Here is a 57,006-nt window from a genome sequence, read left to right as displayed (position 1 = left end):
TAGGAGCGGCAGGGAACGGGTACGCCGAGGTTCTCGATGGCGTCGTCGAGCGCGGTGAGCGCGGTGAGGGGGATCAAGGTGGAGTCCTCCGTGAGGCCGGGCGGGGGGATCGTTTGCGAAGGCGGTACGGACGGGGCGTGCGCTTCGAGTTGCACGGGGTGTCTTCCTCGTCTGGTCGTTCCGGCCGGTTGACCGGGTGTCGGCTGGTACCGGGTTCTTTCCTGTCCCGAGGCCCCTTCGCTCTGTCGCCCCGTTCGGGGCAAACAGAAGGGCCGCGGATCCCGGGTGGGGTTCCGCGGCCCTGAAGGCGCCGGCCTGATCGAATCAGGCTGGATCACTCCAGGGTTCTGGCCCACGGAAGGCCCACATCAGGTGGTGCTGCTTCGTCTGCTTCCGGAATCCGGCACCGGCCGGCGCAAAGGCATAGGCATGTGCCTGCGCCTCTACCGCTTCCAGTGCCTTGGTCGGTCGCTCATTGCCCTCGCGGACGGGAAGACCCGCGAGAGACAGGGCGGACGCCGGACGGACGGCACGAATGCCGGACAGACCGGTGCCCTGGTTCGAGGCGCCGAGCATGCACGTGGAGACGGCCGAGCGATCGGTCAGTTTGGCCGTGCTGATGGTGCTGAAGTTGATGCTGATCACTGGACTCGCCTCCTCTCGGCGTCTCAAGGGCTGGGACGAACCAGCCCGTTCGGATATGCAAGTACATCACGGAACCGCGGTCTTGGAGAAGGCCGCCGCTTCCGTGCCTAGAACCTATGGGGATTGCCGGGGCATGCGCAAACTATTTTTTCGACGAGTTCGCATCAGTCGTCCAGGCCGTCTTCGCCAGGCTCCTGGCCTGCGCAGATGGCCAGAACATCGGCTCCGTAGCTGCGCAGCTTGCGGCTGAGGACGCCGGGGATGCGGGAGAGCTCGGCGGGGTTCTCCGGCCGGGCCTCGGCGATGGCCATCAGGGTCCGGTCGGTGAAGACGCAGAAGTCCGGCTGCCCGCTGCGCCCGGCCTGGACCGCCCGCCACTCGCGAAGCCGCTCGTAGAGCCCCTCGTCCATGTCCGAGGGGCAGTCCTCACAGCGCATCAGCTTCATCTCGCCCGCGTCGGTGAGGGTGCGGCCGCAGACCCGGCAGCGGGCCGGGACCCGCTGGGCGCGCCGGGGGGCGGCGGCCGCGGCACCGGCGATCCCTCGCTCGACTCCCCCTCCGGTGCCGGCGCCGCTGCGGCCCACGGTGGCGGTGGTGCCGGGGCGCAGGCCGTCGAGGAAACGGCTGGGCCTGCGGTTGGGGCGGCCGCCGGGCGAGCGGGAGAGGGCCCAGGAGACGTAGAGCCGCTCCCGGGCACGGGTCACGCCGACGTACAGGAGCCGGCGCTCCTCCTCGATCTGCTCGTCGGTCTTGGCATAGCTGATGGGGAGCATGCCCTCGGCCACGCCGGCGAGGAAGACGACGTCCCACTCCAGGCCCTTGGCGGCGTGCAGGGAGGCGAGGGTGACGCCCTGCACGGTCGGGGCGTGCTGGGCGCCCGCCCGCTCGTCCAGTTCCGCCACGAAGTCGCCGAGGGAGGCGCCGGGTCTGGCGGCGGCCAGGTCGTGGGCGAGGTTGACCAGGGCGGCCAGGGACTCCCAGCGCTCCCTGACCGCGCCGGAACCGGCCGGGGGCTCGGTGGTCCAGCCCTCCCCGGACAGCACGGCACGCACCTGGGAGGGCAGGTCCACGGCGTCGTCCAGGAGCGAGTCGTTGCCGCCGAAGCGGGCCGCGCCGCGCAGGGCGACGCCGGCCTTGCGCACCTCGGGCCGGTCGAAGAAGCGTTCGGCGCCGCGTAGCTGGTAGGGGACGCCGGCGTCGGCGAGGGCCTGCTCGTAGGTCTCGGACTGCCCGTTCGTACGGAACAGGACGGCGATCTCGGCGGCCGGGACGCCCGCGTCGATCAGCTCGCGGATACGGCGGGCGGCGCCCTCGGCCTCGGCGGGCTCGTCCGTGTACTCCGTGTGGACGGGTTCGGGGCCGGAGGGGCGCTGGGAGACCAGTTCCAGCCGATGGTCGGCGGCGCGGCCGCGGGCCTGGGAGAGCAGACCGTTGGCAAGGCGGACGACCTGGGGGGTGGAGCGGTAGTCCCGGACCAGCTTCACGACGGTGGCGCGGGGGTGCTTGGCACGGAAGTCGAGGAGGTGGTCGGGCGTTGCTCCCGTGAACGAGTAGATCGTCTGGCTGGCGTCACCGACGACGCAGAGGCTGTCGCGCTCGCCCAGCCACAGCTCCAGCAACCGCTGCTGCAGGGGGCTGACGTCCTGGTACTCGTCGACGACGAAGTGCTGGTACTGCGAGCGGACCTGTTCGGCGATGTCGTGCCGGTCCTGGAGGACGGCGACGGTCAGCAGCAGGACGTCCTCGAAGTCGATCACCGCGCGGTCGCGCTTGAGGTCCTCGTAGGCCGCGTAGAGATGGGCGATCTCGGACGGGTCGCGCGGGGTCTCCCGGCCCGCCTTCACTGCCGCGTACGGGTAGTCGGCGGGGATGGTCTGGGTGACCTTGGACCATTCGATCTCGGAGGTGACGTCCCGCAGCTCGCCCCGGTCGAGCCGGGTGCCGCAGGCGGCGGCCGCGTCGGCGACGAGCTGGATCTTGCGGTCGATGAGCCGGGGCATGCCGCCACCGATGGCTTTCGGCCAGAAGTACTGGAGCTGGCGCAGGGCGGCGGAGTGGAAGGTGCGGGCCTGGACGCCCTGGGCGCCGAGCTGACGGAGCCGGCCGCGCATCTCCCCGGCGGCGCGATTGGTGAAGGTGACGGCGAGCACGCTGGAGGGCTGCAGAATCCCGGCCCGCACCCCGTAGGCGATGCGGTGGGTGATCGCCCGGGTCTTGCCGGTGCCCGCTCCGGCCAGCACGCACACTGGCCCGTGCAGGGCGGTGGCCACCTCGCGCTGCTCGGGGTCGAGCCCCGCGAGCACCGCGTCGGCCGAATCCGGTACCTGCGGGAAGAGGGTGGAGTGCGTTGCTGCTGTCACACAGCCATGCTGCCAGGTCGCCGGAGACGGCTGTGCCGGTTGTCCACAGGCGGGTACCCGCGGTCGTACTAATGCGGCAGGTGTCACATCCGGGGCCCATACCCCCATGGGGAATGGCCTGCCGATCGCTGACGTTCTACTCCCCGGACGAAGTTTCCGAGCAGCCTGAGGAGCGCGAGAGACATGCAGGGCACTGTGACGATGTACAGCACGACTTGGTGCGGTTACTGCCGGCGGCTGAAGAGCCAGCTGGACCGGGAGGGCATCGCCTACACCGAGATCAACATCGAGCAGGACCCCGAGTCCGCCGCCTTCGTGGAGAAGGCGAACGGTGGAAACCAGACGGTCCCGACGGTCCGGGTGGTCTCCGGCTCCGGCGGCGACGAGGTCGTCATGACGAACCCGAGCCTCGCCCAGGTCAAGCAGGCCCTCACCGCCTGACCTCTCACGCTGCACGACCCCCGACGGCCCGGCTGTCGGGGGTTTCGTGTGCCCGCCCGCCGGCTCCGGAACGGCGACGGCCCCAGCGTTGCCGCCCGGCTGTCGGACCCTCCGTCTACCGTGCGCGTCATGGACATGGACGACCCGCAAGACGTAGGCGCAGCGTTCTGGGCGCAGATTCTCGGCTTCACGATCAGCGAGGAACCGCCCCCGCCGGACAGCCCCCTCGGCCGGGTGGTCGCCTTCGTCGCCGAACACGGTGAGGAAGCGCTCCGGGACGAACACTTCGAGGCCGCGCGGGAGGGGCGTCCCCTGCTCCCCTGAGAGATGCGGGGGCCGCCCTCCGCGGCCGGCCGTGTGCCCGGGGCGCGCGGGCCCCGGGCACATGGTCAGACGAAGCTGCGCGTCGGCAGGGGCTTGCCGTACCACATCTCGATCAGGCGGGCCGCGATCGAGATGCCGTAGGGCGGCAGGACCTCGCCGGACTCGAAGGCCTCGTGGAGCTCCGCGCGGGAGAACCAGCGGGCCTCGTGGATCTCGTCGCCGTCGACGTCGATGTCGGTCGACGTGGCGCGCGCCATGAAGCCGAGCATCAGGCTGGACGGGAACGGCCAGGGCTGGCTGGCCACGTACTCGACCGGACCGACGGTGACACCGACCTCCTCGCAGACCTCGCGGCGCACGGCCTGCTCGATGGACTCGCCCGGCTCGACGAAGCCGGCGAGCGTGGAGAAGCGGCCCTCGGGCCAGTGGACCTGGCGGCCGAGGAGGATCCGGTCCTCCGCGTCGGTCACCGCCATGATCACGGCCGGGTCGGTGCGCGGGTAGTGCTCGGCGCCGCAGGCCGGGCAGCGGCGGATGTGGCCGGCGGCGGCGATCACCGTGCGCTCGCCGCAGCGGGAGCAGAAGCGGTGGGTGCGCTGCCAGTTCTCCAGGCCGACCGCGTGCACCATCAGCCCGACGTCGCGCGGCGACAGCAGCAGGCCCGCCTCCCGCAGGCCCGCGGGGCGGGCGGACTGGTCGATGCGGCCGGGCAGGGAGTCCTTCTGCAGCGCGAAGTAGCTGACGCCCTCCTCGTCGATGCCCAGGAAGTACCGGTGTGCCTCGGTGAGGGGCGCCTCGAAGGACGGCGTCATGACGAGTTCGGTCCGGCCCTCCGGGGTCTCGTCGATCAGCACCTGGCCGCCGGAGACGACGAAGCAGCGGGTGGTGGGGTGGCTCCACGCCGCCGCGAGCCAGGCCTCGTCCAGCCGGTGGTGCGCGGCACGGTCGAGGCCGCTCGGGGCGGTCAGCGAGATGGGTCGGTCTGCTGTGTCGTCGGTCCAGGTGGTCACGGGTGCTTCCAACTCCCCCAGGTGCGGTTCTCGTATCGGCGGACGGTTCGGCGGGGCGCCGGGCGGGAGGGCACGGGGCCGGGCGTCGGCGGGCGTACGGGGCGGTCCTTCCAGTGTGCCCCGCGCGCGGCGCCCTCCCTTGCGGCGCCGGCCGGTCAGGGCGTGCGGCTCCAGTGAGCGGCCAGGTCGCCCCACAGGTAGGCGCTGGTCTCGACGCCTTTGAGGAGGAGGTCCAGTTCGACCTTCTCGTTGGGGGCGTGCCAGCCGTCGGAGGGGACGGAGATGCCCAGGAAGAGCACGGGGGCGCCGAGGACTTCCTGGAGGTCGGCGGCGGGTCCGGAGCCGCCCTCGCGGGTGAAGCGGACCGGCTTCTCGAAGGCGCGGCCCATGGCACGGACCACGGACTGCAGGGCGGGGTGGTCGAGCGGCGTCAGGCACGGGCGCGTGGCCGCGCCGAAGACGATCTCGTGGCGGATGCCGGCGGGGACCTGCTCGGCCGCCCAGTCGCGGACGGCCTTCTCGATGTGGTCGGGGTCCTGGCCGGCGACCAGCCGGAAGGACAGTTTCACCATGGCCGAGGACGGGATGATCGTCTTGCCGCCGGGGCCCTGGTAGCCGCCGCCGATGCCGTTGACCTCGGCGGTCGGGCGGGCCCAGATCCGCTCCAGCGTGGTGTGCCCGGCCTCGCCGTGTGCGGCGCGGGACTTGGCGGTGCGCAGCCAGCGCTCCTCGTCGAAGGGCAGCTCGGCGAAGAGTTCGCGCTCGTGGTCGGTCAGCTCGACGATGCCGTCGTAGAAGCCGGGGACCGCCACGCGCGCGTGCTCGTCGTGGAGGGCGGCCACCAGGCGGGCGGCGGCGGTGGCCGGGTTGGGCACGGCGCCGCCGAAGGAGCCCGAGTGGATGTCCTGGTCGGGGCCGTACAGGCGGATCTCGCAGTCGGCGAGGCCGCGCATGCCGGTGCAGACGGTGGGGGTGTCCTCGGACCACATGCCGGTGTCGGAGACGATCACGGCGTCGGCGGCGAGCTGCGCCGCCCGCTCCTCGACGAGTGCCCTGAAGTGCGCGGAGCCGGACTCCTCCTCGCCCTCGACCAGCAGCTTCAGGTTGACCGCGGGGGCGGTGCGGCCGGTGGCGGCGAGGTGGGCGCGGACGCCGAGTGTGTGGAAGAACACCTGCCCCTTGTCGTCGGCCGCCCCGCGCGCGTAGAGGCGGTTCTCGCGGACGACCGGTTCGAAGGGGTCGCTGTCCCAGCCGTCCTCGACGGCGGCGGGCTGGACGTCGTGGTGGCCGTAGACGAGGACGGTGGGCGCCTCGGGGTCGTCCGAGGGCCATTCGGCGAAGACGGCCGGGGCGCCCGCGGTCTCCCAGACCTCGGCGGTCGGGAAGCCCGTCTCCCTGAGTTTGCCGGCGAGCCAGTCGGCGCTGCGCCGCACGTCGGGCGCGTGGTCGGGCTGGGCCGACACGGACGGGATGCGCAGCCATGCGGCGAGATCGTCGAGGAAGGCGGCGCGGTGCCGCTCGATGTACGTGCGGACGGCGCTGTCCGGGGTCTGGCTCATGCTCACGACCCTATCGGCCTTCACGGGCGTCCTCGGCGGGCGGTACGTCACACTCGGGCCGCCCGCGGGCCGCGCCCCGGTGGCCTTCGGCGGCCGCCGGGCCGTCGTCAGGTCCCGCCCGTGAGCAGCCGCTCCAGGGCGGCCCGGTCCGGCAGGCCCGTGGGCCGTACGACCTCGCCGGTGCGCACGTACAGGAAGGCGACCGTGACGGACTCGGGCGGTACGCCCTGCTGCTCGGCCCAGGCCAGCCGGTAGATGGCGAGCTGGAGCGGGTCCGCCGAGCGGGTGCGGCTGGTCTTCCAGTCCACGATCTCGTACGTCGCCCCGTCGCCGTCCCCGTTGCGGTAGACGGCGTCGATGCGGCCCCGTACGACGCGGCCGGCGAGGCCGAGCTGGAAGGGCGCCTCGACCCGGTAGGGGGTGCGCCGGGCGTACTCGGTGCGCTCGAAGGCTTCCTTCAGGGCCTCCAGGTCGCGTTCGTCGGCGATCTCGGCGTCGCTGCCGGGCAGCTCCTCCGGTTCGAGCAGGGGCAGCGTCAACTCCTCGAAGCGGGCTTCGACCCAGGCATGGAACCTGGTGCCCCGGCGCGCGGCCGGTTGTGGGGGGCGCGGCATGGGGCGCGCGAGTTCCTGCGCGAGCCCGTCCGGGTCCTCGGCGAGCCGCATCAGCTGGGACGCGGTCAGCGTGACCGGCAGGGGGACGTCCGTGACGGTCCGCCGGGCGCGCAGCAGCTCGCCGGTGAGTGCGCCGAGGTCGCGGTCCCAGGAGGCGATGGATCGGGCCTCCTCCGGAGTGAGGGAAGTGCGGGGCCGCGCTCCGGTGCGCCGGGGGCCGTCCGTGCCGTCCTGCGGTGCGGTGGCCTGGTGGGGGACGGTCGGCCGCTCGGCGCTCCGGTCCTCCGGGGCGGGGTCGTCCGCGGCGGGCTGTTCCGCGGCGGGGGCGTCCGCCGCGTACGGCTCCGCACCGAAGGGGTCCTCGTCGTGGGGGAGGTCACCGTCGTACGGGACGTCCTCGTCGTACGGCTGGTCGTCGTACGGCTCCTCGTACGGCTCCTCGTACGGGTCCTCGCCGTAGGGGTCGTCGTCCGGTGGGGCGGGCCAGTCCGGGTCGTCGACCGCGGCGGGGTCATGGGCGGCGGTCGGCCGGTCGTCGCCCTGGGCGGCGAGGGCGTCGAGGTGGGCGAGGACGGTGTCGGCGGCCGCGCGGCGGCGGGCCAGCGCGGCGTCGTCCAGCGGGAGCGGCCACACCTGGTCGGCGGCGGCCGTGTGCAGGGCCGGGTTCTCCTCGTCCTCGGCGGGTTCCTCGGCCCACGCCTCGATCTCGCCGTACCCGGCGGCGCAGTGGTCGTACAGCGCCTGGAGGAAGTCGGAGGGGCCGCGCGGCTTCTTCTGGCTGGGGCCCCACCAGTGGCCGGAGCCGAGCAGCAGCGAGCGGGGGCGGGTGAAGGTGACGTAGCCGAGGCGCAGCTCCTCGGTGTGCTGGTGCTCCTTCATGGCCTCGTGGAAGGCCTTCATGCCGCGCGAGTCCCAGGAGTCGATGTCGGGAAGGGTGTCGGTGTCGCCGCGCAGGGCGTGCGGCAGCACCTTGGCCTGCGCGGTCCACTTCTCGCGGCCCTGTGCGCTGGGAAAGGTGCCCTTCACCAGTCCGGGGACGGCGACGACGTCCCACTCCAGGCCCTTGGACTTGTGCGCGGTGAGCACCTTGACGGTGTTCTCGCCGCCGGGCAGGGCGTTGTCCAGGCCCTTCTCGTACTGGGCGGCGGTGCGCAGGAAGCCGAGGAAGGCGAGCAGGGTGGCCTCGCCGTCGCCCGCCGCGAAGGAGGCGGCGACGTCCAGGAAGTTGGACAGGGTCTCGCGCCGCCGGGCGGCCAGCGCGTGCGGGGACGCCGACAGCTCCACCTCCAGGCCGGTGACCGCGAGGACGCGGTGCAGTACGTCCATCAGCGGGTCGGACAGGGAGCGGCGCAGGTCGCGCAGCTCGGCGGCGAGACGGGCGAAGCGCACGCGCGCGTCCGGCGAGAACGGCAGTCCGTCGTCGGTGCCCTCGGCGAAGTCCCCTTCCAGGGGCGTCTCCAGGAAGGTGTCCAGGGCGTCCGCGAGCGATATCACCTCGGAGGGGTCGGTCCCCTCGACGGCCGCGGCGAGCCGGCGGTCCGGGTCGTCGGTGCCGTCCACGCGCGCGTGGGCGACCAGCAGCCTGGCGCGGCGGCCGAGGAGGGCGAGGTCGCGGGGGCCGATGCGCCAGCGCGGCCCGGTCAGCAGGCGCACCAGGGAGGCGTTCGCCCCGGGGTCCTGGAGGACTTCGCAGACGGCGACGAGGTCGGCGACCTCCGGCAGGTGCAGCAGCCCGGACAGGCCGACCACCTCGACGGGGACGTCCCGGGCCACGAGGGCGCCCTGGATCTCGGCGAAGTCGGTCGCGGTGCGGCACAGCACGGCGATCTCACCGGGGGCCGTGCCGGTGCGCACGAGATGGGCGAGGGAGTCGGCGATCCAGTCGATCTCCTCGGCGTGGGTGGGCAGCAGGGCGCAGCGGACCGTGCCGTCGCGTTCGGCGCCGGGGGCCGGGCGGAGCGCCTCCACGCCCGCGTGCATGGCGCGCAGGGGTTCGGCGAGGCCGTTGGCCAGGTCGAGCAGGCGTCCGCCGCTGCGGCGGTTCTCGCTGAGCGACTGGCGGGTGGCGCGGCGCCCGTCCGGGAGCGGGAAGTGTGCAGGGAAGTCGTCCAGGTTGGCGACGGACGCGCCGCGCCAGCCGTAGATGGCCTGGCAGGGGTCGCCGACCGCGGTCACCGGGTGGCCGGTGCCGCCGCCGAAGAGGCCCGCCAGCAGCACGCGCTGGGCCACGGAGGTGTCCTGGTACTCGTCCAGGAGCACCACCCGGAACTCCTCGCGCAGCAGGCGGCCGACCTCGGGGACGCGGGAGAGGCGGGCCGAGAGGGCGATCTGGTCGCCGAAGTCGAGCAGGTCACGCTCGCGTTTGACGGCCCGGTAGCGGTGGACGAGGTCGGCGAGTTCCCGCCGGGCCGCCGCCGTCTCGGGGACCTTGCGCAGATCGGCGTTGGTGAGCTTCGCGCCCTCCAGGGTGTGCAGCAGGTCGGCATCCCAGGCGCGCAGTTCCTCGGGGTCGACGAGGTGTTCGGCGAGCTCGGAGTCCAGGGTCAGCAGGTCGCTGACGAGGTCCGCGAAGGAGCGGGTCAGCGCCGGGTAGGGGCCGGGTGCCTCGCGCAGCACGCGCGCGGCGAGCTGGTAGCGGGTGGCGTCGGCCAGCAGACGCGAGGTGGGCTCCAGCCCGAGGCGCAGTCCGTGGTCGGTCAGCAGCCGCCCGGCGAAGGCGTGGTACGTCGAGATGACCGCCTCGCCCGGCGGGTTGTCGGGGTCGATGACGTCCGGGTCCGTGACACCGGCCTTGATCAGCGCCTTGCGGACGCGCTCGCCCAGCTCGCCGGCGGCCTTGTTGGTGAACGTGAGGCCGAGGACCTGCTCGGGGGCGACCTGCCCGGTGCCGACGAGCCAGACCACGCGGGCCGCCATCACGGTGGTCTTGCCCGAACCGGCGCCGGCCACGATCACCTGCGGGGCGGGCGGCGCGACGATGCAGGCCGTCTGCTCCGGGGTGAACGGGATGCCGAGGAGCTCCTTGAGCTGCTCGGGATCGGTGATACGGGCGGGCATGTCGACAGAGGCTAGCGGCGGCCACTGACAGTCGGGGACGAATCGACCCGCCCGGCTGGAAGAGACGCAGGTCAGCGCGGGTGGTGCCGTACGTCACTCCACCACGTGGCGGCCCTCGGGGCGGGCGCTGCACGAGGCGCGGAACGCGCAGTGGGTGCAGTGTTGGCCGGCGCTCGGGGTGAACCGCTCGTCGAGGACCTTGCCGGCGGCGGTGGCCAGCAGCTCGCCGACCCACTCCCCGGACGGCGGCTCCTGCGGCTGCACCTTGGGCAGGGTCTCCCCGCCGTCGCGCTTGGCCGCACCCTGCCTGAGGTGCACCAGCTCGGCACCGCCCGCCTCGGGGCGCACCCCGTCGAAGGCCGCGTCCAAGGCACCCTCCCGGACGGCCAGCTGGTAGACGGCGAGCTGAGGGTGGCGGGCCACCTCCGCGGCGCTCGGCGCCTGTTTGCCGGTCTTGAAGTCGACCACGTAGGCCCGGCCGTCGCCGTCCGTCTCCACGCGGTCCATCTGGCCGCGGATGCGGATCTCGTAGTCGCCCGCCCCGAGGGTGACGTCGAAGTCCTGCTCGCTCGCCACGGGGGTACGGCCGGCGCGGTTCAGCACGTGCCAGTTCAGGAAGCGTTCGAGCGCCACGCGCGCGTTGGCCTTCTCCTGCTGCGACTTCCAGGGCGCGTCGAAGGCGAGCGCGTTCCACACCGAGTCCAGGCGTTCCATGAGGACGTCGAGGTCGGCCGGGGTGCGGCCGGAGGCGACCTCGTCGGCGAGGACGTGGACGACATTGCCGAAGCCCTGGGCGGCGGTGGCGGGTGCGTCGGCCTTCACCTCACGGCCCAGGAACCACTGGAGCGCGCAGGTGTTGGCGAGCTGGTCGAGGGCGCTGCCGGAGAGCACCACGGGCTGGTCCCGGTGGCGCAGCGGCACCTTGCTCTCGGTCGGCTCGAACATGCCCCACCAGCGGTAGGGATGCGCGGACGGCACCAGCGGGCGGCCGTCCTCGTCGGCCAGTGCGGCGAGCCGGGCCAGGCGGTCGGCGGCGGCCTCCCGGAGGGCGGCGGACGCGCGCGGGTCCACGGTGGTGGCGCGCAGTTCGGCGACGAGCGCGGCGACCGACAGCGGGCGGCGGGGGCGCCCGGTGACGTCCTTGGGTTCGACGCCCAGTTCGGTCAGGAACCGGGAGGGCTGGTCGCCGTCGTCGGCGGGTGCCTTCACCGCGGTGACGACGAGACGCTCCCGCGCGCGCGTGGCGGCCACGTAGAACAGCCGGCGCTCCTCGGCGAGCAGCGCGCCCGGGGTGAGCGGTTCGGCGAGGCCGTCGCGGCCGATGCGGTCCGCCTCCAGGAGGGAGCCGCGGCGGCGCAGGTCGGGCCACAGCCCCTCCTGGACGCCGGCGACGACGACCAGCCGCCACTCCAGGCCCTTGGCGCGGTGCGCGGTCATCAGGCGGACGGCGTCGGGGCGTACCGATCGGCGCGTGAGCGTGTCCGCGGCGATGTCCTCGGCCTCGATCTCGGCCAGGAAGTTCAGGGCGCCACGGCCGCCGGTGCGTTCCTCCGCGCGCGCGGCGGTGGCGAACAGCGCGCACACGGCGTCGAGGTCGCGGTCGGCGTTGCGGCCGGCCGCGCCGCCGCGCCGGGCGGCACGCTCCAGCCGGGTGGGCCACGGGGTGCCTTGCCACAGGTCCCACAGGGCCTCCTCGGCCGTGCCGCCGCCGGCGAGACGCTCGCGGGCCTTGCGCAGCAGCGCGCCGAGGCGCTGCGCGCCGCGCGCGTACACCGGGTCGTGCACGGCCAGGCGCTCGGGCTCCGCGAGCGCCCGCGCGAGGAGTTCGTCGGACGGGGGCGGCAGCGGGTTCCCGGCGGCGCGCTCCTCCTCGCGCAGGGCACGACCGAGACGGCGCAGATCGGCGGTGTCCATCCCGGCGAGAGGGGAGGCGAGCAGGGTGAGCGCGGTCTCGGTGCCGAGCCAGGAGGTGTCCGGGACCGGCTCGGCGGCCGGCGCGGGGGCTTCGGCCGCGGCGGTGGGTTCCTGTGCGGGGGGTTCCTCGGTGGTGGGTTCCTCGGTGGTGGTTTCCTCGACGGACGGATCGTGGTCCGCGCTGGTGGCGGCGGGGTCGGCGGGGTGACCGTGGGCCGCGGTGGCCGCTTCGGGGGTCTCGGGCGACGGCTCCTCGTGCGCGAGAGCCTCGTCGGACTCCTCGGCGGCGCGCTCCGCGGTGGGCTCGCCCGCCGGGGAGGAGCCCCCGGACTCCTCCTCGTGGCGCCGGGCCTCGGCCGTGGCCACCGCCCGCAGGGCCGCGAGCAGCGGGGCGACCGCGGGCTCGTGCCGCAGCGGCAGGTCGTCGCCGTCGATGTCCAGCGGGACGCCGGCCGCGGTGAGGGCCCGGCGGAGGGTCGGGAGGGTGCGGGCGCCGGCACGGACAAGGACGGCCATGTCGCTCCAGGGGACGCCGTCCTCCAGGTGCGCGCGGCGCAGGATGTCCGCCACGTTGTCCAGTTCCGTGCCGGCCGTCGGGTACGTGTAGACCTCGACCCGGCCGCCGTCGCGTACGGCGGCCGGCTCACGGTGGGCGCGCACCTTGTCGGCGGGCAGCCTGGGCAGCGGCATGCGCTGGGTGATCAGGCGGGTCGCGGCCAGCAGGGCGGCCCCGGAGCGGCGGGAGGTGCGCAGCACCTCGACGGGGGCGGGGCGGCCGTCCGCGCGCGTGAAGGCCGCGGGGAAGTCGAGGATGCCGTTCACGTCGGCGCCCCGGAAGGTGTAGATCGACTGGTCGGGATCGCCGAGGGCGACCAGCGTGCGCCCGCCGCCCGCCAGCGCGTGCAGGAGGCGCACCTGGGCGGGGTCGGTGTCCTGGTACTCGTCGACGTACACGGCGTCGTACCGGTCGGCGAGCCGCGCGGCGGTCCCGGGCCGGTGGGCGAGCAGGACCGCGCGGTGGACGAGTTCCGCGTAGTCGATGACGCCCTGCATGTCGAGGACGTCCAGGTACTCGGCGAGGAACGCGGCGGCGGCACGCCAGTCGGGGCGGCCGATGCGCCGGGCGAAGTCGTCCAGGGCGCCGGGTCCGAGGCCCAGCTCGCGGCTGCGGGCGAGGACCGCGCGGACCTCGTCGGCGAAGCCGCGTGTGGTCAGGCAGGCGCGCAGCTCGTCCGGCCAGCGCACATGGGTCAGTCCGCGCCGCTCCAGCTCGGGCTGGCCGGCCAGCAGCTCGCGGACGGTGACGTCCTGTTCCGGCCCGGAGAGCAGGCGCAGGGGCTCGGTGAACAGGTCGCTGTCCTGGTGGGCGCGGACCAGCGCGTAGCAGTACGAGTGGAAGGTGGTGGCCCGGGGGGCGCGCGCCGCGCCCATGCGCAGGGCCATGCGGTCGCGCAGGTCGACGGCGGCCTTGCGGCTGAACGTCAGCACGAGGATCCGCTCCGGGTCACCGCCGCGGGCGATCCGCGCGGCCACGGACTCGACCAGGGTGGTGGTCTTGCCGGTACCCGGACCCGCGAGGACGAGCAGTGGACCGGAGCGGTGGTCAACCACGGCACGCTGTGCCGCGTCCAGAGGAGGGGGATCCGTCCGGGACGGCCGGGTACGGACCAGCCGGTAAGCGCCACGGCTCCCCTGCCGCACCTGGGGGTGCGGCAGGCGCCTGGTGGTGGAGGAGGAGCTCACGTGGTTGGCCGGTCCTGGTGGTCGTACTGGTGGTCGGGCGGTCACGCGTGCGAGACGGTGGCCGCGGGGTGAGGGGGACGCGCGCAGCCGACGCTACGCTCCCGCTCCCGACGGAAGCAGGGCTTCCGCTTCTTCCCTCGCGGCGCTCGCGCCACGCGAGTCCCGCACCTCACGAACGTACGTCATGCCACGGACGTCCCCGATGTCACCCGTACGGGCCGCGGGCCCTCCCCGGCGGCATCCGATGGCGGAAGCTGTCAGGTGTGACCCTCCGCGCCCGCGCCGCCGTCCCACCGGGCCCGCCGCATGTCGAGCCGCGGCACATGGCCCTCGGCGCTCCTGCCGGCCTGCCTCAGCGGCGTGCCCTCGTCGCGGTAGTGGGCGAGCGCGCGCAGCTCGTGCCCGGGCAGCAGCGCACCGTCCGCGCGGACCACCCGCCACCACGGCACGGCACCGCCGTAGAGGGCCATCACGCGGCCGACCTGGCGCGGCCCTCCCTCCTCGAGCCACTCGGCGACATCGCCGTACGTCATGACCCGCCCCGGCGGAATCCGCTCGGCGACCTCCAGGACCCGCTCGGCGTACTCCGGCAGGGTCTGCGCGTACTCCTCGCGGGTCTCTCGGGCAGGTCTCTGCTCGCTCATTCGCCCCATCCTGCCGCACCCCACCGACATCGCACCGGGGACCGCGCTCCATGGTCCTCTCGCACCGGCGCGTCGCTTCGGGCAGACTGTGCGCCCGCGCATCCAGACCCTGATGCCCGCGTCGGTCGGTGGAGCATGCCACCATCGTGCGGGCGGTGACCGGTGATACGAGACCAAGAAGAGACCATGAAACAGCAGGGCGTGCACCCCGAGGACGCGGCGGGCACCCCTGACGCCTCCGCGCGCCCCGACACCGCCCGCGCGGGCACGGGCGACCCGGACGCGCGGCGGGAGGACTCCGGTCCGCGCAAGGACGATCTCACGCGGCCACGCCGGAACGACGGCGGCACGCGCGCGCGTGAGGACGACGGCGCGACGCCCGACGACGCCCGCGGGGCGCCACGCGCGGGCGGCTCGTCGCCCACGCGCGACGACGGCGACGGCGACAAGGCAGGCGAGGGGGCGCACATGCCGGAGAAACCGCCCCCCGGCCACGCTCCGGGCGCGGGCGAGGACCCTCACGCGGAGGCGGTCGAGGGCGACGAGCCCCTGCTGCCCGCGCGGGTGCACCGTCCCTCCGACCTCATGCGGCTCCTGGTGGGCGTGCTCGCCGTCGTCGTGCTGTTCGCGATCGCCGCGTTCGCCCACGGCACCACCTCGGGCCTCGAACAGGACATCAACAAGGGCACCGGGCAGGCGCCCGATCTGCTCATCAAGATCGCGGGACTGGCGTCCAGCATCGCGATCCTCCTCGTGCCGGTCGCCTTCGCGATCGAACGCCTGATCAAACGGGACGGGCTGCGGATCGCCGACGGCGTCCTCGCGGCCGTCCTCGCGCACGGAGTGACCCTCGCCACCGACCTGTGGGTCGCGCGGGGCGCCCCCGACTCGATCCAGGAGGCGCTCACCCAGCCCTCGCCGGGTGACATCCACGCGCTGACCGACCCCGTGCACGGCTATCTGGCGCCGGTCATCGCCTACATGACAGCCGTCGGCATGTCCCGCCGGCCCAGATGGCGCGCGGTGCTGTGGATCGTGCTGATGCTCGACGCCTTCTCGATGCTCGTCACCGGCTACACGACCCCGTTCTCGATCATCCTGACGGTGCTGATCGGCTGGACGATCGCCTACGGCACCCTGTACGCGGTGGGCTCCCCCAACGTCCGCCCGACCGGGCAGACACTGATGGCGGGCCTCCGACACGTCGGCTTCCACCCCCTCAGCGCGGCCCGCGAGGAGACCGTCGAGACGGAGAGCGGCGACCGGGGGCGGCGCTACTTCGTCACCCTGGAGGACGGACCCCCGCTGGACGTCACGGTCGTCGACCGGGAACAGCAGGCCCAGGGCTTCTTCTACCGCGCGTGGCGCAATCTGACCCTGCGCGGCTTCGCCACCCGCTCCAGCCTCCAGTCGCTGCGCCAGGCGCTGGAACAGGAGGCCCTGCTGGCCTACGCGGCGATCGCGGCCGGCGCCAACGCGCCGAAGCTGATCGCCACCTCCGAACTCGGCCCCGACGCGGTCATGCTCGTCTACGAGCACACCGGCGGGCGCACCCTGGACACGCTGGCCGACGAGGAGATCACCGACGAGCTGCTGCGCACCACCTGGCACCAGGTGCAGGCGCTGCAGTCGCGGCGCATCGCGCACCGCAGGCTGGCCGGCGACGCGATCCTGGTGGATCGTTCCGGCAAGGTGATCCTCGCCGAGCTGCGCGGCGGCGAGATCGCCGCCGGCGATCTGCTGCTCCGCATGGACGTCGCCCAGCTGCTCACCACGCTCGGTCTGCGGGTCGGCGCCGAACGCGCCGTGGCCTCGGCGGTCGGCGTGCTCGGTCCGGACGCGGTCGCCGACTGCCTGCCGATGCTCCAGCCGATCGCGCTGACGCGCTCCACGCGCGCGACGCTGCGCCGGCTGGCCCGCGAGCGGGCCCAGCGCGAGCGCGAGGCGGTGCTGGAGGCGTCCCGGCAGACCAAGGCGGCCCGCGCGGAGGAGGGGTCCGGGGCGGCCCCGTCCGCCGTCGACAAGCCGGACAAGAAGACGGTCCGCGCCGAGCAGCGTGCGGAGAAGCGGGCCCTCGACGAAGCCCTCGACGAGGCCCGCGAGGAGGACCTGCTCACCCAGATCCGGCACCAGGTGCTGCGGATCAGGCCCCAGGCGCCCGTGGAGCCGGCCCGCCTGGAGCGGGTGCGGCCGAAGACGCTGATCAGTTTCATCGCCGGTGCCATCGGCGCGTACTACCTGCTGACGCAGCTCACCCACATCGAGTTCGGCACGCTGTTCGCGCAGGCCCAGTGGGGCTGGGTGGCCGCCGCGGTGGTCTTCTCCGCGCTCAGCTACGTCGCCGCGGCGATGGCGCTGCTGGGGTTCGTGCCCGAGCGGGTGCCGTTCCCGAGGACGGTCGCGGCACAGGTCGCCGGCTCCTTCGTGAAGATCGTGGCGCCGGCCGCGGTCGGCGGCGTGGCCCTCAACACGCGCTTCCTCCAGCGCGCGGGCGTGCGCCCCGGGCTCGCGGTGGCGAGCGTCGGCGCGTCACAGCTGTTCGGGCTCGGCTGCCACATCCTGATGCTGCTGTCGTTCGGCTATCTGACCGGCACCGAGAAGACACCGTCCCTGTCGCCGTCCCGCACGGTCATCGCGGGTCTGCTCACCGTGGCAGTTCTGGTGCTCGTGGTGACCTCGGTGCCGTTCCTGCGGAAATTCGTCGTCACGCGCGTGAGGTCGCTGTTCGCCGGTGTCGTGCCGCGCATGCTCGACGTGCTCCAGCGGCCGCAGAAGCTGGTCACCGGCATCGGCGGCATGCTCCTGCTGACCGCCTGCTTCGTGATGTGCCTGGACGCCTCCATCCGCGCCTTCGGCGACGGCACGGTCTCGCTGAGCATCGCCAGCGTCGCGGTCGTCTTCCTGGCCGGCAACGCGCTGGGTTCGGCCGCGCCGACACCGGGCGGGGTGGGCGCGGTCGAGGCGACGCTGACCGTCGGCCTGATCGCCGTCGGCCTGCCCAAGGAGGTCGCCGCGCCGGCCGTCCTGCTGTTCCGTCTGCTGACGCTGTGGCTGCCGGTGCTGCCCGGCTGGCTCGCCTTCAACCACCTGACCCGCAAGGGCGCTCTCTGAGGCGGGCAGGGCGAGCGCACGGGCGTACCTCGTACGGCTCGCGTCCCGCGCGCGTGGGCGGACGCGGGCCCACGATGGAGACATGGCGAACCCCTCCTGGCTGCGTGCCGCCGTCCTGATGACCACCGCCGCGGTGCTGTCCGGTCTGCTGGCCGGATGCGGTGACGGCGCCGCGCACGACGGGAACGGGGACCTCACCAAGCAGGAGCTCGACTGGCAGGACTGCCCCGCCCCGTCCGAGGCGGAAGGCGGCGGCAGCGCCCCGTCCCCCCTGCCGAACGGCACCAAGTGGCAGTGCGCCACCATGAAGGCGCCCCTGGACTGGGCGAAGCCCAAGGGCGACACCATCGATCTCGCCCTGATCCGGGCCAAGGCCAGCGGCCCCGCGGACAAGCGGATCGGCTCACTGGTGTTCAACTTCGGCGGCCCCGGCGGCAGCGGCGTCAGCACGCTGCCCGCCTTCGGCGAGGACTACGCCGCCCTGCGCACCCGCTACGACCTGGTCAGCTTCGACCCGCGCGGGGTGGGCCGCAGCGCACCCGTGAAGTGCGAGAGCGACGCCCAGCTGGACGCGTTCTTCCAGCAGGACGCGACCCCCGACGACAGCGCCGAGCGCACCGACCTCGTGAACCGCACCAAGCAGTTCAACGCGGCCTGCGAGAACAACTCCAAGAAGATGCTGCCGCAGGTGCGCACCACGGACGCGGCCCGCGACATGGACCTGATGCGGCAGGTCCTCGGCGACGACAAACTGCACTACTTCGGCATCTCCTACGGCACCGAGCTCGGCGGCGTCTACGCCCACCTGTTCCCCAAGCACGTCGGCCGGGCCGTGTTCGACGGGGTGGTCGATCCCACGCAGAACCCCGAGCAGAGCGCGCTCGGGCAGACCAAGGGCTTCCAGCTCGCGCTCGACAACTTCGCCGAGGACTGCACGTCGAAGACGACGGAGTGCCCGGTCGGGGACACCCCGCAGGAGGTGAAGGACCGCATCGCCAAGCTCCTGGCCGACCTGGAGAAGAAGCCGATCCCCGGCATCCTCCCGCGCCAGCTCACCCAGACCGCCGCGACCAACGGCATCGCGCAGGCGCTGTACTCCAAGGACTTCTGGGAGTACCTCACCGAGGGGCTGGAGGAGGCGTACGACGGCGACGGCAAGATCCTCATGCTGCTCTCCGACTCGATGAACGGCCGTTCCGAGAACGGTGAGTACAGCAACATCACCGCCGCGAACATCGCCATCAACTGCGCCGACGACAAGCCCCGGTACACCCCGGACTTCGTCCAGCAGCGACTGCCCGAGTTCCGCGCCGCCTCCCCGCTGTTCGGGGACTACCTGGCCTGGGGCATGCTCAGCTGCACCGACTGGGCCGTGCCGGGCGCGGCCGACCATCCCGACGTCAGCGCCCCGGGCTCGGCGCCCATCCTCGTCGTCGGCAACACGGGCGACCCGGCCACCCCGTACGAGGGCGCGCGGAAGATGGTGGACGCGCTCGGCAAGGGCGTGGGCGTCCAGCTCACGTACAAGGGCCAGGGGCACGGCGCGTACGACAGCAAGAACAAGTGCGTGCAGAGCGCGGTGAACGGCTACCTGCTGGACGGGAAGCTGCCGAAGGCGGGCGCGGTCTGCTCCTGAACCCCTGGCCACCGGCTGAAGATGCAGGTCAGAGGGTTATCCACAGCCCGTAACGGGTTCGGCCCGCTATGCCTACCATGGCGTGAACGCCCGGCGCGGCACGACGCGAGGGGCCTGTGAGGGGGGTGCACATGGGGCGATGGCAGCGATGGACGGCGGCCGCGGTCGCGGCGCTGCTGGTGGCCGGCTGCGGCGGATCGTCGGACGGGGGCGGCGGAAAGAGCGACGGCAAGGCGACGGGCACGGCTCCTGGGCCGGCCTCGCGGTCCTCGGCGGCGTCCTCCGCGGACCTGCCGGCCTCCCTGACCTCCCAGCACCTGGACTGGCACCGCTGCGAGGCCACCGGGGACGCGAAGGCGCCGGGCGACGACTGGCGGTGCGCGACCCTGAAGGTGCCGCTGGACTGGGCCGAGCCGGGCGGTGCGACGATCGGCCTCGCCCTCATCCGTGCGCGGGCGAGCGGCGGGGACCGCCTCGGCTCGCTGCTCTTCAACTTCGGCGGCCCGGGCGGCTCGGGCGTGGACACCATGCCGTACTACGCGGCCCTGGCCGCCCCCCTGCGTGCGCGCTACGACCTGGTCAGCTGGGATCCGCGCGGGGTGGGCCGGAGCGAGGGCATCCGCTGCCGCGGCGACCGGGAGATCGCGGCCGCCGAGGACGTCGACGCCACCCCGGACACCCCCGCCGAGGAGAAGGCGTACTTCGAGGACTCCACCGCCTTCGGCAGAAGCTGCCAGAAGGCCGCCGGCCGGTTGCTGGCCCATGTGTCGACCACCGACACCGCGCGCGACATGGACCTGATGCGCCAGGTGCTCGGCGACACGCGGATGCACTACTTCGGCATCTCCTACGGCACCGAACTCGGCGGTGTGTACGCCCACCTGTTCCCGAAGCGGGTGGGACGCCTGATCCTCGACGCGGTGGTCGACCCGACCGCGGACACGGTGGGCCACGCCGAGAACCAGGCCCGCGGCTTCCAGCGCGCCCTGGGCGACTATCTGAAGTCCACCGGCCAGGATCCCGAGCAGGGCTCGCGGAAGATCGCGGACCTGCTGAAGCGGATCGACGCCGAGCCGCTGCGGACGTCGTCCGGTCGGACACTGACCCAGACGCTCGCCGTCACCGGGATCGTCCTGCCGCTGTACAGCGAGTCCAGGTGGCCGCGGCTGACCGGAGCGCTCGAGTCGGCGGAGAAGGGCGACGGTTCGCAGTTGCTGGCACTCGCCGACGACTACAACGAGCGGGACTCCTCGGGGCACTACGGCACGACGTCCCACTCCCAGCGGGCCATCTCGTGCCTGGACGACAGACAGCGGCCGACCGCCGCCGAGACGAAGCGGCGACTGGCGGAGTTCGAGCGGATCTCCCCCGTGTTCGGGGACTTCCTGGGCTGGGACTCGGCGGGCTGGTGCCACGGCTGGCCGGTGCCGGGCCAGTTCGACACCCCGGAGGTCGGTGCGCCGGGCGCGGCGCCCGTCCTCGTCGTCGGCAACACCGGCGACCCGGCCACCCCGTACGAGGGCGCCCGCAGAATGGCCGACGAACTGGGCCGGGGCGTCGGCGTCGAACTCACCTGGAAGGGCGAGGGGCACGGGGCGTACGGCCGCGGCAGCGACTGCGTCGACTCGGCGGTGAACGCCTATCTGCTGAAGGGGACGGTACCCAAGGACGGCACGGTCTGCTCCTGACGGACGCCCCGCGCGGACGGGGCTCCGGACGCCTGTGGCACCGGAGCCCCCGCTCCACGGCTCATGCGGGAGCGTCGGGTCGACTCAGCTCCAGCGCTGGGCCTTGAGGCCGCCGTCGAAGCCCGTGTAGAGGACGCTGTCGTGCTGGCCGAGCGTGAGCCCGGTCGCCTTGTTCTTCAGACGCCAGCCCGCGGTGTCCTTGATCTCTTCCCACTTCTGGTTGGCGCCGCCGTTGCAGTTCCGGATGTAGACCTTGCCGTCCCGGTTGCTGTCGAGGCAGTCGCCGTAGCTGGTCTTGAGCGTCCAGCTGCCGTCGGACTGCTTGGTCTCCGTCCACTTGGACGGCGGCGTACCGCAGTCGGCGGCAGCGAGCGGGATGTTGTTGATGTAGCCCAGGCACTTGCCGTTGAGCTTGTTCTTCCAGGTGACGGTCCCGTTGGCGAACGCCTGGCCGGCGCCCGCCAGGATCACCACGGGGGCCAGGATCGCGACCGCGAGCCTGCCCATCAAGCGCTTCTTCATGAAACTCCCCGTATCTTCCGTCGAACAGCGACGGCAGCCGCCACCACGGGGCCGCGAGGATGGTCATGCCTCGCATACGGCCCGGTGGCCCTCATGGCCGCGGTCGCGCGGTGTGGTCGACCTCAACATGACTCAGCACGTATGAAGTTGACGCCACGTTAACCGACGTGATCATCACACTGCAACGCGGATCCCCTCACCCCAGACAGAGACGGCGAACACATCGATACCGCCCTGAATTGCCGACGGCCATCCAGGAGAGCTCCTGGATGGCCGTCGTAGCCCGGATCCGGCGTGGGGAAGGCGCGCCGGCACCAGGGCCGCTCAGACGTCGATGTCGAAGAAGAAGAGCTGCACCAGGCGGTGGGTGCCGTGTTCGCCGGCGAAGTGCTCGTAGGACGTGGCCGAGTGGATCAGCTTCGCGTCCCAGATCACCAGCCGGTTGTACTGGCCGGAGATCGACTCGACCAGCTCCCAGTTGTCCTCGTGCACGAAGTTGTAGGGGTCGTAGACCGAAGAGCGCGCGGCCTCCACGGCCTCCGGACTGCCCAGGCGGGCCCGCTCCTTCGGATGAGCGGGGGCGCGCCGGCAGCCGTGCAGCCGGTCGCGCCAGAAGCTGGTGCCGGCACCGGCGGGCGGGTTCGGGTTCAGGTAGATCGCGGCGGCGTAGCTCTGCGAGTCGTGATGCCAGACCAGCGGATCGTCGTGCGCGGTCTGCTGGAAGACACCGTTGGCGTTGTGGCCGAGCCACTCGGTGACCGGGGTGCCGAGCAGTCGCGAGAACTCCTCGCGCAGGCCGGGCCAGAGGTACCGGTGGTCGCTGCGCAGCCCTTTGAAGTGCTCCGGATCGGTGTGGTAGCCCGCACTCAGCGCGATCTCGCGCACCTCGTCCGGGTCGTCGAGGAAATCGTCCACGGAGAGCAGATGCGGCACGCTCGGGGTGAACAGCCGCTTGGCGGCCGGCCGGCGCCGGGCGTTCTCCAGGGAGTCACGGGGGACCACGATCGACAGTCGCGCGGGACCGCTGGAGATCAGGTAGCCACCGTCACCGCGGTCCTCCAGCACCACGGCGGTCTCACCGCCGAAATTGACCTGCTCCCCCGGATGGAATGGCATGGGCAGACTTCTTTCACCGCGCGCTGACTGACGCTCGGAGCGTATCGATCCACCCTCGACAATTGGGGAATTTCGGCACGTAGTTACTCATATCGGCGCAGTCGCCGGGTGTCCCGACCGTCGGCGGTACGGTCCGGGACGGCGAGAAGCCCACGGCACCTGAGCTGATCAGGGCCGTGGGCTTCCGTGGGACCGGGGGTGGTTCAGTAGACCGGCTTGTCCGGTTCGATCTGGTTGACCCAGCCGATGACGCCACCGCCGACATGGACCGCGTCGGAGAAGCCCGCGGACTTCAGGACCGCGAGGACTTCCGCACTGCGGACACCCGTCTTGCAGTGCAGGACGATCTTCTTGTCCTGCGGCAGCCCCTCGAGGGCGGTGCCCATGAGGAACTCGTTCTTGGGGATCAGCTTGGCGCCGGGGATCGAGACGATCTCGTACTCGTTGATCTCGCGGACGTCGATGATCTCGATGTTCTCGCCGTCGTCGATCCACTCCTTGAGCTGCTTGGGAGTGATCGTCGAACCGGCGGCCGCCTCCTGGGCCTCCTCGGACACGACGCCGCAGAAGGCCTCGTAGTCGATGAGCTCGGTGACGGTCGGGTTCTCGCCGCAGACCGCGCAGTCCGGGTCCTTGCGGACCTTGACCTGGCGGTACTGCATCTCCAGGGCGTCGTAGATCATCAGACGGCCGACCAGCGGCTCGCCGATGCCCGCGAGGAGCTTGATGGCCTCGTTGACCTGGATGGAGCCGATGGACGCGCAGAGCACGCCCAGGACGCCGCCCTCGGCGCAGGAGGGCACCATGCCGGGCGGCGGGGGCTCCGGGTACAGGCAGCGGTAGCAGGGACCGTGCTCGGACCAGAACACCGACGCCTGACCGTCGAAGCGGTAGATCGAGCCCCACACGTACGGCTTGTTCAGCAGCACACAGGCGTCGTTGACCAGGTAGCGGGTCGCGAAGTTGTCCGTGCCGTCGACGATCAGGTCGTACTGTCCGAAGATCTCCATCACGTTGTCGGCCTCGAGCCGCTCCTCGTGAAGGATCACGTTCACGTACGGGTTGATGCCCTTGACGCTGTCCCGCGCCGACTCGGCCTTGGAGCGGCCGATGTCGGACTGGCTGTGGATGATCTGGCGCTGCAGGTTCGACTCGTCGACCTCGTCGAACTCCACGATGCCGAGCGTGCCCACGCCCGCGGCGGCCAGGTACATCAGCGCCGGCGAGCCCAGGCCGCCGGCGCCCACACAGAGCACCTTGGCGTTCTTCAGCCGCTTCTGCCCGTCCATCCCGACATCCGGGATGATCAGGTGGCGGGAGTACCGGCGGACCTCGTCTACGGTGAGCTCAGAAGCTGGCTCGACCAGGGGTGGCAGCGACACGGGGACTCCGTTGGTCGGTCAAACAGTACGGTTGTTCTCCCCGTAACACTGCCACGGCCTTTTTCATTCCGAGACACCCGTTCCGATACGCGAGACGATGTCGTCCCAGTAGCCGGGCATCGTCTCCCAGGGGTCCGCGCGGCCGCCCCCGTCGGTGCGGTCCGTGAAGTAGATCGTCGCCGCTCCCTGCCAGCGTGCGATGCGCAGCGCCTCGTCCAGGTGGCCGTGGGGCACGCCGTGCACGAAGTGGCAGAAGCGGTCGGGCGGGTAGTCGGCCGTCCACTCGGCGACCTGCGACCAGCGGTAGTCGGACCAGGAGCCGGAGAAGGTCACCAGTTGGTCGGCGTTCTCGGCGTAGCCGGGGTGCGGGTGGGTGCCGTGGCCGAGGACGAGGTGCGCGGTGTCGCTGATCGCGCGCAGCGTGGTGACGGCGCGCCGGACCTCGGGGAGCGCGGTGCGCTCGGTGGGGCAGCGGTCCAGCAGGAAACCGTCCACCCGGTACCAGTCGAGGTGGCGGTGGGCGTCGGAGAGCAGGTCGGCGAAGGCACGGGCGCCGTAGGTGAGGTCCAGGTGGCCGAGGACGCGGACGCCGGCGCCGCGCAGCCGGGCCGTGGCCTCCAGGCAGTGCGGGTCGGGGCGGCTGCCGGGGCCGCCGGCCACGTTCAGCACCACCCAGTCCAGCGGGGTGCCGGGGCGGGCGAGTTCGGCCCACTGGGCGGGTGCGACGAGCGGGTGGGCGTAGCCGGGGATGCCGAGGGCGGTGCGGACGCCGGTGTGCGTGGCGCCCGCCGTGGTGCTGGTCAGATGCGGCATGCCGCCTCCATCCAGATGTCTGCCAGGGATTCTTCGAGGTTGATGCGGGGCCGCCAGCCGAGCCGGTCGCGTGCGGTGCGCACGTCGGCCTGCTGCCAGCTGCCGCAGCCGTCCGGGTACGGGTAGGCCAGCGGGGCGGTGTGGTCGGAGTCGGCGCGCGGGTGGCCGATGGCGCCGCGCAGGGCTCCGGGCGGGGCGTCGAGTTCGTGCAGGGCGCCGCCGTACCCGGCGACGCGCGCGAGGACGGCGGCGGCGTCCCGGAGGCGTACGGCCCGGCCGGAACCGATGTTGATCACGCCCTGCGCGGCGGAGAGCGAGGCGGCGTGCACGGCGCGGGCGACGTCGCGCACGTCCACGAAGTCGCGCTGGACGCCGAGGCCGGCCAGCTTCAGTTCGCCGTCGCCGGACTGCATCGCGCGGCGCATGGCCTCGGCGAGCCGGCCGAGCGGGGACCCTGCCGGGGTGCCGGGGCCCGCGGGTGAGAAGACGCGCAGGACGACGGCGTCCAGTCCGGAGCCGAGGACGAGTTCGGTCGCGGCGAGCTTGCTGACGCCGTACGGGCCGCCCGGGCGCGGCACGGCGTCCTCGGCCGTGGAGGAGCCCGGCTGGCTGGGCCCGTACTCGGAGCCGCAGCCGATCTGCACCAGGCGGGCGCCGCAGCCGCTGCGGCGCAGGGCCTCGCAGACGGTGGCGACGGCGACGGTGTTGTGCCGGGTGAGTTCGCGGGCGCCGCCCCGGGTGGCTCCGGCGCAGTTCACGACGACGCCGGGGTGTACGGCGTCGAGGAAGCGCGTGAGCGCGCCCGGGCTGCCGGTGGCCAGGTCGAAGCGGACGTCGGCGTCGTCGCCGCGGCCGAGCGCGGTGAGCTGGACGGCGGGGTCGGCGAGCAGGCGGTCGGCGACGAAGCGGCCGATGTATCCGTTGGCTCCGATCAGCAGGACCCTCATCGAGCGGCTCCCGGGGTGTGCGCGCCGGTGGATCCGGCCGTTGCGAAGGCTCCCGTGGCCGGTCCGGCGGTACCGGGGGCTCGGGACGCTCCGGGTCGGGAGGTGGTCATCTGGTGTTCTCCTTCAACGGGGTGGTGCGGGCGCCGCCGGTGGCCGGCCGGGCCCCGGTGGCCCCGGTCCGGTGCGGTCATGCGCTCCGGACGGGTGGCGGCCCCGGGTCGGACCGGTGGCGGAAGATTCACTCGGGTGCTCCCGCGGGAGCGTGCGCCGAGGCCTGGGTGAGGGCGCGGACGGCGTGCAGCAGCAGGACCAGGGCCGCGGTACCGCAGGCGAGGGCGGGGACGGCGGCCGGGCCGCCGGCGTTCACCAGGGTCTCCACGGGGGTCGCGAGGAAGGCGCAGCCCGGCAGCCGCGCCGCCGTCGGCAGGGCGAGGGCCGCCGCCTCCACGGCCGCCGCCGCGCCCAGGGCGAGGACCGGGGCGTGCCGGTGACGGTGGACGGTGAGCAGGCGCGCGAGGAGGAGCAGGGCACCGAGGGCGACGGACCGCGGGTAGGGCACGGGTTCGCGCAGCGTGGTGCCGCAGAGCAGGAGCAGTGCCGTGAGCGCACCCAGGAACAGCGCGAAGGTGCCGAGCAGCAGCGGTTTCGCGGCGGAGGAGAAGTCCTCCAGTCCGCGGCTGCCGGCGAGCCGGCGGCGGGCGCCCGCGGTGAGCAGGTGGGCGCACCAGGCCGCCGGGGCGCAGGCGAGCAGGAGGGCGAGGACGGGCGCGGTGGCGGTCGGCCAGGGTCCGTCCGGGGTCCCGGTGGGCGCGGTGTCGGGGCCGCCGGTCAGGACGGCGTGCAGCAGACCGTCGCCGAGGAGGGCGTATCCGAGCAGCCAGAGCGTCCACGCGCGCGCGGCGCTCGCCGTGCGCCACGAGGGCGTGCCGGACCGGTCGGCCAGGGGGCCGTGGCGCAGTGCCGCGCGGGTGGCGAGGGCCGCGGCGAGGACGCCGCCGAGCGTCACGAGCAGCCGGGTGTGCCCGTCGGTGAGCCGCAGCGCGGTCACGGTGGCCGCGCCGAGGGCGCCGGGCAGCACGGTGAGCAGGACCCAGCCGGTGCGGATACGGGGTGCGGGCAGGGGCTCGGGCTCCTGGCGCGGGTCGCCGTCGCGCGGGACGCGCGCGTACAGCTCTTCGGCGAGCGAGAAGACGTCCCGGTGCCGGAAGCGGGCGGCGGTCCGGTCGGTGACGCCGTGCGCCTCCAGCCCGGCCGCGATCTCCAGGGGGTCCACGGCCCGCTCGCACAGTTCCCGGTGCCGGTGCAGCAGTGCTTTCACCGGATCCACCGCCCCGCGCCGGCTGTGCGGTCCGGGGACCCGCCGCTTGCCGGGCTCGGGGTCCGCCGGTGCCGGAAGGGCGTCGGCCGCGGGGCCGGCTCCGGCTTCGGTTCCGGCACCGGCTTCGGCTGCGGATTCGGCTGCGGCTTCTGCCTCGGCCTCGGCTTCAGTTCCGGCGCCGGCTTCGGCCGACGTCGCCAGGAGCGGGGTCGGCCCCGGAGCGGCCGCGAGCCACTCCCCCGACGGCGCGTCCCACGCGTCGGCGCCGCTCGGCATGCCGGGCCGGTCGAGGTCGCCCGGCTCGCTCACGGCGCACCGGTCGGTCCCGCCGCGCCCGCTCAGCTCCTCACGGTCCTGTCCCACGCTCATCGCACCCCCTCCGCGGCCGCGACGCGCTTCGCGCGCACCGGGGCGCCGGTGGCCCAGCCGGGAATGCCGCGGGGCAGGACGCGGGCCGTCGGGCCGGTCCAGCGGCCGGGCACGTGGGACTCGGCGGGGGTGGCGAACGGCAGGGGCTCCCCGGCCTCGTCGAGGACGACCCGGCGGACCGGGCAGTGCGAGACGATCTCCAGGTAAATGCCGTGAAATGCCGCGATGTTCTGCTCGACGGTGAACAGTTCGAGCGCCCGGGCGCGCGCGGCGGCGCCGAGACGCGCACGGCGCTCGGGGTCGCGCAGCAGCGCCACGCACGCCTCGGCGAGCGCCCGCGGATTGCGCGGGGGGACGACTAGGCCCGTGCCCCCGATGACCTCCACCACGGCGCCGACGTCCGTGGACACCGTGGCCCGGCCGCAGAACATGGCCTCGACGAGACCGACCGGGAAGCCCTCCACCACGCTGGACAGCACGACGACGGCGCCGGCCGCGTACGCGTCGGCCGGGGTCGGGGCCTCCGGACCGCCGATCTCCTCGAAGGAGACCGGGTTGTCGCCGACGGCGTGCACGCCCTCCGCCTCGTCCGGGAAGAGCTGCGCGGCGAGCGCCCGGCAGTGGCCGAGGTAGGCCTCGCCCTCCGGTCCGGCGGGCGCACCCACGATGCGCAGCCGCGCCTTGGGTTCCTCCTTGCGGACCTCGGCGAAGGCGTGCAGGAGGGAGACCAGGTCCTTGGCGGGTTCGACGCGGCCGACCCAGACCAGCGCGTCCGGATCGGAGCGGTCCGGGGACTCGCCGGCCTCCGTGAAGCGGGCGGCGTCCATCCCCGGGTAGACCGTGCGGATCCGGCTCCGGTCGGCGCCGCACCGTTCCTGCCAGCGGCGGGCGTGCCCGTTGCCGGGGGTGAGGATCTCGGCGCGCCGGTAGACCTCGGCGGCCAGCCGGCCGTGGAAGGAGGCGAGGAGCGCGCGGACGGCGGGGGCGGCGGCGTCGGGCCCGAGGGCCAGGTAGTGCGAGCGGAGCTGGACGCCGTACTCGGTGACCAGCAGGGGGACGCCCGCGAAGTGCCGGGCGAGCAGTCCGGGGAGGGCGGCGGAACCGCCCGCGGTGGCGTGGCAGAGGTCGGCCGCGCCGAGTCCGGCGTCGTCGTACCAGTCGAGGGAGAGGGGACGCAGGGCGCGTTCGAGGTGTGCGGCGACCGCGAGCAGATCCGGTACGCGCGCCTCGCGCGCCGTACGCAGCGCGCCGGGCGCGCGGCAGGCGCGTTCCAGGGTGCGCACGGCGGCGTCGGAGCGCAGGGCGCCGACCAGTCCGCCCTCGTCGCGGGCCAGTTCGGCGAGTCCGTACAGAGCACTGCCGAAACGGTCCGCCAGGTCGGCGGAGGCGGGCCCGGATGCGGCGTCGGAGGCGGCGCACACCGCCCCGACCAGCTCCCCGTAGCACTCGGTGAAGCGCCGGCGCGCGCGCCGCCCGTGGGTGACTCCGTCGTCCTCCGAAGTCCACAGCGGCGCCGTCCGCACCCGGCCGACCTGCGGCGGGAGCGGGACCCGGCCCTCGTCCTCCTGCTGCCGGCTGCGGCTGAGCGCGTAGATGTCGAACTCGTGCTGCTCGAGCCCGCGCACGAGCCGGTCGCACCAGAGTCTGGCGTCACCGCTCACAAACGGGTAGCCACCCTCCGTAAGCAGTCCGATGCGCACGTGTGCACCCCCGATCTCCCGTCTGGGGAGCCGCCGTTGTCCCGACGGCTCGCAGCGGGACGAACGTAAGGGGACAAGGCGGTGGCGCGACGGACGGTTGTCCATCGCGCCACCAAAAGGGGTGAACGGTCGTAACTTTCGCGTGCGGGTGGCGTTCTGCCGCGCTAGGACATCAGCGGGCCGCCCGCGGGGGCCGGCGGCCGCGCCGATCGGCGCGGGGCGTCACGCCACGGCCGGTTCGCCCCGGGCCGCCCGCCGCCGGGCCGCCAGCTCCGGATCGAGCGAGGGTACGGCGGCCAGGAGCTGCCGGGTGTAGGGCTCGCGCGGGCTGTCGTACACCTCGTCGGCGGGGCCGTACTCGACCAGCCGGCCCCCGCGCATCACCGCGACCCGGTCGCTGACCTGGCGGACGACGGCGAGGTCGTGGGCGATGAAGACCAGCGCGAGACCGAGTTCCCGCTGGAGCTCGCCGAGCAGGCCGACCACCTGGGCCTGGGTCGTGACGTCGAGCGCCGAGACCGGCTCGTCGCAGACGATGACGCGCGGGTCGGCGGCGAGCGCCCGGGCGATGCCGATGCGCTGGCGCTGTCCGCCGCTGAACTCGTGCGGGTAGCGGTCGTAGTGCTCCCTGTCGAGCCCCACGCGCTCCAGCAGTTCCGTCACGCGCCCCCGGACGCCCTCGTCGTCGGTCCCGCCCCGTGCGCGCAGTGGGTCGGCGATGGACTCGCCCACACTGCGGCGGGGGTTGAGGGAGGAGACCGGGTCCTGGAAGACCATCTGCACGGCCGGGTTCACGCCGGTGTGCGGGCGGCCCTCGTAACGGATGCCGCCCGCGGTCGGCCGGAGCAGCCCGACCAGCATGCGGCCGAGCGTGGTCTTGCCGCTGCCGCTCTCCCCGACCACGCCGAGCGTCTCACCGCGGCGGACGGTCAGCGAGACGTCGTCCACGGCGGCGAACGCCCGCTTGCAGCGCCCGAACTCGCGCCGCACTCCGTCGGCCTCCAGCACGACCTCCTCGCCGGCCGGCGAGGAGGTCCGGCGGGTGTCCACGCGCGGTACGGCGTCGAGGAGCCGGCGGGTGTAAGCCTGGGCGGGCGCGGCGAGGACCGTGCCGACCGGACCGTCCTCGACGGCCCTGCCGTGCCGCATGACGAGGACGTCGTCCACGCTCTCGGCGGCGACGCCCACGTCGTGGGTGACGAGCAGCAGCCCCATGCCGGTCTCCTGGCGCAGGGTGTGCAGCAGGTCGAGGATCTGGGCCTGCACGGTGACGTCGAGGGCGGTGGTCGGCTCGTCGGCGATCAGCAGGTCCGGTTCGCAGGCGAGGGCCATGGCGATGAGGGCGCGCTGGCGCATGCCGCCGCTGAACTCGTGCGGGCGGGAACGGGACCGCCGTGCCGCGTCCGGGATGCCCACCCGCTCCAGCACTTCCACGGCACGCGCGCGTGCGGCGCGGCGCGACACGCGCGCATGGACGCGGTGGACCTCGGCGATCTGGTCGCCGATCGCGTAGTACGGGTCGAGCGAGGACAGCGGGTCCTGGAAGACCATGGCGGCCTTGGCGCCGCGCAGCCGGCGCAGTTCCTCGTCCGGGGCGTCCCGCACGTCGGTGCCGGCGACGCGGACCGAGCCGCCGACCCGGGCACCGGTGCCGCGGTGCAGGCCCAGCAGGGCGCCCGCGACGGTGGACTTGCCGGAGCCGGACTCGCCGACGAGGGCCAGGGCGGCGCCCTTCGCCAGATCGAAGGAGAGTCCGTCCACGGCCCGCACGGCGCCGAACTCGACGGTCAGGTCCTTGACTTCCACCAGGCTCATGCGAGCACCACCCGTCGGTCGGCCACCGCGTACAGCACGTCCGCGACGGCGTTGGCGAGGACCACGAAGAATGCGATGACCAGGACCATGCCGACGACCACCGGCAGGTCGACCACCTTCACCGCGTGCACCAGCTCCTGGCCGATGCCCGGCAGGCCGAACAGGGTCTCGGTGAGGACGGCACCGCCGACGGCCGAGCCGACGTTGTTGGCGTTCAGCGCGATGACCGGCGCGAGCGCGCCACGCAGCGCGTGCCGGCCGACGACGGCCCGTTCGCCGACGCCGTAGGCGCGGAAGGTGCGGATGTGGTCCTCGGCGAGCGTCTCCAGCATGGCGGCGCGGGTCAGCCGGGCGAAGGCGGCCGCCTCGATCAGGGCCAGCGAGAGCCACGGCAGCAGCAGGTTCCACGCCCACTGTTCGGGGTCGTCGGTGAGGTTCACGTACTGCGGGAAGGGCAGCAGCTGGAGCTCGCCGCAGACGACGATCATCAGGACCAGCCCGATGACGAACACGGGCGTGGCGGTGCCGGCCAGGGTGATCGCCGTCAGGACGCGCTCGCTGAGCCGGCCGCGCCGCCAGGCGGAGAGCACGCCGGTGCCGACGCCGAGGAGGAGCCACAGCACCATGGCGCCGAGGACGAGCGAGAGGCTGACGGGCAGCTTGGTCAGGATGATGTCCAGGACCTGCCGGCCGGTCTGGTACGACTGCCCCAGGCAGGGTGCCGTGCAGTGCTCGACCGAGGTGCCCGTGGAGAAGTCCCGGCCCACCAGGAGGCCTTCGAGGAAGTGCCAGTAGCGCAGGTGGAGGGGGTCGCCCAGGTGCAGTTGCCGGGCGACCTGGTGCACCTGTTCCGGTGAGCAGCGCGGGCCGCAGGTGATCTGGGCGACGTTGCCGGGCGTGGCGTAGAAGACCACGTAGACGATCACCGAGACGGCGAGCAGGGTGATCACCGCGCCGACGGCCCGGCGCAGCAGGAATCCGCCGAAGCCGCTCATGCGGTCGCCTCCTCGGAGCTCTTGCCGGTCCTGTCCCGGCGGCCGGTTCCGACGCGCAGGCGGGAGGCGGCGCGCGGATCCAGGGCGGTGCGCACGCCGTCCCCGAGGACGGTGAGGGCGAGGACGGTGACGAACAGGGCGCCGGCCGGCAGCAGCAGGTACTGGGGCGCGGCCTGGTACCAGACGTCGGCGGCGGTGAGCATCTGCCCCCACGAGGGCGTGGGCGGCTTCACGCCGACGCCGAGGAAGGAGAGGGCCGCCTCGACCGAGATGTTCATGGGGACGAGCAGGGCCGCGTAGGTGATGACGGGGGCGGCGAGGCCGGGCAGCAGCTCGCGGCGGGCGACCCGCCAGGTGTTCCAGCCGCTCAGCCGGGCGGCGGCCACGTGGTCGAGCCCCTTCAGGGTGAGGGTCTGGGCGCGGACGATCTTCGCGATGGTGCCCCAGCCGATCAGACCGATCACCAGGGTGACGAGGACGGTGCGCGGGAAGCCGGCCGGCACGATCGCCAGCAGGGCCAGTGCCATGATCATGAGCGGCATGGCGACGATGACGTCCGTGGCGCGGCTCAGCAGCTGATCGATCCAGCCGCTGCCGAGCGCGGCGGCGGCGCCGACGGCGACCCCGATGGCGATCTGCAGCACCGTGGCGGCCAGCGCCACCCCGAGGGACACCCGCGCCCCGTACACGAGCCGGGCGAACAGGTCGCGGCCCGTCTGCGGTTCGACGCCCAGCCAGTGGTCGCCGCAGATGCCGCCGAAGGAGCCGACGGGCACGCCGCCGCGCGCGGAGTCGATCAGCGAGGGGTGGTAGGTCGTGGGGTCCTGGCCCTCCAGGGCGGTGAGCAGCGGCGCGCCGAGCGCGACGAGGACGAGCAGCGCGACGACGGCCGCGGCGACCAGGGCGGCGCGCTGCGCACGCAGCCGCCGCCAGAACTGACGTGCCCCCGAGACCGCCGGGACGGAGGTGTCCGTCCCGGCGGTCTCGACGGCGATGAGTGCCTCGCTCACGGCGTCACTTCACCGCGACCTGGGAGATGTCCAGGACGCCGGTCCAGTCGCTGATGACGACGTTCTTGACGTCCGAGCCGTACAGGCGCTTGTAGACGGGGTGGAACAGCGGGACGACGAGGGCCTTCTCGCCGATCTTCTGGTCCAGCGCACCCCACCGCTTCGCCGCCGCGTCGAGGTCGGTCAGCTTGTTGATCGCGTCGATCTCGGCGTTGACCGACTTGTCGTTCAGCAGGCCCGTGTTGAAGTTCGCTCCGTCCTTGACGATCTGCCGGCCGTCGAAGATCGGGGCGAGGAAGGGACCGCCGGAGGGCCAGTCGGCACCCCAGTGGGCGAGGAAGAAGCCCGGCTCGGTCTTCAGGCCGTGGGTCTTGTCCCGGTAGTCGTTGTCCTCCAGGCCCTGGAGCTCGACCTTGATGCCGGCCTTCTTGAGCGCGTCCTGGACGGCGGTCGCGATCTCGGGGCTGGTCTCGAAGTCCTTGGCGTTGGAGTGGGTCAGCGTGACGGTGAGCCCGTTCTTGTGGCCGGCCTGGGCCAGCAGTTCCCTGGCCTTGGCCGCGTTGCCGGACCTGCCCGCCGGGAACGGGTCGTCAGGGGTGTACCCGAAGGACTTCTGGTCGGGCAGGAAGGTGGTGGCGGGCTCGGCGAGCGCGCTGCCGCCGGCGGCGTTGACCACCGAGGAGCGGTCGATGGCGTAGGAGATCGCCTGCCGGACCTTGGGGTTGTCGAACGGCTTCACGGTCGGGTTGAACGCGATGTAGTTCGTGTAGCCGAAGTGGCCGGTGCCCACGCGCGCGGCCAGCGCCTTGTCGCCGGTGACCTTGGCCAGCTCGGCCGGGCCGAGGTTGGTGTCCGTGGTGACCGCGGCGGCGTCCGTCCCCTGGGACGCGGACAGCCGCTGGTTGATCACGGAGGAGTCGAGCCCGGAGCGCACATCGATGGTGTCCGGGTAGGCCTTGCGCTCGGCGTCCACCGAGCCCGACCAGTGGGTGTTGCGCTTCAGGACGAGGTGCTCGCCGTCGTTCTCGTTCTCGACGACCTTGTACGGGCCGGACGAGACCGGGTGCGACTCGTACTTCGTGCCCGTGTCCTTGGCCTTGGGGACCGGGGTGAACTGCGTCTGGGTGGCGAGGTACGGGAACTCGCCCTCGGGCTTGTTCAGGTGGAAGACGATGGTCCGGGCGTCCGGCGTCTCGATCGCGGACAGCCCCTTCTTGTCCTTGTACGGGCCCTGGTAGCCGGCGGCGCCGACCAGCCAGTCCCGCAGGTAGGGGGCGCCGCCGGAGAGTTCGGGGGCGAAGGAGCGCTCGATGCCGTACTTGATGTCGGCGGAGGTGATCGGGGAGCCGTCCTCGTACGTGAGCCCGGCCTTCAGGGTGTACGTCCACACGGTGGCGTCCTTGTTGGGGCGCCCGGTGTCGGTGGCGAGGTCCGGGACGACCTCGGCGCCGGCCGCACCGTTCTCGCGGTTGCGCGTGGTGAGGGTGCGGAAGACGAGCGAGGGGACGTTTCCGCCGCCGGAGGTGTAGAGGCGCGCGGGGTCGAAGTCGGTCTGCGGCTCGGAGTTGAGCACCGTGAGCGTGCCGCCCTTGTGGGGCGCGGAGTCGCCACCGGAACCCTTGGCATCGTTGTCCTTCGGGCCGCAGGCGGCGGCGCCCGCTGCCACGACCAGGCTGACGGATGCCGCTGCCACGCGGCGCGCTATGACGGACGGTTGACGCATCGGAATGACGACCTCTCGGGGAACTGATCGAGGAATTCTCGAAGAGTGAGACAAAGGGACGAGGAGTGAGACGGCTGCGGGCAGACGTCGGCCCCGGCGTCGGGTCGTCGGAAAACCCGTGACACGGTCACGCGGACTCGGTCACGGAGAAGGTGGGGAAAGGTCGCGACGCGTACGCCGGGGAGGCGGCGTCAGCGACAGTGGATGTCGGCCACGCAGAGCGCGGTCACACCGATGAGCGCCAGCTCGATGGCGGCGCTGTCGGAGACGGCGTGACGGGACCACATGGTCAGAAATATGAACGACCCTGCGACTCATGTCAATCTGACATAAGCACAGCTCGTCAACTCTTGGGGTAGGGCCAGGGGTTGGGCAGGCAGTGGATTCCGTCGTGGTCGAGGAACTTGGTCTGCTGCTGCATGACGGGGGCCAGTTCGCCGTTCTTCTGGCACGTCACATGGCCGTGTCCGAGACGGTGACCGACCTCGTGGTTGATCAGCATTTGCCGGTAGGCGTGGATCTCGTCCCCGTACGTCTTGCTGCCCTGGGCCCACCGGTAGGCGTTGATCATCACGCGCTCGGTGGAGGCCGAGTCGCAGGAGACGTTCTCCTCCGCGGTGTCGAGATCGGACTTGGCACACCACTCGGCGGTGGTGCCGGGGCTGGCCAGGGTGATCACGAAGTCGGGCTTGCCGGAAGAGATGCGCTCGAAGGTACGGGCTCCGCCGTGGGCCCAACTCCGCTGGTCGTTCAGGGTCTTCTGGACGGCTTCGGCGAACAGCTCGCCGTCCAGGCCCAGCCCCTGCTCGACGTCCACGCGGTACCGGTACTTCTGGCCCTTGCCGGGCGCCTCGGCGGACCCGGGCACGGCGTCGAACTTTCCCGGGCCCTTCAGTGCGACGCCGAGGGGATACTTCCGGCCCATCTTCTGGTCGTACGTCAGCGCCACCGTCTCCGGCGACGCGGAGGCACTCGACGCGCCGGGTGCCCGGGCGTTGCGGGCCTGGTCGGTGTCCGTGGCGGGCTGCGCCTCCGCAGTGCCGCCGTCCCGCGCACCGGTCACCTGTCCGGCGACGATCACGGCGAGCACGGTGGTGACGGCCGCCGCCGCGATACCGGCGAAGGCGCGCCCCTTGCCGCCGCCGCGCTGCGCGGGCACCGCGAGGCCGTCCGCGGCCTGGAGGCCGGATTGCCGTGCCTCCGGGTCCCGCTGCTCGCCTACGGCCGGCCGCTCCTCGGTACGAGGGTTCCGGCCCGGCCGGGGCGCGAAGACGTCCGCGTCCTCGGTGCCGTCGCCCGCACCCTCGAACGCCTCGAGATAGTCCTGCCGGGGACCGCGGCGCCGCCCTGGACCGCCCGACCCCGCCTGGCGTTGCCGGGGGAGTACGACACCGGGTCCGGCACCGCCGCCGGCCGGCCCGCCGACCTCTCCCCAGCCACCGCCGGCCTCACGCTGCTCGGGGTGCGCCCCGCGGACCGAGCCGCTTCCGCGTCCCCGGGGCACGCCCTGCGCGGAAGCACCGTCGGCGACCCTCGGCACACCGCGCGCGGGGGTCCCGTCGAACGGACGGGGCATGCCGTGGGCGGGAGTCCCGTCCGGGAAACCCGGCACACCGCGCGCGGGGCTGCCCACGGCAAAGCGGGGGACCCCCTGCGCGGGCGTCCCGTCGGCCGGACGCGGCACACCGTGGGCGGGGGTGCCGTCGGAGAACCCGGTCGGGCCCGGGAACCCGGCGTGCGTGGGCCACGCGGCACCCGGAGCGCGTGGTGCCCGGGGCGGCCCCTGGACGGCACCGTCCGGGTACGGCGTCGCCGCACCCTGGCCGCCTCTGCGGTCCGGCGGGTCCCGCCGGTCACCGGAGCGGGCGTCCCGCTCCTCGCCTCGCCGGGCCGCTATGGCCGCGGAATCGTCCTTCGGTGCCGGTCCGCGCCGGCTGTGACGTCCCACCCCTGCCCTCAGCTCTCCGTGCCCGGTGCGGTGGCACGCCGGCCGCCGTCCGTGGGCTCCTCGGCGTCGATTGTGCCCGACTCCCCTGCCTGGGCGAGGAGTTCACGGAACGCGCCGGCCACCAGGTCCGGGTACTCCATCATCGCCACGTGCCCGGCGTCCGGCAGGGACAGCAGGCGCGAGTCGCGGAAGGAGCGGGCGGCCTTGGCGGCCATCCGGAAGCCGACCAGCTGGTCGCGGCCGCCGTAGACCAGCAGGGTCGGGGCGAGGACCCGCTCGGCCTGGCGCCACAGCCCGTGCTGGCCGCCGAGCGTGTAGGCGTTGACGATGCCGCGCGCGGAGCGTGCCATCGCGTCCCAGAAGTACGGCAGCTGCAGGCGCCGCTCCAGCTCCTCGACGGCGTGCTGGAAGGCTTCGGCGGAGACCCGGCCGGGATCGCCGTAGCAGAGGGCGGTGACCCCCTGCACCCGCTGCTCGGCCGTCCACTCCTTGGTGATCCGGGTGAACAGCGCGGCCACACCGGGCACGCCGAGCAGCCCCGTGGGCACCGCGCCGCGCTGGATGCGCAGCTCCGGCAGGGCGGGCGAGACGAGGGTGAGTGTGCGGACGAGGTCGGGGCGCACGGCGGCCACACGCGTGGCGACCGCGCCGCCGAGGGAGTTGCCGAACAGGTGGACCGGGCCGCGGCCGGACGCGTCGAGATGGCGGATCACCGCGCGCGCGTGACCGGTGACCGAGTAGTTGCCGTCGTCCGGGGGCGGGGAGTCGCCGAAGCCGGGCAGGTCGACGGCCTCGCCGTCGACGACACCGTCCAGCTCGGCCATCAGCGCCGACCAGTTCTGCGAGGAACCGCCGAGTCCGTGGACGTACAGCGCGGGCGGCAGACCCTCGCGGACGGGGGGCCGGGAACGGACCGACAGGGTGACTCCGGGCAGGTTCACGCACCGCAGCCGCTCGCCCTCGCCGACCCGGACGGGTGCCACCCGAGGGAGCACACTGGCGGCCGACACGGAAGGCGACTCGGTCGAAGACATGCGGGCAATGTTACGAGGTGATCACGCCGAGGTAGGTGTGGCGGCCGTCACAGCGTGAACCGCCGGCGAAAGGTGAACCGGACAGCGCACGCCCGAACGGGACGGCAGACCCCCTGGAAGATCGCCGTACCGGCGGCGAGAAGGGGCCTGACGGCATGGCGTCCGGATCGCCTGTCTCCTAGGCTCGTACAGAGGGCACCCGCGTGTGGCCCCTGCTGCTTCCAGGGACGTTCGTAGGAAGGGAGCCCACCATGGCCTATGACCCCACCGAGCCCGACGCCATCGACGACCTGGAGCCCGAGGCGACCCAGGAGACGGACGTCGAGGCCCCCGAGGTGGACGCTGCCGAGCAGCACGCGGACCTCGCGCCGAACCGCGACGACCCCCTGACGGGCGTGGACCCGGACCGCGCGAACGTGGCCGACCTGGTCGAACAGGCGCGCGTGGTCTCACTCGACGAGGACGACTACCGCTGACCTCGCGGGACACTCGGGACCGCGGCAGGTCCCGGGAGAAGCGCTCCGCGGCTTTCGCGGCCGTCCGGTACGTGAAATTCTGCGCTCGCACCGCGCACAGCACGGTTACCGAAAAGTACGATGGCCGCGCGGTCTACACCGCATGTGGACGACATAGGGAGGCGGCGTGACAGCCATCGAGCAAACTGAGGCGGCACGCCCGCGCGGCACCCGTCTGCCGCGCCGCGCCCGGCGGAACCAGCTGCTGGGCGCCGCCCAGGAGGTTTTCGTCGCGCAGGGGTACCACGCGGCGGCGATGGACGACATCGCCGAGCGGGCCGGCGTCAGCAAGCCGGTGCTCTACCAGCACTTTCCCGGCAAGCTCGACCTCTACCTCGCCCTGCTGGACCAGCACTGCGAGTCGCTGATCCAGGCGGTGCGCGGCGCGCTCGCCTCGACGTCGGACAACAAGCAGCGCGTGCGGGCGACGATGGACGCCTACTTCGCGTACGTCGAGGACGACGGCGGCGCCTTCCGGCTGGTCTTCGAGTCGGACCTGACGAACGAGCCGGCGGTGCGCGAGCGCGTCGACAAGGTCACCGTCGAGTGCGCCGAGGCGATCTGCGACGTCATCGCCGAGGACACGGGTCTGTCGCGCGCGGAGTCGATGCTGCTCGCCTCCGGCCTCGGCGGTCTCGCCCAGGTGGTGGCCCGTTCCTGGCTGCACAGCGACCGCAGCGTCCCGCGCGACCAGGCGGTGCAGCTGCTCACCTCGCTGGCCTGGCGGGGCATCGCCGGCTTCCCGCTGCACGGCATCGAACACCACTGAGGACCGCCCGTCGGCCGGACTGTTCGCTGATGGCGTTCCGTCCGGCAGCGTGTACGTCCCCTCACCGGGCTAATGTGTGCAGCGTACGGCGCGGAAGATCGCGCACATCACTGACCGTCGGAGGGACATAGCCGTGGAGGTCAAGATCGGCGTGCAGCACGCGCCCCGCGAGATCGTTCTGGAGAGCGGTCAGAGCGTGGAGGAGGTCGAGCGCATGGTGACCGAGGCGCTGGCCGGCAAGACCCAGCTCCTGAGCCTCCAGGACGAGAAGGGCCGCAAGATCCTGGTCCCGACGGAACGCCTGGCGTACGTGGAGATCGGCGAGCCGGCCGTGCGCAAGGTGGGCTTCGGCACGCTCTAGGCAGAGGTTCGGGCAAGGGCCCGGCGGCCGTCGGCCGCCGGGCCCTTGGCTGTGCGGTGCCCGCACGGACGGAGCACAACTCGTCCATAGCGGTGGATTGCATTCCGCAGGTCACGGGTATGACGGGCTACGACCGTCAAGCCCAGAACCGCCGTGGGAGGGACCCCGAGATGATCCTGGAAGCACTCGGATCCGCAGTGCTCGGTCTCGTCCTCGCGTGGGCGGCCGCCCGCCGCCTGTCGCACCGGCTGCCGGCCCGCCCGCTGATCTACACCACGGGCATCGCCGGGGCGCTCTTCGGTGACTTCGTCACCCACAGCGCCCTGGGCCCGGGCAGCTCCCTGCCGAGCCTCATCGGGGCCGTCGTCGTGTCGGCGGCGTCCCTCTCCCTGCTCCTGCGCCCCACGACCCGCCGCCTACGCCGACGATCAGCCCCGGCGTAGCGCGCGCGGCGCCCCGTCAGGGGCGCGGGGAACTGCGCGACCAGCCACGACCCACCCGCAGCCGCACAACACCCCGCGAGCCACCCCCCACGGAGCGCACCGGCACTCAGGCCGCGAGGCCCAGCGCAGCCATCCGCTTCGTGTGCGCCTCCGTGATCCGCGAGAACATCCGCCCGACCTCCGCGAGGTCGAACCCGTCCGCCACGCCCCCGACGAGCATCGTGGACAGCGCGTCCCGGTCGGCGACGACCCGCTGCGACTGCGACAGCGCCTCGCCCATCAGCCGCCGCGCCCACAGCGCCAGCCGGCCGCCCACCCGCGGGTCGGCGTCGATCGCGGCACGCACCTTCTCCACCGCGAACTCGGCGTGCCCGGTGTCGTCCAGCACGGCGAGCACCAGCTCACGGCTGTCGGAGTCGAGACGGGCCGCGACCTCCCGGTAGAAGTCGCTCGCGATCGAGTCCCCCACGTAGGCCTTGACCAGGCCCTCCAGCCAGTCCGAGGGCGCCGTCTGCTTGTGGAAGCCGTCGAGCGCGGCGACGAACGGGTCCATGGCGGCCGTCGGCTCCTCGCCGATCTCGGTCAGCCGGTCCCGCAGCCGCTCGAAGTGGTGGAACTCCGCCGACGCCATCTTCGCCAGCTCCGCCTTGTCCGCGAGGGTCGGCGCCAGCTTGGCGTCCTCCGCGAGGCGCTCGAACGCCGCCAGCTCCCCGTACGCGAGCGCGCCGAGCAGGTCCACGACAGCGGCGCGGTACTGCGGGTCGGCGGAGGCCTGCGCCCAGTCCTGGGCGGCGACACCGGTCGGTTCGGCGGAGGCGGCGGACGCGTTCTCAGGCTTGTCAGAGCTAGTCATGAGGCGCACAATAGCCCGCTCGGCGACTCCGGGAAGCCCCTGGTCAACCACTGTGACGACGACTACGTGACCAATTCGGCCATCACATGTGCGCGAATCCGGGGTATGGTGGTAATGCGCCTGCTGAGTGCGTCGACGATGTTCGACGTGTCCGGACAGGGCGCACGCATGAGGATGCCCGGTCGGTGGCCCGATCGGCTCCGACCCGACAGCCCTCCCCGGCGGTACGGCTCATTACGTACGACGACCGGAAGGGACACCCTCAGCGGTACGAGCGCTAGAGCGTCGGCAGAGGTCCCGTGCTTTACGGCTGGCCCCGAGTGGTTCGCCCGTATGGCAGCCGACGTCCCCGGCACGGTCCGTCAAAGACCCCCGCGCTCGCCTCGCACCGCGCCACACAGAAGAGGCATAGCCCTGACTACGACGTTTCGAGACCTTGGGATCCTGCCCGAGACGGCCGAGGCCCTGGAGGCCGTCGGCATCATCAACCCCTTCCCCATCCAGGAGATGACGCTCCCCGTCGCCCTTTCCGGCACGGACGTCATCGGCCAGGCGAAGACCGGCACCGGCAAGACGCTGGGCTTCGGTCTCCCGCTCCTGGAGCGCGTCACCGTCCCCGCCGACGTCGAGGCCGGACGCGCCACCCCCGAAGCCCTCACCGAGGCCCCGCAGGCGCTCGTCGTCGTGCCGACGCGCGAGCTGTGCACCCAGGTCACCAACGACCTGCTCACGGCCGGCAAGGTCCGTAACGTGCGCGTGCTGGCGATCTACGGCGGCCGGGCGTACGAGCCGCAGGTCGAGGCCCTGAAGAAGGGCGTCGACGTCGTCGTCGGCACCCCGGGCCGGCTGCTGGACCTCGCGGGCCAGAAGAAGCTGAACCTCAACCACATCAAGAGCCTGGTCCTCGACGAGGCCGACGAGATGCTCGACCTGGGCTTCCTGCCCGACGTCGAGAAGATCATCAACCTGCTGCCGGCCAGGCGCCAGACCATGCTGTTCTCGGCCACCATGCCGGGCGCGGTCATCGGCCTCGCCCGCCGGTACATGTCGCAGCCCACCCACATCCGCGCCACCGCGCCGGACGACGAGGGCGTGACGGTCGCGAACATCAAGCAGTTCGTCTACCGCGCGCACTCCATGGACAAGCCGGAGATGGTCGCCCGCATCCTGCAGGCCGAGGGCCGCGGACTGGCGATGATCTTCTGCCGCACCAAGCGCACGGCCGCCGACATCGCCGAGCAGCTCCAGCGCCGCGGCTTCGCCTCCGGCGCCGTCCACGGCGACCTCGGCCAGGGTGCCCGCGAGCAGGCGCTGCGCGCCTTCCGCAACGGCAAGGTCGACGTTCTCGTCTGCACCGACGTCGCCGCCCGCGGCATCGACGTCGAGGGCGTGACCCACGTCGTCAACTACCAGTCCCCCGAGGACGAGAAGACGTACCTGCACCGCGTCGGCCGCACCGGCCGGGCGGGCGCCAAGGGTACGGCGATCACGTTCGTCGACTGGGACGACATCCCGCGCTGGCAGCTGATCAACAAGGCGCTGGAGCTGGACTTCAACGACCCGGCGGAGACGTACTCGAGCTCCCCGCACCTGTTCTCCGACCTCGGCATCCCCGCGGGCACGAAGGGCATACTGCCGCGCTCGGAGCGGACCCGTGCGGGTCTGGGCGCGGAGGAGCTGGAGGACCTGGGCGAGACCGGCGGGCGTGGCGCTCGCGGCGGTCGTGGTGACCGGGGCGGCCGTGGTGGCCGCGCCCAGTCCGAGACGGTCGAGCAGGAGCGTCCGGCCCGTACGCCGCGCCGTCGCCGCCGTACCCGCGGGGGCGCCCCCGCGGACGCCGCCGCCACGTCGGCACCGGCACCGTCCGTGGAGTCCGGCACCTCCGGCACCGAGGAGGCGCAGGCGGCCCGTACACCGCGCCGTCGTCGCCGTACCCGCGGCGGAGCGCCCGGTGAGGCCCTGCCGGCCGCCGCGACGGTCACGGCCGACGAGGCAGCCGTCGAGGCGGTGGACACGGTGGAGGCTCCGGTCGAGCCGACCGCCGCGGAGAAGCCGCGCCGCCGTCGCACCCGCAGGACGGCGGAGCAGCCGGCGACGGAGACGGCCGTGGAGCCGACCGTCGCGGCCGGCCCGGTGGCCGAGCCGGTCGTCGAGGCCGCGCCCGAGGCCGCTCCGGCCGAGGATGCCGCACCGCGCCGCCGTACCCGCAAGGCGGCCGCTGCCGCCGAGACCGCCGTCGACACGGCGGAGGGCACGGAGGCCAAGCCGCGCCGCCGCACCCGCAAGACCGCCGAGCCGGTCACGGAGGCCGCGACGGCCGAGGCCCCGGCCACGGAGGACGCCCCGGCCGCCAAGCCGCGCCGCACCCGCAAGACCGCCGCTGCCGCCGAGGCCGCCGTGGACACCGCGGAAGGCACGGAGACCAGGCCCCGCCGCACCCGGAAGGCCGCCACCGCGGCCACCCCGGACGCGCCCGAGGCCGAGGCCAAGCCGCGCCGCACCCGCAAGACCGCCGCCGCGGCCGAGACCGCCGTCGACACGGCGGAGGGCACCGAGGCCAAGCCGCGCCGCACCCGCAAGGCTGCCGCGACCGCCGAGGCCCCGGCCACGGAGGAGACCCCGGCCGCCAAGCCGCGCCGCACCCGCAAGACCACCGCTGCCGCCGAGGCCGCCGTGGACACCGCGGAAGGCACGGAGACCAAGCCCCGCCGCACCCGCAAGACCACCGCTGCCGCCGTGGACACCGCGGAAGGCACCGAGGTCAAGCCCCGCCGCACCCGGAAGGCCGCCACCGCCGTGGTGGAGGCCGACGGGGCCGAGGCCGCCGCTCCGAAGGTCCGGCGGACCCGTAAGGCCGTCGCGGCCGCTCCGGAGATTCCGGCGCAGGCCAGTGACGAGCCGGAGGCCAAGCCGCGCCGCCGCACCCGCAAGGCGGCGGCCGCCGTGGAGGCCCCGGAGGCCTGACCGGCACCGCACCACGGTGCACACGATCCGCCGATGGCCCGGCCCACTTCCGTGGGCCGGGCCATCGGCGTTCTCCGCGCGCCTGCGTACCCCTCCGCACCCTGCGCGGCTCCCGTCCGTGCCCGATAGCCTGCTCCTCATGAGCAGGCCCGCGACCTTCGTCCCGCCCCCCGGCGCCCGTGCGTACCCCCTGCGGACGCCACGCGGTGAGTTCGCCGTCGTCGACGCGCCCGTGGCCGCCGGGGTCGAGCCCCGGGGAGTCGCGCTGCTGCTGCCGGGGTTCACCGGCAGCAAGGAGGACTTCAACCCGCTGCACGTCCCGCTCGCGGAGCGCGGGTACCGGACCGTGGCCGTCGACGGGCGCGGCCAGTTCGAGTCGGACGGTCCCGCGACCGACGAATCCGCCTACGCGCAGGAGGAGTTGGCGCGGGACGTGCTGGCGCAGGCGGCGGCGCTCGGGCAGCCGGTGCATCTGCTGGGGCACTCGCTCGGCGGGCAGATCTCCCGCGCGGCGGTCCTGCTCGACCACGCGCCGTTCCTGTCGCTGACCCTGATGGCGTCCGGCCCGGCGCAGATCTCGGCGTCCCAGCGGGAGCGGGTGAAGCTGCTGCGGGACGCGCTCGCGGTGATGAGCATGGCCGAGGTGTGGGACGCGATCCAGGCGATGGAGACGCCCGAGGAGACCGAGACGCCGTCGCTCGACGGCGGCCTGGACGAACGGGACGACCTGCGGCGCCGCTGGCTGGCCACCAAGCCCGCCCAACTCATAGCCACCGGAAGCCAGTTGTGCACGGAGCCGGACCGGATCGCCGAACTGGCCGCCGTCCCCCTGCCGTTCCATGTGCTGTCGGGCTCCCAGGACGACACCTGGCCGCTGCCGCTGCTCGACGACATGGCGGTACGGCTGCGGGCGCGGCGGACCGTCATCGACGGGGCCGAGCACTCCCCCAACACCGACCGTCCGTTCGCCACCGCCGAGGCGATCGCCGGCTTCTGGGACGGCGGCACGTCCGGGTCGTGACCCCGTGCGCGTACCGGAGCCCGCCGGCCGCGCGCCGGACTAGTACTGCGCCTGGAGGTGGTCCCAGAAACCGTCCCTGAGGGAGCGGCGCAGGTCCGCCTGGCCGCGCAGGGAGTACTGGAGCAGGCCCTCGGCCTCGACCAGCAGGTCCTGGTCGACGGAGCCCGGCAGGTAGGGGTGGCCGGGGAGCAGTTCGACCAGTGCCTCGCGACCTCGGGAGGCGAGCCACTTCGCGGCGATCTGCGCGCCGACGAAGCGGACGGCCTCGCGGGTGGGGCGGGCGCCGGCCGTGGCCTCGTAGGCGGCGGCCGTGCGCCGGGTGACGTACGGCTTGAAGAACTCCAGGTCGAGGGTGCGCTGGCTGTCCACCTCCCAGAGCAGTGGCTCGGCCTGGTTGCGGCCCTCGGGCGCCTCGATGCCCCAGAGGTGGACGCGGGCGCCGTACCCCTGGGCCGCCTCGACGGCCGACACCAGGTCCTCGTCGCCGCCGAGCAGGGCCGCGTCACTGATCGCGCGGTGCCGGGCGAGGGACTCCAGGTCGGAACGGATCAGGGAGTCGACGCCCTTCTGCTGGTTGTTGGCGTTGAGGTTGCCGAGGCGGACCTTGACGTCGGGGAGTTCGGCGATGGACTGCTGCTCGGCGGTGTGGATGCGGCGGCGGGCGCCGTCGTACCAGTACACGCGGAGCAGCCGGCTGTCCGCGAAGATCGTGCGGGCGCGGTCGATCAGCGCGTCGATCAGCCCCTCGGCGTCGAGGTCGAAGGCCCGGCGGTCCTCGGTCCCGGCGACCAGCCGCCCGGCGGCCGCGTACAGATAGCCCGCGTCGACGAAGATCGCGTGGGTCGAGGGCGTCTTCGCCACCTCGGCGAGCATGCGCTGCAGCAGCTCGTTCGTGCGGTCGATGCGGGCGCCCAGGGCCGCCAGTTCGTCGTTCATCGCCTCCATTGTCCCGTTGGTCACGCTGCGAACACAACCGGTCCCGGATGGTCCCCCGAGGATCGCTTACCGGTCGGTAATTAGGCGTTCGAAAAATTTCTTTAGCGTAGGGAATGTTTGTAACAAGAAGCACGTTGACTACGTACGACACCGGATACCCGTCCGGTGCTCACAAGTAGTTCTCCGCAGGAGGATGACCAGACGAAGGGAGAAGCCCATGCGCTTCGAAATCATGCGACTCGACCACGTCGACGGGACCACCGTGGACAGCAGGGTCGTGGACGCCGCCTCCGTCAACCGGATCGTTCAGCAGGCCGCCGCCGTAGGACAGCGCCTCTGGATCCGCCCGGCCGAGACCCCGGCCTCGTAGCGGGCACGGCCACTCAAGCTTTCCGGGGGAGCCGAACCGCGCGAAGGGTCAGCTCCCCCGGATGACCTGAGTGATTCCGTTGATGATCTGCTGCACCGCGATCGCGGAGAGCATCATGCCCGCGAGTCGCGTCACCAGGACGACGCCGCCGTCCTTGATGACCCGGATGATCAGCAGCGAGTAACGCATCACCAGCCACAGCACGACGTGGATCGCGAGGATCGCGGACCACACCGAGACCTGCGTGGCCACACTGCCGGCCTTCTGCACGGCCAGGATCACGGACACGATGGCGCCGGGGCCCGCGAGCAGCGGCATGCCCAGCGGTACGAGCGCCACGTTCACGTCCTTGGTCTGCTTCGGCTCGTCGGTCTTGCCGGTGAGCAGGTCCAGCGCGATCAGCAGGAGCAGCAGACCGCCCGCGATCATCAGCGCGGGGACGGAGACGTGCAGGTAGTCGAGGATCTGATGGCCCAGGACGCCGAACGTGGCGATGACACCGAACGCCACGCACACCGCCTGGAAGGCCATGCGCTTCTGCACCTTGGCCGGACGGCCGGCGGTCAGGGCGAGGAAGATCGGGGTGATCCCGGGGGGATCCATGATGACGAAGAGGGTCAGGAACAGGGAGCCGAAGACGGCGATGTCGAACATGGTGTGCCTTGCAGGAGAGAGCCACCGCCGGCGGCACCCGTCCGGCGGGGCGGACAGGCGGGCACGGCGGCCGTACTACGGGCGTACTGGGGAAGGGTGACGAGGGTGGCGCCGGATCGTGGGCGCCGGGCGGTCAGATTCCGCCGGTTCCCGGGACCGGGAACGCGCCGGTCGCGCGCCGGGTGATCTCCCCGTAGACCTCGGGGTCGGTCGTGCAGGCGCCGAGCGACACCGTCTTGCGGCTGCCGTGGTAGTCCGAGGAACCCGTGACCAGCAGGCCCAGCTCGTCGGCGAGGGCCCGCAGCCGGGTCCGGGCGTCGGCGTCGTGGTCCATGTGGTCGACCTCGATGCCGTCGAGACCGGCGGCGGCCATCTCGGCGATCGCCGGCTCGGGGACCGTACGGCCGCGTTTGACGGCGGCCGGATGCGCGAAGACGGTCACCCCGCCCGCGCCCTTGACCAGCCGGATCGCCTCGAAGGGGTCGGTCTCGTGCTTCGGCACGTAAGCCCGGCCGCCGTCGGCGAGCCACTCCTCGGTGAACGCGTCGCTCACCGTCGGCACGACGCCCAGCTCGACCAGGGCGGTGGCGACGTGCGGGCGCCCCACGGAACCGCCGGCGGCGATCCGCTCGACCTGCTCCCAGGTGACGGGCACGCCCAGCGCGTTCAGCCGGGCGACCATGCCCCGGGCCCGCGGCACCCGGTCGTCCCGGACCAGCTCGCGCTCGGCGAGCAGGGCGGGCTCCTCGGGGTCGAAGAGGTAGGCCAGCAGGTGCATCGAGACGCCGTCGATCCGGCACGACAGCTCGGCGCCGGTGACCAGGGTGAGCCCCGCGGGCAGCGCGGCGATCGCCTCGCCGTACCCGCGAGTGGTGTCGTGGTCGGTCAGCGCGACGACGTCCAGTCCGGCGGCGGCGGCGTTGCGCACCAGCTCGGCCGGCGTGTCCGTACCGTCGGAGGCCGTGGAGTGACAGTGCAGATCGACGCGCACGGTGACTCCAGACGGGGAACGGAACGGACGGGACACCTAAGGATAGCGGTGTTTTCCCGCGCGCCTGTCACACCCGCAACCGCCTGGCACCCCCTACCGAAACCCGCTCAGAGGCACGGGGAACCACGCGGGCGACCACGGGACACCGGCGCCCTCCCCCGACCGGCCCGGCCCACCGCCCCGGGGCGCTACGGCCGGAGCAGGCGCGGCGACAACGCCCCGCACGGCACCAGGTCCAGCTCCGCACCCGCGTCCCGCAGGTCGGTCAGCACCAGCTCGTCGTACATGAGCAGCCCGGCCTGCTCGGGCCACATCACCGCCCACAGCCACATGCCGAGCGCCTCGCCCGCGAAGACGGCGCGGTCGTCGGGGGTGCGGTAGACGTGCCACAGCGGGGTCGGGCGGCCGGCGGCCAGGACCTTGGCCTGGGGCGGCTTCTCCACGTTCATGTACGACCCCGGGTCCGGTCCGTCGATGCCCGCGTAGCGCGCGCCGAGACCGACGCCCAGTTCCTCGGCGACGAGGATCAGCTCGCCGGGGCCGCCGAGCGGGCCGGGACCCGAGCACGCGACGGCGGTCGCGCGGCCGCCGCTGCGGTCGTCACCCGCGTAGCCCACGCCGGTGAACAGCCAGCCGACCGGCAGCGGCCAGGGCATCCACACCGGCACCTGCGTGCGGTGCACCACCACGTTCAGAGCCTCGACGCTGGGCGGGATCACGGGCTGCAGCGGATACACCGCGCCGTGCACATCGCACTGCCACGTATCGGCGAAGAGACCGGGAGCCCTGACCCGGCCACCGCACCTCGGGCAACTGGGTTCGCCCCTCATAGGGCTCCACGGTCCTACCCCGGCCCGCCCACGTCAAGGACGATCACCCGTCCGGACGGAACGGCGACCGCGACACATATAGATGTAGCTTGCATTTATTAGAGACGCTAACTTACTGTGTGCATAGACCAACTATCTGCCTGGGACGGGAGAAGCACATGGACCCCCTCGACGCGGGAGCCGGGAGCATCCTGCGACAGCCCAAGGCCGTCTGGGCCACGGCCGGCGCCTCCGTCGTCGCCTTCATGGGCATCGGCCTCGTCGACCCGATCCTGCCGTCCATCGCGCGGGGCCTCGACGCCACCGCCGGGCAGGTGTCCCTGCTCTTCACCTCGTACTTCCTGATCACCGCGATCGCGATGCTGCTGACCGGCTTCGTCTCCAGCCGCATCGGCGGCCGCAGGACCCTGCTGCTGGGGCTCGCCTTCGTGGTCGTCTTCGCGGGCCTGGCCGGCACCTCCGGCTCGGTCGGCCAGCTCGTCGGCTTCCGGGCGGGCTGGGGCCTCGGCAACGCGCTGTTCGTCTCGACCGCCCTCGCGGTGATCGTCGGCGCGGCGGCGGGCGGCAGCGCCGCGGCGATCCTGCTCTACGAGTCCGCCCTCGGCCTCGGCATGGCCTGCGGCCCCCTGCTCGGCGCGGTCCTCGGCAACATCAGCTGGCGCTACCCCTTCTTCGGCACGGCCACGCTGATGGCGATCGGCTTCCTGTGCATCACGGCGTTCCTGAAGGAGCAGCCGAAGCCGGCCCGCAGGACCTCGCTGCTGGACCCCCTCAAGGCGCTCGGCCACGGCGGCCTGGCCTCGGCGGCGGTGTCGGCGTTCTTCTACAACTACACGTTCTTCACCGTGCTGGCCTTCACTCCGTTCGTGCTGGACATGTCCCCGTACCGCTCGGGCGCGGTGTTCTTCGCGTGGGGCCTGCTGCTCGCCGTCTTCTCGGTGATCGTGGCCCCGCGCACGCAGGCGCGGTTCGGCTCGCTCAAGGTGCTCGGCGGCTCGCTGGTGCTGCTCGCGGCGGACGTCCTGGTGCTCGGCTACGGCGACCACACCACGGCCGTCGTCTGCACGGTCCTGTCCGGCGCGTTCATCGGCGTGAACAACACCGTCTACACCGAACTCGCCCTCGGCGTGTCGGACGCGCCTCGCCCGGTGGCGAGCGCGGGCTACAACTTCGTCCGCTGGTTCGCGGCGGCCGCCGCCCCCTGGTTCGCGCCGAAGATCGAGGAGTGGACGGACGTCCACATGCCGTTCGTCGTCGCGGCGGTGACGGCGGCCCTGGGCGCGGTCGTGGTCCTCGTCCGGCGCCGGGCCCTCACCCTCGAGGCCGAGGAGCAGGCACCGCGGCACGCCTCGCAGGACGGTGTCGGCGTCTTCGCCAACTGACCACCGAGGAGCAGGCTTTGGTGAGCTTGCTCACCCCGGCTCAGTCCAGCGGGACGGATCCGCGGGCGGGGTCCCTCAGGTCCGTCCCGTGCGCGAGCCAGCGCTCGTGGAGGGCCTGGGCGCCGTGAACCCGCTTCCAGGCGGCCTCGTTGGGGGTCATCGGCAGCAGCGGCAGGAACCGTACGGGGTCCAGCGGATCGTCGAGGTCCAGATCCTCCACGAGACCGCCGGGCTCGCCCACCAGGACCGAGGTGAACGGGGCACCGGGCCACAGCGGCTCGCCGACGTCCAGGGAGGCGCCCGGAGACACCACCAGACCCTCCACCTGCGGGGACGCGGCGAGGACGGCGAGCGGACGCAGGACCGGGTCGGTGTCGGCGACGCCCGCGCGGACGGACAGGACCAGCTCGGCGCGGGGACCCTTGACCGGGTCGGCGAGCATCGCCGTGGGGTCCGCCATGGGGTGCGCGGACATGCCGAGGGTGGCGTAGCGGAGGACGTCCCCCTCCTGGAACCGGAGCACCTCGATGCGGTCCGTGCCGAGGAAGGTGACCGCGGCGCGCGCGTCCGGTTCGCCCAGCGCGGTGTTCAACCGTGCCTCGACCAGAGGAAGAACATCAACCATGCGGTGAGCATAGAACTCGTCAGCTGCGGGCAAAGCGGCGCCTTGACAGTATGGGCGGCTGGTACTCTGAGCCGGTGGTTCGGGGCAGCACGCAGAAGCGTCGCTATCGAGTCCCGACGCCGACGAGACTCCCTTACGAGGGACCGGCCGGAGGAGGTGGGGCTGTCATGGATCGAAGTCGACCGTGCAGTACCACTCGCTCTTCCTGCCTTTGATGTAACTCCTGGCTGGTTGCCGGCTGCCGCCTTCCTGTGCGCGTCACCGTTCGGAAGAGCACTTCGTTTCGCTTTGCCTGATCCGTCTGATCGCCTGATCCGCCCGATCTGAATCAGTTCTGCATCAGTAGCGAAGTCGCCACCGCGACGGTGCGGTGCTCCCCGCTTTGCGGACGTGCCAAACATGCGTTGTCAGGACGTCCCCATTCCGGGTAGTTCCACCCGTCGCCGCGCGCACTGTCGCTGCCCGCCCGCGAAGGAGCCTGCCCATGTCGATGATTCGCGACCTGCGTGCCGTGGTCCGCCCGTCCTCCCGTGTCTCGCTGCGCAAGGACGCCGGCGCCTCCTACGACACCACCCGCGACCCCGGCACGCCCTCGGCGGTCGTGGACTGCGCCGTCTACCGGGACGGCGCCCGCGTGGCGAGCGACAAGCCGCTGACCCCGCAGGAGGCGATGCGGCAGGTGCGCCGCGACGGCGGCTTCGTGTGGATCGGGCTGCACGAGCCGACCGAGGGCGAATTCTCCGGTATCGCGAGCGAGTTCGGGCTGCACCCGCTGGCCGTCGAGGACGCGGTGCAGGCGCACCAGCGGCCGAAGCTGGAGCGCTACGACGACTCGCTGTTCACGGTCTTCAAGACCATCCACTACGTCGAGCACGACCGGCTCACGGCCAACAGCGAGGTCGTCGAGACCGGCGAGGTCATGTGCTTCACCGGCCGGGACTTCTTCATCACCGTCCGGCACGGCGGCCAGGGCTCGCTCAGGGCGCTGCGCCACCGCCTCCAGGACGACCCCGAACTGCTCGCGAAGGGCCCCTCGGCCGTCCTGCACGCCATCGCCGACCATGTCGTGGACGGCTACATCGCGGTCGCCGACGCGGTGCAGGACGACATCGACGAGGTGGAGACCGAGGTCTTCTCGCCGGGCCGCAGGGGCGGTGTCTCGCGCGGTGTGGACTCGGCGCGGATCTACCAACTCAAGCGTGAGGTGCTGGAGTTCAAACGGGCGGTGGCGCCGCTGCTGCGGCCCATGCAGCTGCTGAGCGAGCGTCCGATGCGACTGGTCGACCCGGACATCCAGAAGTACTTCCGGGACGTCGCCGACCACCTGGCCCGGGTCCAGGAGCAGGTGCTGGGCTTCGACGAACTGCTCAACTCCATCCTCCAGGCCAATCTGGCGCAGGCGTCCGTCGCGCAGAACGAGGACATGCGCAAGATCACCGCCTGGGCCGCGATCATCGCCGTACCGACGATGGTCTGCGGGGTGTACGGCATGAACTTCGAGCACATGCCCGAGCTGCACTGGAGGTACGGCTACCCGGCGATCATGGGCGTCACGGTCGTCCTGTGTCTGGGCATCCACCGCACGCTCAAGCGCAACGGCTGGCTGTGAGCGGGCCTGGATAGGCTGGGCGCATGACAAGCGAGCTGCTCGACCGGGCCCTCATCGAGGAGGCCTCCAAGAAGTCCGGCCTCATCTGGGTCCGCGGTGCCGGTGCCCCGGCCGCGCGTGCGCTGTGGCACGTGTGGCACGAGGGCGCGGTGTGCGTGATCGGGGACGGTCCCGGTGAGCAGCCGCTGCCCGCGCTCGTGGACGGCGGCTCGGCCGAGCTGACCGTCCGCAGCAAGGACAAGGGCGGCCGGCTGGCGACGTTCCCCGCGACCGTCTCCGAGCTCGCCCCCGGCTCCGAGGAGTGGGAGGCGGCCGTCGCCGAGCTGAAGGGCAAACGCCTGAACGCGCCCGACGGCGAGGAGATGCCGGGCCGCTGGGCCCGCGAGTGCCGGGTGCTGCGCCTGGTGCCGTCGGGGCTCGTGGAGCCGCTGCCCGACGGCAGCCTGGCGGAACGTCCCGTGCCGTCGCCCGCGACGACGCGGATGCCGATGCCCGCGGGGCTGCCCAAGCTCCTCGCCAGGCGCCGGAAGAAGTGACGCCCGGCCGCTGCGTCCGTACCGCTAGGACGTCGGAAGCTGCCTGCCGTAGTCCACGGTCGCGGACTTGGCCGGCTTCGTGACCTCGAAGTCCTTGCCCCAGTCGGAGAAGCGGAGTGTGCCCGCGTCGCCCGCCCGCACCAGACGGAGCGGATAGGGCCTGCCCTCCAGGGAGACGTCCAGCGTGCCGCCGGACCCCTTGTCGCCGGTGACACGGATGGTGGGGGTACCCGACTGATCGGTGTGGTGGCCGTCCGTGGCCAGCTTGCCGTGCAGCGTCAGCAGACCGTCGAGGAGGACAGCCTTGTCCGTGAAGCCGCTGAACTTCTTGTACGCGGGGTCCCCCTGCGGGACCTTCACGTACTTGCCGTCCAGCTTTCCGGTGGCGCCGTCCGCGTCGGCGTGGTGCCAGAAGTCGGCGTCGGCCTTCAGATACAGCTGCTCGCCCACGCGCAGTAGCTTGAAGGTGGCGCCCTGCGCGGTCACCGACCCGGTACCGCCGTCGGCCTTCAGCTGCATGTCCAGCCGGTACGTGCGCCCGCTGGTGACCACGGTCCCGGACAGCCGGACCGCCGGTGCCGCGTCGGCCGCCGCCCGGGACTTCGCCTGGATCTTCTCGGCGGGCAGCTTGCCCACGCCGTTCGTCCCCGCGTCCGGGTCGTCACCGCCGCCGCACCCGGACAGCACCATCGCTCCCGTCACGGCGAGTGCGCAGGTCGCGGTCGCCAGCACGGTCCGGCGGGCACGGCCCCGCGGAGTCGCAGTCACAGATGGCGCTGCCTTTCTGACGGTTCCTGAGCGGCGTACCGCAGCGTACCGGTGCCCCGGCCGCCCGGCGGAGCCAGTCCGTCCGGACCGCACACCAGGGCGTACCCGACCGGTACGGGCTAGCCTGAAGCGCACCCGAGCGGGCAAATCCGAGCAATTCCCACGCATCGACCACCACTCCCCCAGCGATTCCCAGGCAAAGGAAGCAGAGCCATGGCAGCCGGCGCCCCCCGGATCTTCGTCTCGCACATCGCCGGGGTCCCCGTCTTCGATCCGGCCGGCGACCAGGTGGGCCGCGTCCGCGATCTGGTCGTCATGCTGCGCGTCGGGCGGCGTCCCCCGCGGATCCTCGGACTGGTCGTCGAGCTGTCCACCCGGCGCCGTATCTTCCTGCCGATGACCCGGGTGACCGGTATCGAGTCCGGCCAGGTCATCACCACCGGTGTCGTCAACGTCCGCCGCTTCGAGCAGCGGCCCACCGAGCGGCTGGTCTTCGGCGAGCTGCTGGACCGGCGCGTGACGCTGGTGGAGACCGGCGAGGAGGTCACCGTCCTCGACGTGTCCGTGCAGCAGCTGCCCGCGCGCCGGGACTGGGAGGTCGACCGCGTCTTCGTCCGCAAGGGCAGGAAGGGCGGTGCCTTCCGGCGCGCCAAGGGCGAGACGCTCACCGTGGAGTGGTCGGCCGTCACCGGGTTCTCCCTGGAGGAGCACGGGCAGGGCGCGGAGAGCCTGCTCGCCACCTTCGAGCAGCTGCGCCCCGCCGACCTGGCCAACGTCCTGCACCACCTGTCGCCCAAGCGGCGCGCCGAGGTCGCCGCCGCCCTGGACGACGACCGGCTCGCCGACGTGCTGGAGGAGCTCCCCGAGGACGACCAGATCGAGATCCTCGGCAAGCTGAAGGAGGAGCGCGCGGCGGACGTCCTGGAGGCGATGGACCCCGACGACGCGGCCGACCTGCTCTCCGAGCTGCCCGAGGAGGACAAGGAGCGGCTGCTGAGTCTGATGCAACCCGCCGACGCGGCCGACATGCGGCGCCTGATGTCGTACGAGGAGCACACCGCGGGCGGTCTGATGACGACGGAGCCGATCGTGCTGCGCCCGGACGCCACGGTGGCCGACGCGCTCGCCCGGGTCCGCAACCAGGACCTCTCCCCGGCCCTCGCCGCCCAGGTCTACGTGTGCCGCCCGCCCGACGAGACACCGACCGGCAAGTACCTGGGCACCGTGCACTTCCAGCGGCTGCTGCGCGACCCCCCGTACACACTGGTCAGCTCGCTCGTGGACGACGATCTGCAGCCCCTCGCCCCCGACGCCACCCTGCCGATCATCGCCGGGTTCTTCGCCACGTACGACATGGTGGCCGCGCCCGTGGTGGACGAGTCCGGGTCGCTGCTCGGCGCGGTCACCGTGGACGACGTGCTCGACCACATGCTGCCCGACGACTGGCGGGAGACGGAGTTCCACCTGGACGAGGGAGAGGGGGCCGCCGCTCATGGCTCCTGAGCGCGACAGCGCGACACGCGAGCGCAGCCCGGCGGGCGCCACGGCAGCGCCCCGGCCCCGTGCGCCGCGTCTGGACCAGCCGCGCCCGCCCCGGCGCCGCTTCCTGCCCGAATGGGACCCGGAGGCCTTCGGCCGCCTGTCGGAGCGGATCGCCCGCTTCCTGGGCACGGGACGCTTCATCGTCTGGATGACGGTCGTCATCATCGCCTGGGTGGTGTGGAACATCGCCGCGCCGCGGCACCTGCGCTTCGACCCGTACCCGTTCATCTTCCTGACGCTGATGCTGTCCCTGCAGGCCTCCTACGCGGCCCCGCTGATCCTGCTCGCCCAGAACCGGCAGGCCGACCGCGACCGGGTCAATCTGGAGCAGGACCGCAAGCAGAACGAGCGGTCCATCGCCGACACCGAGTACCTGACCAGAGAGGTGGCCGCGCTGCGGATGGGCCTGGGCGAGGTGGCCACCCGCGACTGGATCCGCTCGGAGCTCCAGGACGTGGTCAAGGAGCTGGAGGAACGAAGGCGGCACGACGGGCATGTCGTATTCCCGGCAGAGCGGGCAGAACGGTCGCCGGGACGTGACGCAGACGACCGCTGAAGGGCTACCCGCAGTGCCCTCGGGGCGCCGTACCATCGTCCTTATGGCTACGGAAGACGCGGTGCGCGAGGCACTGGCGACGGTGAACGACCCCGAGATCAACCGACCCATCACCGAACTCGGGATGGTCAAATCGGTGGAGATCGGCGCGGACGGAGCGGTCGCGGTCACCGTGTACCTGACGGTCTCCGGCTGCCCCATGCGCGACACCATCACCCAGCGCGTCACGGAGGCGGTCTCCCGCGTCGAGGGCGTCACCCGGGTCGACGTCACCCTCGACGTGATGAGCGACGAGCAGCGCAAGGAGCTGGCGACCGCCCTGCGCGGCGGCCAGGCCGAGCGCGAGGTGCCCTTCGCCAAGCCGGGCAGCCTCACCCGCGTCTACGCGGTCGCCTCCGGCAAGGGCGGCGTCGGCAAGTCCTCGGTGACCGTGAACCTGGCGGCGGCGATGGCGGCCGACGGGCTGAAGGTCGGTGTCGTCGACGCCGACATCTACGGCCACTCGGTACCGCGCATGCTGGGCGCGGACGGTCGCCCCACCCAGGTCGAGAACATGATCATGCCGCCGTCGGCGAACGGCGTGAAGGTCATCTCCATCGGCATGTTCACCCCGGGCAACGCCCCGGTCGTCTGGCGCGGCCCGATGCTGCACCGCGCGCTCCAGCAGTTCCTCGCCGACGTCTACTGGGGCGACCTGGACGTCCTGCTGCTGGACCTGCCGCCGGGCACCGGTGACATCGCGATCTCGGTCGCCCAGCTGGTCCCGAACGCCGAGATCCTGGTCGTGACGACGCCTCAGCAGGCGGCGGCCGAGGTGGCCGAGCGGGCCGGCTCCATCGCCGTGCAGACCCACCAGAAGATCGTCGGCGTGGTCGAGAACATGTCCGGCCTGCCCTGCCCGCACTGCGGCGAGATGGTCGACGTGTTCGGCACCGGTGGCGGCCAGATGGTGGCCGACGGCCTGACCCGCACCACGGGTGCGACGGTCCCGGTCCTCGGCAGCATCCCGATCGACGTCCGCCTCCGCGAGGGCGGCGACGAGGGCAAGCCGGTCGTGCTGACCGACCCGGACTCCCCGGCGGGTTCGGCGCTGCGCGCGATCGCCGGAAAGCTGGGGGGCCGTCAGCGGGGCCTGTCGGGGCTGTCCCTCGGGCTCACGCCGAAGAACAAGTTCTGACGCTCCGCGTCTGCGATCTGCGGCTCCGTCACCGGTCAGCTCTCTGACCAGCGGCGGAGCCGTCGACGTTTGTCAGCGTTGGTCGTCGTTGAGCGCCCTCGCACGGCCCAGAGACGGCCCGGCCTATCTCCTTTCAAGTGATCACCTTGGCGGTGCCCGGTCGGCGGCATCATGGTCGTCATGGATGCTGGGATAGCTGCCGTGCTGGGCGCGGGAGTGGGAACAATCGGCATGATCGTGACTGGCTGGACCGCAAGGTCAGCAACCAAAATGCAGATGCGTAATGAGTCGTTACGTGAGCGCAGGGTGCCACGAAGAGCCTCCTACGAGGCGTTCTCATCTGCTGTTGCAAGGTTCCACGATCACCTACAACCCTGGGTGCACTTCGGACGCCTTCTCGACCGGCCAAGGCCTTCCGGGAATGAGGACAGGAACCCGATCTCGTACCTGAAGCACAGTGAGTTCAAGGATGGCTACGTGGACCAGGCCATTGCGCTTGCTGACGAGGTCAGCCGCTTCGGCCGGCATGTTGTCCTGGACGGACCGGCTGAACTCGAACCGTTCGTGACTAAGAGCGTCCGCCAGTAGGCTGGGGAAGTGGTGCAGGCACGGTCTCCGATCATGGAGTTCTCTACGCTTCATGATCACTCGGGGTGTCCGTGCCTG

The 57,006-nt window shown here is 72.6% G+C and carries 48 protein-coding genes (1 of these 48 only partly in view); 19 read left to right on the top strand and 29 right to left on the bottom strand.

All coding sequences use genetic code 11. The annotated features are described in order from the left end of the window. From ACF08B_RS32165 to ACF08B_RS32155, 3 genes are all read right to left on the bottom strand, one after another. Positions 1-155: the beginning of a WhiB family transcriptional regulator gene (locus ACF08B_RS32165; RefSeq protein WP_037660091.1), read on the bottom strand. The gene continues 214 nt to the left of window position 1, outside the view; the window shows 155 of its 369 coding nt (coding positions 1-155); the start codon lies at positions 153-155; the stop codon falls past the left edge of the window. A gap of 169 nt (positions 156-324) precedes the next feature. Then, positions 325-645 (bottom strand): hypothetical protein, encoded by a 321-nt coding sequence (locus tag ACF08B_RS32160; protein WP_093474888.1) that lies wholly within the window; start codon positions 643-645, stop codon positions 325-327. A gap of 164 nt (positions 646-809) precedes the next feature. Beyond that, the gene (locus ACF08B_RS32155; RefSeq protein ID WP_392320614.1) at positions 810-3,113 is read right to left on the bottom strand and encodes an ATP-dependent DNA helicase UvrD2; all 2,304 of its coding nucleotides are present in this window, start codon (positions 3,111-3,113) and stop codon (positions 810-812) included. 75 nt (positions 3,114-3,188) lie between these two features. On the opposite strand from ACF08B_RS32155, the gene ACF08B_RS32150 reads away from it, so the two are divergent. Further along, on the top strand, positions 3,189-3,446 hold the full coding sequence (locus ACF08B_RS32150; RefSeq protein ID WP_093474891.1) for a mycoredoxin: 258 nt from the start codon (positions 3,189-3,191) through the stop codon (positions 3,444-3,446). Between the two features lie 129 nt (positions 3,447-3,575). Beyond that, positions 3,576-3,770 carry a hypothetical protein gene (locus ACF08B_RS32145; protein ID WP_093474892.1) on the top strand — a complete coding sequence of 65 codons (195 nt, stop codon included), beginning with the start codon at positions 3,576-3,578 and terminating at the stop codon, positions 3,768-3,770. A 65-nt stretch (positions 3,771-3,835) separates the two neighbouring features. On the opposite strand, the gene nudC is transcribed toward ACF08B_RS32145, so the two are convergent. The 5 genes from nudC to ACF08B_RS32120 form a co-directional block, all read right to left on the bottom strand. Then, complete coding sequence (nudC, locus tag ACF08B_RS32140) at positions 3,836-4,780, bottom strand: NAD(+) diphosphatase (RefSeq protein ID WP_392320613.1); 945 nt, start codon at positions 4,778-4,780, stop codon at positions 3,836-3,838. 155 nt (positions 4,781-4,935) lie between these two features. Beyond that, positions 4,936-6,339 (bottom strand): dipeptidase, encoded by a 1,404-nt coding sequence (locus ACF08B_RS32135; RefSeq protein ID WP_392320612.1) that lies wholly within the window; start codon positions 6,337-6,339, stop codon positions 4,936-4,938. 107 nt (positions 6,340-6,446) lie between these two features. Then, positions 6,447-10,010, bottom strand: coding sequence for a UvrD-helicase domain-containing protein (locus tag ACF08B_RS32130; protein ID WP_392320611.1), 3,564 nt, complete (start codon positions 10,008-10,010; stop codon positions 6,447-6,449). 93 nt (positions 10,011-10,103) lie between these two features. Beyond that, complete coding sequence (locus ACF08B_RS32125; protein WP_392320610.1) at positions 10,104-13,667, bottom strand: ATP-dependent helicase; 3,564 nt, start codon at positions 13,665-13,667, stop codon at positions 10,104-10,106. Positions 13,668-13,924: 257 nt separating this feature from the next. Then, the gene (locus ACF08B_RS32120) at positions 13,925-14,311 is read right to left on the bottom strand and encodes an MGMT family protein (protein WP_392320609.1); all 387 of its coding nucleotides are present in this window, start codon (positions 14,309-14,311) and stop codon (positions 13,925-13,927) included. A 186-nt stretch (positions 14,312-14,497) separates the two neighbouring features. Here ACF08B_RS32120 and ACF08B_RS32115 point away from each other — a divergent pair, with 186 nt between their 5' ends. The 3 genes from ACF08B_RS32115 (at position 14,498) to ACF08B_RS32105 (ending at position 20,746) form a co-directional block, all read left to right on the top strand. Then, entirely contained in the window at positions 14,498-17,422 is a 2,925-nt protein-coding gene (locus tag ACF08B_RS32115) for a lysylphosphatidylglycerol synthase domain-containing protein (RefSeq protein WP_392320608.1), read from the top strand. Between the two features lie 82 nt (positions 17,423-17,504). Further along, entirely contained in the window at positions 17,505-19,058 is a 1,554-nt protein-coding gene (locus tag ACF08B_RS32110; RefSeq protein WP_392320607.1) for an alpha/beta hydrolase, read from the top strand. A 131-nt stretch (positions 19,059-19,189) separates the two neighbouring features. Then, complete coding sequence (locus ACF08B_RS32105; protein ID WP_392320606.1) at positions 19,190-20,746, top strand: alpha/beta hydrolase; 1,557 nt, start codon at positions 19,190-19,192, stop codon at positions 20,744-20,746. An 84-nt stretch (positions 20,747-20,830) separates the two neighbouring features. Here the strand turns inward: ACF08B_RS32105 and ACF08B_RS32100 are convergent, their stop codons facing one another. From ACF08B_RS32100 to ACF08B_RS32035, 14 genes are all read right to left on the bottom strand, one after another. Then, on the bottom strand, positions 20,831-21,268 hold the full coding sequence (locus ACF08B_RS32100; protein ID WP_392320605.1) for a ricin-type beta-trefoil lectin domain protein: 438 nt from the start codon (positions 21,266-21,268) through the stop codon (positions 20,831-20,833). 324 nt (positions 21,269-21,592) lie between these two features. Continuing rightward, positions 21,593-22,384, bottom strand: coding sequence for a DUF6445 family protein (locus ACF08B_RS32095; protein WP_392320604.1), 792 nt, complete (start codon positions 22,382-22,384; stop codon positions 21,593-21,595). 203 nt (positions 22,385-22,587) lie between these two features. Further along, positions 22,588-23,766 carry an adenylyltransferase/sulfurtransferase MoeZ gene (gene moeZ / locus ACF08B_RS32090; RefSeq protein ID WP_392320603.1) on the bottom strand — a complete coding sequence of 393 codons (1,179 nt, stop codon included), beginning with the start codon at positions 23,764-23,766 and terminating at the stop codon, positions 22,588-22,590. A gap of 63 nt (positions 23,767-23,829) precedes the next feature. Beyond that, positions 23,830-24,579, bottom strand: coding sequence for a spherulation-specific family 4 protein (locus tag ACF08B_RS32085; RefSeq protein WP_392320602.1), 750 nt, complete (start codon positions 24,577-24,579; stop codon positions 23,830-23,832). Then, positions 24,567-25,526, bottom strand: a complete 960-nt coding sequence (locus tag ACF08B_RS32080; protein WP_263278753.1) for an NAD(P)-dependent oxidoreductase — start codon at positions 25,524-25,526, stop codon at positions 24,567-24,569. The genes ACF08B_RS32085 and ACF08B_RS32080 overlap by 13 nt, the downstream gene beginning before the upstream one ends. A gap of 238 nt (positions 25,527-25,764) precedes the next feature. Continuing rightward, on the bottom strand, positions 25,765-27,213 hold the full coding sequence (locus tag ACF08B_RS32075) for a hypothetical protein (RefSeq protein WP_392320601.1): 1,449 nt from the start codon (positions 27,211-27,213) through the stop codon (positions 25,765-25,767). Next, complete coding sequence (locus tag ACF08B_RS32070; RefSeq protein ID WP_392320600.1) at positions 27,210-28,913, bottom strand: DUF3492 domain-containing protein; 1,704 nt, start codon at positions 28,911-28,913, stop codon at positions 27,210-27,212. The genes ACF08B_RS32075 and ACF08B_RS32070 overlap by 4 nt, the downstream gene beginning before the upstream one ends. Before the next feature lie 222 nt (positions 28,914-29,135). Further along, positions 29,136-30,728, bottom strand: a complete 1,593-nt coding sequence (locus ACF08B_RS32065) for a dipeptide ABC transporter ATP-binding protein (protein ID WP_392320599.1) — start codon at positions 30,726-30,728, stop codon at positions 29,136-29,138. Continuing rightward, the gene (locus ACF08B_RS32060; protein WP_392320598.1) at positions 30,725-31,723 is read right to left on the bottom strand and encodes an ABC transporter permease; all 999 of its coding nucleotides are present in this window, start codon (positions 31,721-31,723) and stop codon (positions 30,725-30,727) included. The genes ACF08B_RS32065 and ACF08B_RS32060 overlap by 4 nt, the downstream gene beginning before the upstream one ends. After that, on the bottom strand, positions 31,720-32,733 hold the full coding sequence (locus ACF08B_RS32055; RefSeq protein WP_392320597.1) for an ABC transporter permease: 1,014 nt from the start codon (positions 32,731-32,733) through the stop codon (positions 31,720-31,722). Before ACF08B_RS32055 ends, ACF08B_RS32060 begins: the two co-directional genes overlap by 4 nt. 4 nt (positions 32,734-32,737) lie before the next feature. Further along, positions 32,738-34,456, bottom strand: coding sequence for an ABC transporter substrate-binding protein (locus ACF08B_RS32050; RefSeq protein ID WP_392320596.1), 1,719 nt, complete (start codon positions 34,454-34,456; stop codon positions 32,738-32,740). A 191-nt stretch (positions 34,457-34,647) separates the two neighbouring features. Continuing rightward, positions 34,648-34,743, bottom strand: a complete 96-nt coding sequence (locus ACF08B_RS32045) for an Ms4533A family Cys-rich leader peptide (RefSeq protein ID WP_311318790.1) — start codon at positions 34,741-34,743, stop codon at positions 34,648-34,650. Positions 34,744-34,799: 56 nt separating this feature from the next. Continuing rightward, complete coding sequence (locus ACF08B_RS32040; protein WP_392320595.1) at positions 34,800-36,404, bottom strand: DUF3152 domain-containing protein; 1,605 nt, start codon at positions 36,402-36,404, stop codon at positions 34,800-34,802. Positions 36,405-36,412: 8 nt separating this feature from the next. Beyond that, a complete protein-coding gene (locus ACF08B_RS32035; RefSeq protein WP_392320594.1) occupies positions 36,413-37,438 on the bottom strand; it encodes an alpha/beta fold hydrolase in 1,026 nt (341 codons plus the stop codon). Positions 37,439-37,689: 251 nt separating this feature from the next. On the opposite strand from ACF08B_RS32035, the gene ACF08B_RS32030 reads away from it, so the two are divergent. The 4 genes from ACF08B_RS32030 (at position 37,690) to ACF08B_RS32015 (ending at position 39,526) form a co-directional block, all read left to right on the top strand. Continuing rightward, on the top strand, positions 37,690-37,914 hold the full coding sequence (locus tag ACF08B_RS32030) for a hypothetical protein (RefSeq protein WP_392320593.1): 225 nt from the start codon (positions 37,690-37,692) through the stop codon (positions 37,912-37,914). A gap of 166 nt (positions 37,915-38,080) precedes the next feature. Further along, entirely contained in the window at positions 38,081-38,722 is a 642-nt protein-coding gene (locus ACF08B_RS32025; protein ID WP_093474925.1) for a TetR/AcrR family transcriptional regulator, read from the top strand. A gap of 133 nt (positions 38,723-38,855) precedes the next feature. Continuing rightward, entirely contained in the window at positions 38,856-39,083 is a 228-nt protein-coding gene (locus ACF08B_RS32020; RefSeq protein ID WP_392320592.1) for a DUF3107 domain-containing protein, read from the top strand. Between the two features lie 170 nt (positions 39,084-39,253). Then, positions 39,254-39,526, top strand: coding sequence for a hypothetical protein (locus ACF08B_RS32015; RefSeq protein ID WP_392320591.1), 273 nt, complete (start codon positions 39,254-39,256; stop codon positions 39,524-39,526). A gap of 106 nt (positions 39,527-39,632) precedes the next feature. Here ACF08B_RS32015 and ACF08B_RS32010 read toward each other — a convergent pair whose 3' ends face one another. Continuing rightward, positions 39,633-40,379, bottom strand: a complete 747-nt coding sequence (locus ACF08B_RS32010) for a ferritin-like fold-containing protein (RefSeq protein ID WP_073889295.1) — start codon at positions 40,377-40,379, stop codon at positions 39,633-39,635. A 507-nt stretch (positions 40,380-40,886) separates the two neighbouring features. Between ACF08B_RS32010 and ACF08B_RS32005 the strand changes: the two genes are divergently transcribed. Both ACF08B_RS32005 and ACF08B_RS32000 read left to right on the top strand, forming a co-directional pair. Continuing rightward, entirely contained in the window at positions 40,887-43,343 is a 2,457-nt protein-coding gene (locus ACF08B_RS32005) for a DEAD/DEAH box helicase (RefSeq protein ID WP_392320671.1), read from the top strand. 139 nt (positions 43,344-43,482) lie between these two features. Next, entirely contained in the window at positions 43,483-44,364 is an 882-nt protein-coding gene (locus ACF08B_RS32000; RefSeq protein ID WP_392320590.1) for an alpha/beta fold hydrolase, read from the top strand. A 39-nt stretch (positions 44,365-44,403) separates the two neighbouring features. On the opposite strand, the gene ACF08B_RS31995 is transcribed toward ACF08B_RS32000, so the two are convergent. Beyond that, positions 44,404-45,300 carry an NYN domain-containing protein gene (locus ACF08B_RS31995; RefSeq protein ID WP_176985930.1) on the bottom strand — a complete coding sequence of 299 codons (897 nt, stop codon included), beginning with the start codon at positions 45,298-45,300 and terminating at the stop codon, positions 44,404-44,406. Between the two features lie 217 nt (positions 45,301-45,517). Between ACF08B_RS31995 and ACF08B_RS31990 the strand changes: the two genes are divergently transcribed. Beyond that, positions 45,518-45,670 carry a hypothetical protein gene (locus ACF08B_RS31990; protein WP_093474936.1) on the top strand — a complete coding sequence of 51 codons (153 nt, stop codon included), beginning with the start codon at positions 45,518-45,520 and terminating at the stop codon, positions 45,668-45,670. Positions 45,671-45,718: 48 nt separating this feature from the next. Here the strand turns inward: ACF08B_RS31990 and ACF08B_RS31985 are convergent, their stop codons facing one another. The 3 genes from ACF08B_RS31985 to ACF08B_RS31975 all read right to left on the bottom strand — a co-directional run bounded on the left by ACF08B_RS31985 (position 45,719) and on the right by ACF08B_RS31975 (position 48,145). Beyond that, complete coding sequence (locus ACF08B_RS31985) at positions 45,719-46,324, bottom strand: MarC family protein (protein WP_093474937.1); 606 nt, start codon at positions 46,322-46,324, stop codon at positions 45,719-45,721. 133 nt (positions 46,325-46,457) lie between these two features. Continuing rightward, positions 46,458-47,315 carry a PHP domain-containing protein gene (locus ACF08B_RS31980; RefSeq protein WP_392320589.1) on the bottom strand — a complete coding sequence of 286 codons (858 nt, stop codon included), beginning with the start codon at positions 47,313-47,315 and terminating at the stop codon, positions 46,458-46,460. 188 nt (positions 47,316-47,503) lie between these two features. After that, a complete protein-coding gene (locus ACF08B_RS31975) occupies positions 47,504-48,145 on the bottom strand; it encodes a DUF6758 family protein (RefSeq protein ID WP_073889288.1) in 642 nt (213 codons plus the stop codon). A gap of 158 nt (positions 48,146-48,303) precedes the next feature. Here ACF08B_RS31975 and ACF08B_RS31970 point away from each other — a divergent pair, with 158 nt between their 5' ends. Then, positions 48,304-49,527 carry an MFS transporter gene (locus tag ACF08B_RS31970; protein WP_392320588.1) on the top strand — a complete coding sequence of 408 codons (1,224 nt, stop codon included), beginning with the start codon at positions 48,304-48,306 and terminating at the stop codon, positions 49,525-49,527. Between the two features lie 40 nt (positions 49,528-49,567). On the opposite strand, the gene ACF08B_RS31965 is transcribed toward ACF08B_RS31970, so the two are convergent. Further along, positions 49,568-50,152 carry a suppressor of fused domain protein gene (locus ACF08B_RS31965; RefSeq protein WP_392320587.1) on the bottom strand — a complete coding sequence of 195 codons (585 nt, stop codon included), beginning with the start codon at positions 50,150-50,152 and terminating at the stop codon, positions 49,568-49,570. Positions 50,153-50,636: 484 nt separating this feature from the next. On the opposite strand from ACF08B_RS31965, the gene ACF08B_RS31960 reads away from it, so the two are divergent. Both ACF08B_RS31960 and ACF08B_RS31955 read left to right on the top strand, forming a co-directional pair. Next, on the top strand, positions 50,637-51,761 hold the full coding sequence (locus tag ACF08B_RS31960; RefSeq protein ID WP_392320586.1) for a magnesium and cobalt transport protein CorA: 1,125 nt from the start codon (positions 50,637-50,639) through the stop codon (positions 51,759-51,761). A gap of 23 nt (positions 51,762-51,784) precedes the next feature. Further along, complete coding sequence (locus ACF08B_RS31955) at positions 51,785-52,297, top strand: hypothetical protein (RefSeq protein WP_073889282.1); 513 nt, start codon at positions 51,785-51,787, stop codon at positions 52,295-52,297. A 24-nt stretch (positions 52,298-52,321) separates the two neighbouring features. Here ACF08B_RS31955 and ACF08B_RS31950 read toward each other — a convergent pair whose 3' ends face one another. Continuing rightward, a complete protein-coding gene (locus ACF08B_RS31950) occupies positions 52,322-53,065 on the bottom strand; it encodes a hypothetical protein (protein ID WP_093474947.1) in 744 nt (247 codons plus the stop codon). A gap of 213 nt (positions 53,066-53,278) precedes the next feature. Between ACF08B_RS31950 and ACF08B_RS31945 the strand changes: the two genes are divergently transcribed. The 4 genes from ACF08B_RS31945 to ACF08B_RS31930 all read left to right on the top strand — a co-directional run bounded on the left by ACF08B_RS31945 (position 53,279) and on the right by ACF08B_RS31930 (position 56,928). Further along, on the top strand, positions 53,279-54,568 hold the full coding sequence (locus ACF08B_RS31945; RefSeq protein ID WP_073889279.1) for a magnesium transporter MgtE N-terminal domain-containing protein: 1,290 nt from the start codon (positions 53,279-53,281) through the stop codon (positions 54,566-54,568). Beyond that, positions 54,558-55,163, top strand: coding sequence for a DUF1003 domain-containing protein (locus tag ACF08B_RS31940; RefSeq protein ID WP_392320585.1), 606 nt, complete (start codon positions 54,558-54,560; stop codon positions 55,161-55,163). Before ACF08B_RS31945 ends, ACF08B_RS31940 begins: the two co-directional genes overlap by 11 nt. Positions 55,164-55,206: 43 nt before the next feature. Beyond that, positions 55,207-56,340 (top strand): Mrp/NBP35 family ATP-binding protein, encoded by a 1,134-nt coding sequence (locus tag ACF08B_RS31935; protein WP_093474951.1) that lies wholly within the window; start codon positions 55,207-55,209, stop codon positions 56,338-56,340. A gap of 180 nt (positions 56,341-56,520) precedes the next feature. Continuing rightward, positions 56,521-56,928: a hypothetical protein gene (locus tag ACF08B_RS31930; protein ID WP_392320584.1), complete on the top strand. Its 408-nt coding sequence runs from the start codon at positions 56,521-56,523 to the stop codon at positions 56,926-56,928. The last annotated feature ends 78 nt before the right edge of the window (positions 56,929-57,006 follow it).

Origin of the sequence: Streptomyces sp. NPDC015139, assembly GCF_043079785.1 — a bacterium.
Classification (GTDB): Bacteria; Actinomycetota; Actinomycetes; order Streptomycetales; family Streptomycetaceae; genus Streptomyces; species Streptomyces albidocamelliae.
Note: the sequence above shows the minus strand (reverse complement) of the source record. Positions and strands in the feature narration are given on the sequence as shown.

Bases quoted from the DNA above. Each gene is read 5' to 3' on its own strand.
- ACF08B_RS32060 (WP_392320598.1), bottom strand. From the start codon at position 31,723: ATGAGCGGCTTCGGCGGATTCCTGCTGCGCCGGGCCGTCGGCGCGGTG.
- ACF08B_RS32045 (WP_311318790.1), bottom strand. From the start codon at position 34,743: ATGTGGTCCCGTCACGCCGTCTCCGACAGCGCCGCCATCGAGCTGGCG.
- ACF08B_RS32035 (WP_392320594.1), bottom strand. From the start codon at position 37,438: ATGTCTTCGACCGAGTCGCCTTCCGTGTCGGCCGCCAGTGTGCTCCCT.
- ACF08B_RS32110 (WP_392320607.1), top strand. From the start codon at position 17,505: ATGGCGAACCCCTCCTGGCTGCGTGCCGCCGTCCTGATGACCACCGCC.
- ACF08B_RS31935 (WP_093474951.1), top strand. From the start codon at position 55,207: ATGGCTACGGAAGACGCGGTGCGCGAGGCACTGGCGACGGTGAACGAC.
- ACF08B_RS31975 (WP_073889288.1), bottom strand. From the start codon at position 48,145: ATGAGGGGCGAACCCAGTTGCCCGAGGTGCGGTGGCCGGGTCAGGGCT.
- ACF08B_RS32120 (WP_392320609.1), bottom strand. From the start codon at position 14,311: ATGAGCGAGCAGAGACCTGCCCGAGAGACCCGCGAGGAGTACGCGCAG.
- ACF08B_RS31960 (WP_392320586.1), top strand. From the start codon at position 50,637: ATGTCGATGATTCGCGACCTGCGTGCCGTGGTCCGCCCGTCCTCCCGT.
- ACF08B_RS32000 (WP_392320590.1), top strand. From the start codon at position 43,483: ATGAGCAGGCCCGCGACCTTCGTCCCGCCCCCCGGCGCCCGTGCGTAC.
- ACF08B_RS32075 (WP_392320601.1), bottom strand. From the start codon at position 27,213: ATGAGCGTGGGACAGGACCGTGAGGAGCTGAGCGGGCGCGGCGGGACC.
- ACF08B_RS32130 (WP_392320611.1), bottom strand. From the start codon at position 10,010: ATGCCCGCCCGTATCACCGATCCCGAGCAGCTCAAGGAGCTCCTCGGC.
- ACF08B_RS32100 (WP_392320605.1), bottom strand. From the start codon at position 21,268: ATGAAGAAGCGCTTGATGGGCAGGCTCGCGGTCGCGATCCTGGCCCCC.
- ACF08B_RS31955 (WP_073889282.1), top strand. From the start codon at position 51,785: ATGACAAGCGAGCTGCTCGACCGGGCCCTCATCGAGGAGGCCTCCAAG.
- ACF08B_RS32005 (WP_392320671.1), top strand. From the start codon at position 40,887: ATGACGCTCCCCGTCGCCCTTTCCGGCACGGACGTCATCGGCCAGGCG.
- ACF08B_RS32030 (WP_392320593.1), top strand. From the start codon at position 37,690: ATGGCCTATGACCCCACCGAGCCCGACGCCATCGACGACCTGGAGCCC.
- ACF08B_RS32095 (WP_392320604.1), bottom strand. From the start codon at position 22,384: ATGCCATTCCATCCGGGGGAGCAGGTCAATTTCGGCGGTGAGACCGCC.
- ACF08B_RS31995 (WP_176985930.1), bottom strand. From the start codon at position 45,300: ATGAACGACGAACTGGCGGCCCTGGGCGCCCGCATCGACCGCACGAAC.
- ACF08B_RS31945 (WP_073889279.1), top strand. From the start codon at position 53,279: ATGGCAGCCGGCGCCCCCCGGATCTTCGTCTCGCACATCGCCGGGGTC.
- ACF08B_RS32010 (WP_073889295.1), bottom strand. From the start codon at position 40,379: ATGACTAGCTCTGACAAGCCTGAGAACGCGTCCGCCGCCTCCGCCGAA.
- ACF08B_RS31985 (WP_093474937.1), bottom strand. From the start codon at position 46,324: ATGTTCGACATCGCCGTCTTCGGCTCCCTGTTCCTGACCCTCTTCGTC.
- ACF08B_RS32105 (WP_392320606.1), top strand. From the start codon at position 19,190: ATGGGGCGATGGCAGCGATGGACGGCGGCCGCGGTCGCGGCGCTGCTG.
- ACF08B_RS32115 (WP_392320608.1), top strand. From the start codon at position 14,498: ATGAAACAGCAGGGCGTGCACCCCGAGGACGCGGCGGGCACCCCTGAC.
- ACF08B_RS32065 (WP_392320599.1), bottom strand. From the start codon at position 30,728: ATGAGCCTGGTGGAAGTCAAGGACCTGACCGTCGAGTTCGGCGCCGTG.
- ACF08B_RS32155 (WP_392320614.1), bottom strand. From the start codon at position 3,113: ATGGGGGTATGGGCCCCGGATGTGACACCTGCCGCATTAGTACGACCG.
- ACF08B_RS32015 (WP_392320591.1), top strand. From the start codon at position 39,254: ATGATCCTGGAAGCACTCGGATCCGCAGTGCTCGGTCTCGTCCTCGCG.
- ACF08B_RS31970 (WP_392320588.1), top strand. From the start codon at position 48,304: ATGGACCCCCTCGACGCGGGAGCCGGGAGCATCCTGCGACAGCCCAAG.
- ACF08B_RS32080 (WP_263278753.1), bottom strand. From the start codon at position 25,526: ATGAGGGTCCTGCTGATCGGAGCCAACGGATACATCGGCCGCTTCGTC.
- ACF08B_RS32050 (WP_392320596.1), bottom strand. From the start codon at position 34,456: ATGCGTCAACCGTCCGTCATAGCGCGCCGCGTGGCAGCGGCATCCGTC.
- ACF08B_RS32150 (WP_093474891.1), top strand. From the start codon at position 3,189: ATGCAGGGCACTGTGACGATGTACAGCACGACTTGGTGCGGTTACTGC.
- ACF08B_RS31930 (WP_392320584.1), top strand. From the start codon at position 56,521: ATGGATGCTGGGATAGCTGCCGTGCTGGGCGCGGGAGTGGGAACAATC.
- ACF08B_RS32135 (WP_392320612.1), bottom strand. From the start codon at position 6,339: ATGAGCCAGACCCCGGACAGCGCCGTCCGCACGTACATCGAGCGGCAC.
- ACF08B_RS31940 (WP_392320585.1), top strand. From the start codon at position 54,558: ATGGCTCCTGAGCGCGACAGCGCGACACGCGAGCGCAGCCCGGCGGGC.
- ACF08B_RS31965 (WP_392320587.1), bottom strand. From the start codon at position 50,152: ATGGTTGATGTTCTTCCTCTGGTCGAGGCACGGTTGAACACCGCGCTG.
- ACF08B_RS31990 (WP_093474936.1), top strand. From the start codon at position 45,518: ATGCGCTTCGAAATCATGCGACTCGACCACGTCGACGGGACCACCGTG.
- ACF08B_RS32145 (WP_093474892.1), top strand. From the start codon at position 3,576: ATGGACATGGACGACCCGCAAGACGTAGGCGCAGCGTTCTGGGCGCAG.
- ACF08B_RS32085 (WP_392320602.1), bottom strand. From the start codon at position 24,579: ATGCCGCATCTGACCAGCACCACGGCGGGCGCCACGCACACCGGCGTC.